Source organism: Paenibacillus sp. FW101-FHT12H11, assembly GCF_058790355.1.
The window spans coordinates 288,358-346,028 of record NZ_JBYTCO010000010.1 but is presented as its reverse complement, the minus strand read 5'-3'; the positions used below and the strand labels follow the sequence as shown (position 1 = coordinate 346,028).

The window sequence follows — 57,671 nt, the reverse complement described above, 5'->3', positions numbered from 1 at the left end:
GCGAGGGTCCACTAGCGGAAGACTTCGACATCGTGCATGGCGATCTGACGGTCGGCCAGAAGACGTGGGAGAAAGCGGAGAAAGCGCTGCTTGAGGAAGCCGCGCAGCATGCCCTTGATAATGCCGGGCTCACGGGCGGCCAAATTCAGTTCTATATTGGAGGCGATCTGATGAATCAGATCATCTCCAATACATTCGCGGCACGCACGCTGGGCATGCCGTATCTTGGCATCTTCGGCGCTTGCTCGACCTCGATGGAAGGGCTGGCGCTTGCCGCGCAGTTAATGGATTCAGGGGCCGCCAATTATATAATGGCAGGCACCTGCAGCCACAACTGCACGGTGGAGAAGCAGTTCCGTTATCCGACGGAATACGGATCGCAGAAGCCGCCGACCGCGCAATACACCGTGACCGGCGCTGGAGTGGCCGTGCTCGGGAAGACGGGGGATGGCCCCGTCATCACCTCGGCAACGATCGGCAGGGTTGTGGATATGGGGATCACAGACCCTTTCAATATGGGCGCCGCGATGGCTCCGGCTGCGGTGGATACGATCCAGGCTCACTTCCGCGATTTGGGCCGCGAGCCGGGTTACTATGATCTCATTGTAACTGGAGATCTAGCTGCGGTCGGCTCCGAGATTGCACGTGAACTGTTCGAAAAGCACAAGGTTCCGATTGAACAAACGACGTATGATGACTGCGGCTTAATGATCTATCAGCGGGACACGCAAAATGTGCAAGCCGGAGGCAGCGGCTGCGGCTGCTCCGCAACCGTCACCTATGGGCATCTCCTCAAACGCATGAAGAAAGGAGAGCTGAAGCGCATCCTTGTTGTTGCTACAGGCGCTTTGTTGTCGCCGCTCTCCTTCCAGCAAGGGGAAAGCATCCCGTGTATCGCGCATGCAGTTTCTATAGAGTCTGGAGGGTTGTACACATGAACTTTTTTTGGGCTTTTGTCATTGGCGGTGCTATCTGTGTCTTCGGGCAACTTCTAATGGATGTTGGGAAGCTGACGCCGGCGCATACCATGAGTACGCTTGTCGTCCTTGGAGCTATTGCGGATGGTTGCAATTTATATGACCCATTTATTGAATTTGCGGGTGCGGGAGCAACCGTCCCGATTACCAGCTTTGGTAATGCCCTCGTGCATGGGGCGCTGGAAGAGCTGCACAAGGACGGTTATATCGGGATCATAACCGGGATTTTCAAAGTGACCAGCGCGGGTATCTCGGCCGCGATTATTTTCTCGTTTATCGCCGCCGTATTTGTTAAGCCAAAGGGATAGAAACGATCTGCCGCAAGTGCAGCAAATTGATTGGTGTAATCGCCTTACACCTTCAAATTGCTGCACTTTTTTCTTTTGCAACGCCGCCAAATACACATGGGTAATTTTAACAAATAAATTTAGAGGAATTACAAGTATACGGACGAAAAACTTTGCTGTAAACTGGATTTACGCACTTTTTCTCTTCTATTTTAAGAATTACGGTCATTTTGGCGTTTTTTTGCGCCTGGCGGTCGTGACAAGATGAGGTTTTAATGCCGTGCAGCATACGCTTACGAAGTAAGTTTTCTTACGAAAACTCTAAGGAGGATTAAGTCATGGAAACTGCCACCCATCATCATGTAGAAGTTTTAACAAGACTGAAAACGAATTTAGAATCCTGCATACTCGGCAAGAGCGCTGAGATTGAATTACTGCTGACTGCAATGCTGGCCGGCGGACACGTGTTGCTCGAAGATGTGCCTGGTACTGGCAAGACCGTGCTGATCAAAGCCCTCGCCCGTTCCATCGACGGCCAATTCCGTCGCATTCAATGCAATCCCGATTTATTGCCTTCGGATATTACCGGTGTTTCTATATATCATCCCAAAGAAGAAAAATTCCTGTTTCGCTCAGGACCGATCATGGCGAATATTTTACTTGTCGACGAAATCAATCGCGCAACGACCAAAACACAATCGGCACTGCTGGAAGCCATGGAAGAGCAGCACATTACGGTAGACGGCGATATCCATGAGCTGCCTTCCCCTTTTCTCATGCTGGCCACTCAGAATCCCATTGATTTCGAAGGCACGTATATTCTGCCGGAGGCGCAGCTTGACCGCTTTATGATTAAGCTTAGTTTGGGTTATCCGAGCGAAGCTGCCGAGAAACAGATGATTGCTTCGCAAATCAAAGCGCATCCGATGGAAGCCTTGCATGCGGTGATGGATACGTCGGAAGTACTGGCAGCACAAGAGCAAGCGCGCAGGGTACATATGGATGACGCGGTATCGGATTACTTAGTTAATATTACCAGGAAAACGCGCGACCATCACGCTGTATTTCTGGGCGCAAGTCCACGTGCCACGCTTTCGCTTGTGTTAGCGTCCAAGGCATATGCATTCTTAAAAGGCAGAGACTATGTCATTCCAGATGACATCAAATACCTTGCGCCTTTTGTGCTCGGTCACCGAATGATCCTTCATTCCGAAGCACGCATGGATGGAGCTACCGTTAACTCCGTGCTCGGTTCGATTTTCGAGCAGGTTCGCGTGCCGGTTCGATTGGAGAAGTGAGCCTATGACGCGACCGGTATTCAAACGATTCGGGGAACGTCCCCGGTTTCCGGCTCCTTTATGGCTACTGATCTCCTGCTTTACGGCTAGCTTATTCTTCATGCTATTTCAAGGGGGAAAGCTGGCCTCCATGCTGTTTATTATCATCACTCTTTTGGCGATCTACTTGCTCGCAGGCAACTGGAGCGGCATTAGACGCGCTCAAGGGACGCGCAAGCTCTCCATTCAAGGGCAAGATGCACAGCTTGAAGCGGGTCAATCGCTGCAAATCGGCATTGGCGTGCAAATTCCTGGTTTTTGGCCGATTCCTTATATGATTATCAAAGATCAATTCATTCGCCAGAGTGGAGAAGAAACCATCTTTGAAGGTTCGCTGATTCCGGACTGGAAGCGCAGGGGAGAATTGCTGTACAGTACGCCTCCACTGCGAAGGGGGTATTACCGGTTTGGCGATACGGAATGTTTGACCGAGGATATCTTTGGCTTCTTCCAGCACAAGGGACGCCTGGAACTGCAGCAATCCGTTACGGTGTATCCGCAAACCGTGGCCATCCGGGAATGGGCGCAGTTCCATCAAATGCTCAAAGGCATGCAGCATCATTCCACGACGACAAGAGCACACCGGGAAACGACGCAAATTAACGGTGTTCGTGAATATATTTACGGGGATCGCTTGTCCCGCATTCACTGGAATGCCACAGCGAAGACTGGGACTTGGAAGTCCAAGGAGTTCGAACGGGAGTCGCTGCCCAAAACGATCATTTTATTGGATCGCTCGGCTCGCGCCTATGGTGACGCGGCTGAATTTGAACTAGCTGTCTCTGTGGCGGCATCCTTGTTCCGCTATGGGTCCGGCCGCGACTTAGCGCTTGGTTTGCTGTCCATCGGGAAAGAATCCACCTATTTTGAACCGAAACAAAGCCAGAATCACCACAAGCATATTTTAAAACATTTGGTCGGTGTCGAAGCGGACGGCTTTCGCTCTCTGCAGCAAATTTTGAAAGAACATTCGCGGGAACTCCCCGCCGGCTGCTTCTTTGTGCTTATTTCCCCGCAAAAAGGTTCGGTCATGATGCAGGTGCTGACACAACTCGAGCATCTGCAAATGAATCCTTGCCATATGTGGATTCATGCTGAACCTTCGCATGCGTTCAAACTGCAGGGTGCGGTTCAGGATAGCGCAAAAGACGATTGGGTTAAGGCGATTCGCTCACAAGGCTATATGGGGTACGAGGTCAGTCAATTAACGGACTTGCCTAACCTGTTGGGAGGGGCGAAACGTTATGCTTAGCTCACTCTGGAAGCGAATTGTTTTTACGGATTGGGAACAGCGCCTTAGTGCGATTCTTACTGGTATTTATCTGTATCAATTTGTGATTTGGATTATGAAGGAAGACGGCTTGTGGCTCCCTGAAACGGTCGTTTTTGTCACAGGAACATTAAGTCTAGCAGCGGTTACGTATCTGATTCCGCATCTTCGCCGCATATGGCGAATTCTCATTCAATTTGGATTGGTCATTGCGCTTCACATCATCGGGATGGGTTACCATTTCGTTGCCGTAAAAGTGACGACATGGAAGACTGGACTCCGTTGGGTCGCTTTAAACGCAGGTCAGTTAGAGCCGTATATTTGGTTTAGCTTAGCTGCTTGGCTTACCTATTTATTTGCTATGTGGTCAGTAAAATCAAGGCTGCGTATCTTCGTTCTCATTGCTGTCAGTATATTGTTTTTTGCCATACGAGATTCCTTCAGCACGATTTTTCTATGGCCGCAAGTAGCTATGGTTATCTTCTGCGGATTTTCGCTGCTGATGGTTCGCCACTTCGCCAAGCTGAAGAAACGGGCACCTGTTATTTGGGAGACGATTACGGATTATCCCTCATCGCTTCTGCTTCCAGTGGGGCTGATCGTAGCTGTTATTACGCTTGTTGGGTTTTTGGCCCCTACCGTAGAACCGGTCTTAACCGATCCATACACCGCTTATAAGGTGAGTCGGGGAGAATCTGTACCTCTATTAGGGAAAGGGGTAAGCGTGACGGCTTCTACTGCCGATACTTCTTCTGGTTACAGCAGGGATGACAGTCATCTGGGTGGCGGGTTCCAATTTGATTACACACCAGTCATGACGGTTGAAACGAGCAAACGCACCTACTTCCGTGGTGAGACGAGAGCTCAGTATAATGGAAAAGGATGGGAGCTTAGTCCGAATGAGAAAAAGCTTCCGATGAATCGGGTCAATTTGAATACACTGCCTCTTGATCCGAGATTTGATCTCTCACTGCTGAAAACACAGGAAGTCACACAAACCGTTGTTATGCAGAGAGAAGATGTTTTTCCGGTACTCTTCGGCGGATATGCCGTTCAGCGTCTGGTGGAAGTGAATCAAGGTGAGAATCCGTTCCAGCGTATTCTATGGTCGCCTCGACAATCTGAGCTGCGGTACACGGGCAGAACAAATTATCCCAAAGAGTATGCCATTATTACGCAGGAGCCTATTTTGGATGTGGCCCAGCTGCGAGAGGTGAAGAGTGACTATGCGAATAAGCCGGAATGGGCGGAGTATTTGCAAATACCGGAGGATCTTCCCGAACGTGTCAAACAACTCGCGATCGACATCACCAAATCAGCCACCAATCCTTATGATAAGGCCAAGCTGATTGAGGCTTATTTATCGGCGCATTACCCTTATACGAACACACCTGACGAAAGTAAAGGGAAAAGCAAAGATTTTGTAGATCGATTCTTGTTCGAAATCAAACAGGGATACTGCGATTATTATTCCACGTCAATGGCCGTGCTTGCCCGTTCAATCGGACTTCCGACCCGCTGGGTGAAAGGATACTCATCCGGAACTTCACCGCAATCTGATCAGATGCGAGAATTTGGTATTTTGAGTCAATTCGGTGAAGACATCGATGCTGACGCTGCCGGTACGTATACAGTCCGGAATTCAGATGCTCATTCCTGGGTTGAAGTGTATTTTGAAGGATTCGGCTGGATCCCTTTCGAGCCTACTTCCGGGTTTGCGCTTCCGAATGTGTTCCCGGCGGAGACACCTCCACCTGTTGATACCACGACAGAGAGCGATCCGGTTACACTGCCTGAAGAGACGAGCCAAGCACCTAGCTTCACTTGGCTATGGTTGACGTTAAGCGGTGTTGGTGCTGCTCTAGTAACTGCTGCTGGCGCTGTATTTCTGCTCAAAAGCAATTATTGGCGAACATGGCGGATGCACAGAAAGCAATTGAAAGCCGTTAATTTTAATCAGAAAATTATCGTGGAATTCGAGAAGCTTCTGCGGATGAGCCGGCGTAAGGGCTATACCCGATTAGAGCATGAAACGATGAGAGAAGCGACGGCCAGGTGGTCAAGCCAGAGCAAATGGATGAAAAAAGATCTGGAAACGGTGTTAGAGCTGTTTGAACGAGCAAAATACAGTCAAAATGTTTCGACCGAAACCGATTATCAAACCGTGAGTCAATCGATTATGAAATTAAAAGAACAAATGAAATAGGTGATGGAAGCCACTTTCCCTTGTTGGGGGGTGGTTTTCCCTATGAGAGGAGCATATTCCGCATGGCTTTTATCGATTGTCATTTTTATTCCGATTCCCTTGGTGTCTCAGCTTCCATGTATGTGATCTTACCGCAGACGGCTCAAAGTCAGATCGGGATTGCCTCAGCGAGCTACGGCACTACAAAGCATCCTACGCTGTACCTATTGCATGGTTTATCTGACGATCACACCATCTGGATGCGGAGAACATCTATCGAGCGGTATGCGGCCAAGTTGGGGATTGCCGTTGTTATGCCGGCTGTTAATCGCAGTTTTTATACGGATATGGCGGCAGGTCCGAAGTACTGGACGTTTATTAGCGAGGAACTGCCGGTGATTGCCAGATCTTTTTTCCCGCTCGCAGAGGAACGAGAGTTGAATTATGCTGCGGGCTTGTCGATGGGCGGATATGGCGCAATGAAGCTGGCCCTCACGCTTCCAGACCGGTTTGCGGCTGCCGCCAGCTTGTCAGGCGCTGTAGATATTTCGCATCGAGCATTAAACTTTCCGGATGAATTCAAGCTGATTTATGGCGATGTGACAAGGATTAAAGGCAGCACTAATGATTTATTCTATTTGGCAGAGCAAGTGAAGGCTAGCAAAGGACCGAAGCCGGATTTATATCAGTGCTGCGGTACGGAAGATTTCCTATATGAAGATAACATTCGTTTCCGAAATTATTGTAGGGAATTGGGTCTGGATTTGACCTATGAGGAAGGGCCTGGAGAACATGAGTGGGGTTATTGGGACCGTCAAATCCAAAATGTCCTGAATTGGCTGCCGCTTCCAGCCCGCGGCTAGTGGGAAAATATGTTCTTTTCTTTTTGCAACAAACGGGTCACTATGGTATAGTTTCTCGTATATGTCGAGGAAGCAGTGGAGGGAAATGGTTTGCTGAAAAAGCTCGTACCCAGACAGTCCGTGCATACAATCTATGATATTGATGCCAATCATCTATGGGGATTTGGTGTTCGCGGTATCATTACCGATCTCGATAACACACTTGTAGGCGCTCGCGATCCGCATGCGACTCCAGAGTTAATAGAGTGGTTGAACCGGTTGCAGAAGATGGGCTTCAAGGTCGTCATCGTGTCCAACAACAATCATGGACGCGTATCCGCCTTTGCGGAGCCGTTAGGCATTCCATTCATTCACAGAGCCAAGAAACCATGGAACGTTTCATTTCACAAAGCTATGAAGCTGCTTGGTACGAATGCGAGACAAACAGCGGTCATAGGCGATCAAATGCTGACGGATGTGCTTGGCGGCAATCGAATGGGGCTTTACACCATTCTGGTCAATCCGATTTCTATCCATGACGAAGGTTTTTTCACACGAATTAACCGGCGGATTGAGAAATGGGCGAATGCCAGGATGAAGAATTAGGAGGTTTCATGCGTACAGAAACGATTAATCATTGTGCGGGATGCGGCGTATTGCTGCAAACAGAAGACAAAAGCAAGCTCGGATTTATTCCGGCAGAAGCGCTGCAAAAGGAGCCGGTTATTTGTCAGCGCTGCTACCGGATCAAGCATTATAACGAATCTTCCAGCATCACGCTGCAGCAGGACGACTTCCTGAAATTGCTAGGGCATGTCGGCCAAACGAAGGCGTTAGTTGTGAAGATTGTGGACATTTTTGATTTTGAAGGCAGTATGCTCAGCAGTCTGGGACGGTTTGTCGGCACGAATCCGGTGCTGCTTGTCGTCAACAAGATTGACTTGCTGCCGAAAGTGACCAATGCCAACAAGATCATCAACTGGGTGCAGCGCAGAGCCAAAGAGGCCAACCTTAAGGTTGTTGATATTGTGCTGTGCAGTGCGAAGAAAAACATTGGCTTCGATCGCGTGATTACGGCTGTGCAGGAGCACCGCGGCGACAGAGACGTGTATGTTGTTGGTGCCACCAATGTCGGCAAATCGACGCTTATTAACCGTTTAATCAGCGATTACAGCGATTTGGAAGCGGAGCTTACGACATCCCAATACCCGGGCACGACGCTGGATTTGGTCAAAATCCCGCTCGACGATGGCCGGTTTATCGTAGATACACCGGGGATTGTGCACACGCACCGTCTAACCGAGGTTGTGAAGAAACGGGACTTGGCACGTATCATGCCGGATAAGCCGCTCAAACCGGTTGTTTTTCAGTTAAATGAACAACAAACGTTGTTTTTTGGCGCGTTAGCTCGCTTTGATTTTATAAAAGGCGAACACCAGTCGTTCACATGCTACACGTCCAACGCGATTCAAATCCATCGCACGAAGTTGGAGCGGGCAGATGATCTGTACGCCGATCACAAAGGCGTCATGCTGGCGCCTCCGAGTGAAGCGGATTTGGACGAGCTGCCTCCACTTGTGAAGCATGGGTTGAACATTCCAAAGGGGAAACAAATGGATGTGCTCATCTCCGGTTTAGGCTGGATTAAAGTGAACAGCCTGGCTGGTTCACAGCTTGCCGTGCATGCACCGAAGGGGATCAAGGTTATCACACGAGAGTCATTGATATAGGGGGACCAGAGGAAACCATGGAGAAGAGCCGGGCGATAGACAGTCATACGATTCTATATGGGGTATTCGGAGATCCGATTCGGCATTCCCGATCGCCAATCATGTTGAATCGCGCTTTTCAAGAAGCGGATATTAACGCGGTTTATGCTGCATTTCATGTGCGTCCTGACGCGCTTGGAGATGCGGTTCGGGGGATTCGGGCGCTGGGGTATCGAGGCATTAATGTCACTATTCCACACAAAGTTGAGGTTATGCAGTACCTGGACGAAATTGACGAGGGAGCTCGGATCGTTGGCGCGGTGAATACAATCGTGAATGAAAACGGCAAGCTTATCGGTTACAATACGGACGGTATTGGGTATGTTCGTTCTCTCAAAGAAGAAACGGGCATCGATTTGAAGGGGAAAAGCGTTCTTGTCCTTGGAGCCGGCGGAGCTGCGAGAGGGGTTGCGTATGCGCTCGCCAAAGAGGGGGCAGGCTGCATTTATATAGCAAACCGAACCAAAGAGCGTGCTTTGGAGCTGGCAGAGACGATCAGCGCTTTTACGAAGACCGTCGGTCTTGGGCTTGATGAGATTGCAAATGTCGTGGATGAGGTCCAGTTCGTACTGAATACGACCTCAGCGGGGATGCATCCTAACACGGAAGAGCTGCCGATGCCGGTTGACCTTCTGAAAGAACATCATCTCGTGAGCGATTTGATCTATAACCCGCGCATTACAAGGTTCCTTCGAGAGGCGGAAGCCAAGGGAGCCCGCATTCATGGCGGACTGGGCATGTTTATATATCAAGGTGCTTTTGCTTTTGAATACTGGACTGGTAAGCCTGCGCCCGTTGCGGCGATGAGACAGGTGGTAGAACAGTCGTTAGCTGAATAAGAATGAATAGAGGGACATCCATGTTAACAGGCAAACAGAAACGTTATTTGCGCTCGCTAGCGCACCATGTAGATCCGATTTTTCAAGTAGGTAAAGGCGGCGTGAACGAACACTTAATCCGTCATATCCAAGAAGCGCTGGAAGTTCGTGAGTTGATTAAAATTACAGTGCTGAATAACAGCGGAGAAGATCGGGATGAGGTAGGCGCTGAATTATCCGAGAAATCCGGTGCTGAGCTCGTACAAGTGATCGGTAAAATCGTCGTATTGTACAAAGAATCGCGTGACAAGAAAAAGATTGAACTGCCGAGCTAAAGAGGTGTAAGCATGCTTGTCGGAATTATGGGTGGAACCTTTGACCCGATCCATACCGGTCATTTGATCGCTGCGGAGCGGGCGAGGGTGGAAGCAGGATTAGACGAGGTATGGCTGATGCCGGCCAATGTGCCGCCGCATAAGCCGGGCGCGCCGAAGGCCACAACGCAGCAGCGCTGGGAGATGGTTTGCCTTGCTGCGGAAGGGAATCCTTTTTTTCGTCCGATTGATATCGAAATCAGCAAAGGCGGCGTATCTTATAGTATCGATACGATTGAACTGCTGCGCAAACAATATCCCACTACAGAATTTGCTTATATTATAGGTGCAGATATGGTTGAGTATTTGCCGCAGTGGCATCGCATCGATGACATCGTGCGGCATATTCGTTTTATCGGTTTAGCCAGACCTGGCTATGAACTGGATATGGCGCATATGTCGGCTAACATCCGTGAGCGAGTAACCATTGTCCCCATGCCGCTTGTTGAAATTTCATCCACGGCCATTCGCGAGGAACGAAGACAGGAACGATCGGTCCGATACCTTGTTCCGGAAGTCGTGAACGGTTACATGGAGGTGAACCGATTGTATGAAGCGTGAGAAGCTAATCGCAGCCGTAAAAGAACAAATGCCTGAGAAACGCTGGCTTCATACACTTGGTGTCATGGAAACGAGCGTCATGCTTGCGAAGCGTTTCGGCGGAGATCCTGTCAAAGCTGATCTTGCAGCTATTTTACATGACTATTGCAAGTATTGGCCTGTGCAGGAGCAAGCTAAGATTATTCGCGAGAATGGATTGCCGCAGGATTTATTGGATTTTGACAAGGAGCTTTGGCATTCGCATGCCGGGGCGTTCATTGCCCAGTCGCAATTTGGTATTCAGGACGAAGAGATATTGGATGCGATCCGGTACCATACCTCAGGGCGTGAAGGGATGACGCTGTTAGACAAAATCGTATGTTTAGCGGATTATATGGAGCCGGGCCGGGAATTCCCCGGTGTAGAGCACATCCGTGAGGAAGCCAAGACCAGCTTGGAGAAGGCGCTTGTTGTCGGGTTTGATTCTACGATTCGGTTTTTGATTGAAAAAGGAAAACGAATTTATCCGCTTACCATTTTGACACGGAATGATTTGATTCAACAAATAAACAACTAATTAATGGAGGTTGATTGAATGAGTAAAAGCCCAGAAGAGATTTTAGCATTTGTCGTAGAGGCTGCAGAGGATAAAAAAGCGGCGGACCTTGTCACGCTTAATTTGCAAGGTATTTCCTTGATTGCGGATTATTTCGTCATTTGCCACGGAAATTCAGAAACACAAGTGCAAGCGATCGCGAGCGAAGCCAGAAAGAAAGCACATGAGTATGGCGTCACGATCAGAGGTTACGAAGGCATTGATACAGCTAGATGGGTTCTGCTTGATTTAGGAGATGTTGTTCTGCACGTTTTCCACCGCGATGATCGCGAGTACTATAACATCGAAAGACTTTGGTCCGATGCCAAAGTTGTGGAGCGCGTATGAGACTGGAAGCAGGATCCCTCGTTACCCTTGAGGTAGCGAGGGAAGTTCCGCCAAACGGTTATTTCCTGAGTGACGGCTACCAGGATGTGCTTTTACCGTATGCGGAGATTGTAGGCAAAATCAAGGCCGGTGAGCACGTGGAAGCTTTTTTATTCCATGATACGCAGGACAGGCTCATGGCTACTATGAAACGTCCGCTAATCCGAATGGGCGAAGTCGGGCTGCTCGAGGTTGTCGATATTCATCCGAGATTTGGCTACTTTCTGGAGATGGGATTAGGGCGCAACTTGCTCCTTCCTTACCGTCATGTTCCGGAATTGGAGGAATTGCGACCTCAAGTAGGGGACAAGGTGTTCGCAACATTAGCGCATGACCGTCAAGGCCGCTTAATTGCGAAGTTGGCGCTGGAAGACGATCTGGCTCCACTTTGCGTGCGTGCTCCTTCAAGCTGGAGCAACCGCTGGGTGAAAGCGCGTGTGTACAGGCCGCTGCAGATGGGCACTTTCGTTATTTGCGAGGCTGGTGTTCTCGGTTATGGTGTAATCGGACTCATCGCTCCTACGGAGAGAACACGATTACTTCGCGTGGGTGAGTTGGTGGATGTACGTGTCGCCTTCGTTCGCGAAGAAGATGGACGCGTGAACTTGTCGATGAGACAGCCAAAGGAAAAAGGCCGCGATGAAGACGCGGACAAAATTCTTAGCGTGTTAGAGACGCGTCCTGGAAATGCGATGCCATTTTCAGATAAAACGTCTGCGGACATCATTAAGGATCGGTTTGGCCTGAGCAAAGCGGCTTTTAAGCGTGCGTTAGGCAAGCTGATGAAAGACGGGCTCATCTATCAGGAGGACGACTGGACCTATCTGAAAAAAGAGGAGAATCCTAGTTAACATGAGCTATGAGAAATTTGCCTACACGTATGACCGTCTGATGAACAGCATGCCTTACGAGGATTGGCATCGTTTCGTCAAAGAAAGCTTTGACCGGTTTGGCGTGAAGCCGGTTTCGATCGTTGATCTCGGCTGCGGTACCGGCAATTTGACAATTCCGCTGGCATTGGAAGGATATCTAATGACAGGCATTGACTTGTCGGAAGATATGCTGGCTGTAGCGGAGCAAAAAGCAGGAGAACACCCACAGCTTGCGCGCAGCGGTTCGGTTCGTTTGTTTCAGCAGGATTTGCGGGAGTGGGAGCTGGGGGAACCGGTTGATGTCGCTCTATCATTCTGCGATAGTTTAAACTATTTGCTAGAGGAAGAGGACATTGTAGATGCCTTTCGCCAAACGTATGAAGGGCTTAAGCCGGGCGGTTTATTCCTGTTCGATGTGCATACGCCCCAGCAGCTGTTTGCTTATGCGGAATCTCAGCCCTTCTTCTTGAACGAAGAGGATGTAGCTTACATTTGGACAAGCGAGTTGGATGAGGAAAGAGTTCAAATTCAGCACGAATTGACCATCTTTGTCAAAGAGGAAGGCGGCAAGGAATTGTTCCAGCGCATCGATGAAACGCATGAACAGCGCGCTTATGCACTGGATTGGCTTGAGCAGATGCTGAGGGAAGCAGGCTTTCATGAAGTGTACAAGGCTGCCGACTTTACATGGGAACAACCTACGAAGCTGACAGAGCGGGCTTTCTTTATTGCAAAGAAATAAAGCATAAGGAGCCCCGCCGCTTGACAGTGCGGCATTATTTTACATATAATCAAAGCTAATCAGATGATCACAAAGCTTGGAAGAGGATTAGTAACTTGCACAGCATCTCGCAGAGAGCCGGTTAAAGGGTGGAAGCCGGTAGATGTCCGTCTTGTGAACTCGCCTTGGAGCTAGAAGGTGAATCGCCACGCATGTTGGCGTTAGCCGGATCGTTTCACCCGCGTTAAGGGGCAGAGTGAACACAGGCAAAGCATGCCTGGTGTTAACTAGGGTGGTACCACGGGAATCTAACCTCTCGTCCCTAGCGATATCCGCTAGCGATGAGGGGTTTTTTGGCGCTTATAGCCGTACACAGGGAGGAAATTTCACATGACACAGGAAACGAAAGAAACCAAGGAATTACAGGGTTACAATCCCCAAGCGATTGAGCCCAAATGGCAAGCTTACTGGGATGCTAAGAAAACATTCAAAGTGCTGGAAAATTCGGATAAGCCGAAATTTTATGCGCTGGATATGTTTCCATATCCTTCAGGAGCAGGTCTGCATGTAGGACATCCGGAAGGTTATACGGCAACGGACATCGTCTCCCGTTTCAAACGGATGAGAGGCTTCAACGTTCTTCACCCAATGGGCTGGGACGCGTTCGGACTTCCGGCTGAGCAATACGCTTTGGATACAGGGAATGATCCACGTGATTTTACGCAAAAAAATATCGATACGTTCCGCCGTCAAATTAAATCGCTCGGATTTTCCTACGATTGGGATCGCGAGATTTCCACGACGGATCCGGAGTATTACAAATGGACGCAATGGATTTTCATCCAACTGTACAACAAAGGCCTTGCTTATGTAGACGAAGTGCCTGTTAACTGGTGTCCGGCACTGGGTACGGTTCTTGCAAATGAAGAAGTTATCGACGGCCTAAGTGAACGTGGAGGCCACCCGGTCATCCGTAAACCGATGCGTCAGTGGATTCTGAGAATTACGGAATACGCTGAACGTTTGCTTGAGGATCTGGAGGAGCTTGACTGGTCGGAGAGCATTAAAGATATGCAGCGCAACTGGATCGGTAAATCGACAGGGGCTGAAGTTCAATTTGCGATCGAAGGGCATGAAGAGAAGAGCCTGACTGTCTTTACAACGCGTCCAGATACTTTGTTCGGAGCGACTTATTGTGTGCTTGCACCTGAGCACGAGCTTGTGCAGCAAATTACGACAGACGGACAAACGGCCGCTGTGAAAGAATATCAAGAAAAAGCTTCCCGCAAAAGCGATCTGGAGCGTACTGACCTGGCTAAAGACAAAACAGGCGTATTCACAGGTGCTTATGCGATTAATCCTGTAAACGGCGGGAAAGTGCCGATCTGGATCGCGGATTATGTGCTTGGCGGTTACGGTACTGGCGCCATCATGGCAGTGCCTGGACACGACCAACGTGACTGGGAGTTTGCGAAACAGTTCGATCTGCCGATAATTGAAGTTGTGCAAGGCGGCAATGTGGAGAAAGAAGCTTACGCTGGAGACGGCGCTCATGTGAATTCCGGACCTATCGATGGCATGAACATTGAGCAAGGCATCAGTCACATGATCGCTTGGCTTGAAGAGAACGGCAAAGGTCAAGGCAAGGTCACTTACCGCTTGAGAGACTGGCTGTTCAGCCGTCAAAGATACTGGGGAGAGCCGATTCCGATTCTTCACTTGGAAGATGGCACGATGAAGCCTGTACCGGTTGATCAACTTCCGCTTCTGCTTCCTCAAGTTGATGAAATTAAACCTTCGGGAACTGGGGAATCACCGCTGGCGAACGTATCGGAATGGGTGAATACGATCGATCCGGAAACGGGGATGAAAGCTCGCCGCGAGACGAATACGATGCCGCAATGGGCTGGCAGCTGCTGGTACTACCTGCGTTTCATCGATCCGCGTAACGATAAAGAGTTCTGCTCGCATGAGCTTCAACAGCAATGGCTGCCGGTTGATTTATATATTGGCGGAGCTGAGCATGCGGTACTTCACTTGCTATATGCCCGTTTCTGGCATAAAGTGCTTTATGATCTTGGATTTGTTCATACGAAGGAGCCGTTCCATAAGTTGGTCAACCAAGGGATGATTCTTGGCGAAAACATGGAGAAAATGAGTAAATCACGCGGCAACGTTGTAAATCCGGATGATATCGTGAGCGATCAAGGCGCGGATACACTGCGTATTTACGAGATGTTCATGGGACCGCTTGAAGCGACAAAACCATGGAACACAACGGGTGTAGACGGCATTTACCGTTATTTGAACCGTGTGTGGAGACTGTTTGTGGATGAGAACGGTCAAGTTCAATCCAAAATCAGCGCGGATGAGATGCTTGGAAGCGATACGTTCAAACGAACATGGCATCGTTCCATCAAGAAAATCACAGAAGATTTCGAAGCGCTGCGGTTTAATACGGCGATCAGCCAAATGATGATTTTCGTCAATGAAGCGTATAAAACGGAGCGCTTGCCGCTGGAAGCGATGAAAAACTTCGTTCAGATGTTGTCTCCGCTTGCACCGCATTTGGCGGAAGAACTGTGGGAGAAGCTGGGTGGTACCGAGTCAATCACGTATGCACCATGGCCAACTTATGACGAAGCTTGGACCGTCGACAATGAAATTGAGATCGTAGTGCAAGTCAACGGCAAAATTGTGGACCGCGTGCTGATTTCAAAAGATACGGACGAAGCTGCGATGGAGAAAATCGCTTTTGATCTTGATAAAGTCAAAGAAGCGACCGCCGGAAAGGCCGTTCGCAAATTGATTGTCGTTAAAGGGAAATTAGTGAACATCGTTGTAGGCTAATCAAGAAAAAAGACTATTGAGAAGACTGCTGCTTTATGGTTAATTGCTGCTCAGTCTTCTCAAGGTCTTCTTGATATTTGTCGTGGGTAGCGTGAATCACGCGCGAGAATACGCCGGAAAGCTCTTCATCCAAAATACGCAATCCTTCGGCCGTAATACCGCCGGGCACGGAGACGCGTTTTTGCAAGGTCATAGGGTTAAAGCCGCCCGTCGTCAACAGTTTGCCTGTTCCAAGTGTCATTTCACTGGCCAGAAGCGTTGCTTCTTCAGGGGAGATGCCTGTGACTTCAACAGCTGCATCGATAAAGGATTGAATGAAGTTGGCAAGAAAAGCAGGGCCGCAGCTGGATAGGTCTGATGAGATGCGTGTGTAATTTTCAGATACCCGTATCGGTGATGAGATATGGGCAAATAAATTCTCAAGCCATTCTTTATCCTCAGGCTGCATCCGATTACCATGAATGCAGAGTGTAGCACCGCTTAATACATAGTTCGTAATACTTGGAATGATTTTACTTATTTTTGCCGGCAAAAGACTTTCCAAGTGCTTAATCAGCACAGGACTTGTGATGGATACGATGAACTGGGAGGGAAGCACGTCCTCTTTAATTTCATCAATAACCTTTTTAAATTCAGAAGGCTTCACACAGAGGAATATAATATCGCTCTCCAGCACGACTTCTCTATTCGATTGGGCTACCAGAAGCCCAGGATATGTCTCCGCAAGAAGCTCAACTTTACGAATCGTTCGATTTCCTGCAATAATTTGCTCCGGATTGAAAGCCCCAGAATGAATGAACGCTTCAATCAGAATACTTCCCATACTCCCAGTACCGATGAACCCTGCTTTCATCTAGTAATCCCTCCCGAAAAAAATCAGTCACTTTCGTTAATATTTATAGAACGGGGTCAGTTTTGGATGCCATTCGGATGCTTTTTCATGTATATGCATGCTTCTCTGCCGTTATGAAAGATTAGCTTGTTTTTTTATTTAACTGTTAGGAGGGAATTCGTGGCTCTATTTCGTTATCGAAAATTTCTGTATACTGCTGTAATTGTTTGTTTTGTCGTTTTTGTCGTATGGCCTTTTGTGACTGGAGGACGGTCATCGATGATACAAACGGAGTTTGGACCGGTGAATGAGCAAATTGAAGCTCTTATAGCGAATGGAGAGGAAATAGCTCAGGAATCCCTCGCAACACCTGGAGTTACTTCTGAAGTCTCTGGAACCTCCGAAACTTTTGAAACCTCTGATCCCTCAGAAACTTCTGAAACCCCTGGAACCCCAGAATCCTTAGAACCCCATGAAACATCTACACCGGATGCGTCTCCGGCTGCCCCTCTAACAAGCATCACTACCGAATCGCCTTTACCTAAGCTAAAAGGAAGCCCAAGCCCATCGCTTTCAAAAGGTTTATTGGATTTGAATACCGCAACGCTTAAGCAATTAAATGATTTGCCAGGGATCGGCGACAGCAAAGCAAGAGCCATAATGGAATACCGTTTGAAAAAAGGTAGATTCAGCACGGTTGAAGAGCTAACTGAGGTAAAGGGGATAGGAGAGAAAATGCTCGAAAAGCTGAAGCCATTTGTTTACGTAACTTCAATATAGTCCTTTCTTTCATTTTGAGATGAAGTATGAGAGAATACTAGAAATGAAAAAAGGAATATAAAGGACATGGGAGGGGAGCTATGATGAGTAACCGCAAAGACTGGGACACTTACTTTCTTGATATCGCCTATATGGCTTCCACACGTTCCAGATGTAATCGAAGGCATGTTGGAGCTGTGCTCGTTCAAGGGAAAAAGCTGCTCGGAACAGCTTATAATGGTGCTCCAATGGGAGTACCCGATTGCACGGAGGCTGGTTGTATGCTTGTTGAAGAAATTGAATTGAAAGTGGTGGAGGATGTTGAGGAAGTAGTGCGCAAGCAGCGCTGTATCCGCACCATTCACGCCGAGCAAAACCTGCTGCTCTTTACAGATCGCGAGGATCGGGAGGGCTCTACGGTCTATGTCACCGATCAACCTTGCTGGACTTGCGCAAATATGCTGGCAAATAGCGGTGTGACAGAGATTGTCTTCCATCGCGGTTATCCGAAGGATAACGAGAAAGTCAGCCAGTTAATGTCGGCCAGAGGCATCACCTTCCGCTCAATGGAAGGGTATGAGCCTCCGCCTGGCACCGTATCTGACGTCGTGAATTAGATCATTCATACATTGGGGAAGAACCTCATTTCAGCAGCAGCCTAAGATTAAGGCTCATCTGGAGTGAGGTTTTTTGTTTTGCCGGAAGGGAGGAATAAGCTTAAATGAAACGACCAGTTGTTATAGGATGCTGTCTGTGGATAACTGGCTATGTGCTTGCACTCTACAGTCATCTGCCATGGCTGTCATTGATGACGAGCGCGCTAATGCTTGCCGCGATCGTCGTCATCCGCCTGCTGCGGCTGCCCGCCGGACAGCCGCTGTGCGCGCTTTTGCTGGTCGGAGCAGCCTACGGCTACTTCCAATGGACCGACCAGCGCAACGTCACGGCCCTGCTGCCATTCACGCAGCAGGAAAACCCGGACGGCCGCGAAGTCACGCTGCGCGGCCGATTCAGCTCCCCTGTCACCGTTGACGGCGACAGGGCCAGCTTTACCGTGGAAGCGGAGTCCGTCCGCTTCCAGGACCACGCTTTCCCCCTCGGCGGGGAAAGCGTGCAGGTCTCGCTGCGCTTGCTGGCGCAGGCGCAGCAGGAGGTGGCGTCGGCGTGGCGCCGAGGCGACGCCCTGACGCTCACGGGGACGCTGCGCAGCCCGTCCCCGGCACGCAACTTCGGCGGCTTCGACTACCGCCGATATTTGCGCCTTCACCACACCCATTGGCAGGTTGTAGCCAAAGGGGTGGATCAGGCGCAGGTGCAGCCTGCGGCTGCGAGCATCAGCGCCACGCAGCTGCTGCGCTGGAACGACATGCTGCGGGATAGCCTCAGCCGCCGCATGGACCTGATATTCCCCGCGCCGCAGGCGGGGTTTATGAAGAGCATGCTGATCGGATTGACAGACGATCTGGATCCCGAACGCTTCCAACAATTTTCGGAGCTGGGGCTGACCCATATTTTAGCCATCTCAGGCTTGAATGTTGCTGTATTTCTAGGCGTCTGCTTCTGGGGAATGCGTCGCTTAAAACTGACCAAAGAAACATATTTGCGCATATGCTTTTGGCTGTTGCCCTTCTACATACTGCTGACGGGTGCATCTCCTTCCATTGTAAGGGCGGGGTTGATGGCCATGGTGGCGCTGTACGCGGCAAGAAAAGGAGTAATGAAGGATGTGCTGCACAGCATGGCGCTCGTGGCTTGGGTCATGCTGGTTTGGAATCCGTACTTCTTGCTGGATGTCAGCTTTCAGCTCTCTTTTCTGGTTACTCTAGGACTTATTCTTGGGGTACAGCGTGTAAATGTTTTGCTTGAAGGGTGGCTAACTTCCTCCGTTTTAAGAAACACAGCGTCAATAACTCTTGTTTCCCAATTCATTTCCTTTCCTGTTTCGATCTATTATTTCAATCAATTTTCCTTGGTTTCCTGGCTGGCTAATGCCGTTCTGGTTCCGGTAATCAGCTTAGTTGTCTTTCCTGCTGGAATTGTGGCCGTCGTTGCGGGTCTTATGTATTTGCCGGCTGGCCAAGGAATGGGGTGGCTCATTTCGTGGTTGAATGATGTCATTTTTTGGGTGACAGACAAGCTGCAGCAGCTGTACCTATTCAAACAGATTTGGCCCACCCCAAGCTTGCCGTGGATTGCTTTTTATTATCTGATGCTGATTGGGATTTATGGGTTATGGAGACGTTGGATGCTCGGTAATATGGATGAGCCTCCAATTAGGTTAGAGAGTTTGCAAGACAGAGGAGGAGCGAAGCACGCGATGATAGGATTATGGCTTGCCGTAGGAGGTTTCCTTGTCCTATTGTGGATGGGCTACTCCCCTGACAGACTGGAGAGGACCGGACTTGTCCAATTTATAGATGTAGGTCAAGGGGATGCTATCTTCATTCGAACACCGTATGGGCGCAGTCTTCTGATAGATGGCGGTGGCACAATTTCGTTCAGCAAGGCTGGCGATGGTTGGAAAGCGCGAAAAGATCCTTATGAAGTAGGGAAGAAACTGCTGGTTCCTTTGCTTAAAAAACGTGGTGTTCATCAATTGGATATGCTGGTACTGTCTCACGAAGATGCCGATCACAGCGGAGGGCTGCAGGCAGTTATGGAACAAATTCCTGTTAAGCAATTTATGTTCAATGGTACCTACAATCCGAATAAAGGCATAGAGAAACTTTTCCGCACTGCTCTAGATCGGAAAATCCCGATGCTTGCCGGGGAGCAAGGCGGATGGATCCAGATCGATCCTGTGACCCGAATGCAGGTTCTGTATCCTTTTTCAGAAATCGTAGAACAAGCAGAGATTGTAAAGGAACAAAACGAATATTCTGTTGTGCTCCTGCTTGAAATGATGGGAACGAGGTGGCTTTTTACAGGAGACATGGGAAAAGAGCCGGAGCTGGCCCTTCTAAGACGTCTGAAAGAGAACAAAGTAGAGGAGCCGGGCAGACTCGATGTTCTGAAAATAGCGCACCACGGCAGCAAATACTCTACTTCGGAGGAATGGCTGGATTATTGGCGGCCGCGAACGGCTGTGATTTCTGTAGGAGCTGGAAATCTATACGGTCATCCAGCGCCAGATGTCATGGAGCAGTTAAGAAATATCGGTTCACGCGTATTTCGAACGGATCGGATGGGGGAGGTTCAGTTGGAAGTGCGCAAAGATGGGCTATTTTCGCGGACGAAAATCGTCTTGCCCTGATGTTTTAAGTCTTGGCCTCCGGGGGCTTCGATTGCTGCTGAAGCGTTTCGTTTTGCTGCTTCCATGGCGGGTCTCCATTTTTATGAAGGAGTTGATTAATCAGATAAGTACCGAGTGGTACAACAAACGAAAGGATGGTGCAGATCAAGACCAAGCCGGAAGGCATTAAGCCTAAAAAGGTTGACCACATGGCTCATTGCTCCTTCGTTGATTCGAAAATATTGCCAATACGGCGGATAATCACTTTGGTCTGCACATTAACTTCTGCTTGGGCAAACAGATTTTCTCCGGTATCCCAATTTTCCGCAATCGGCTTCCACATTTTATAATGATCCTGGAATAGATAGGGGCCGAGGCCCAGAGCGTCCTTTTTGTAGGAATGCTGCAATTTTTTGATCGTCTTATTGGTTATGGAGGCTAGTTTATCTTGCAAGCTTTTCTCAAGCGCTTCTACGGTTTTCCCTTCAGAAGGGTCGATGTTGGCGATGGATTTGTCCAAAGTGCCCTCGGCTATAATCTTAATCGTAAACTTCATATGGCCCGGACTGGTTTGTTCGACGTAAAACTTCCTGTTTGAGCGCTCAACTTTAAAAGCTACGACTTGTTCATCGATGTTGGATTCAATAATTCCGCCTTTCACTCGCTTCGTAATAAAGTTTAATCCTTGCGTTTCTTCTCCCGTAAGGAAGCCGAGCAATTGCTTGGTTGTTCCGTCAAATAGGGCGCTTCCATTTAGAGTTACACCTCCGTCTTCTCGTTTAATTGTTTGTAGAACAAAGCTTTCTTTTTTAATTAAAAATTCATGCACATCGCCAATCCTCGATTCAGGAAGCATAAAGTTTGTTTTTTGATTGTTTTTGGCGATAGAGGAGATATAATCAATTGGCGTCGATTCATTGTTTGGGTAAGTACCGAGGATATCCGATGCTTTCCCATCCGCGATTAAAATTTGAACGCCACGCCGCATTTCGCTATTTCTCAGAAAAAAATCAAGCACATTGGGAAGATTCTCTTTATTTTTAGCCACATCGCTAGAAATAATGATAATTCTCAAGTGTTCAAAATAAGGAGATCGGCTTGTTCTTCCCGCTATTCTGGCAGCTACAGCCGGCATCGAGTTTTCTGTTGTCGAGATATTGAAATAAGCCTGTCCGGCATGGGGATTCATGCTGTTGCCTTGTCCAGTAGTACTGCCGCTACTTTGTTTTAGACCTCCTGGCACGATCATTTGATAGGTGCCTTTGTATATGTTTTTACCGTTACCCCCTTCCGGTTTGTCGATGGCGACGCCAACAACGAAGCCGCGTTGATTAATTTCCACACGGTCCCAGCATCCTGTCAGAAGTGACAATGTACAACCGAGACATAGCGTGCAAAGAATTTTTCTAGGAAGCATCGCTCTTCACCCCTCGAAGCTTGGCAACCGTATGAATGAGAATTGGAAACAGAATGCTCACCACGATTCCTTCGTAACTGATGAAGGTGCTTATTTTACTAAAATCAGATAAATTTTTCGGATACATGCACATTAAGTAAATGATCGGGCTGAGGACAAATACCCATGTTTTGTACTTAGGTTTGGGGAACAAAGACCGAAGTCCATAAATCGTACAATCATAGGCCATTACCGTTGTCGTAAATACAGCCATGATCCAAATCGTAAAAAAAATGGATTCAAACCGTTCAAAGAATTCACCAGGTATCTGCATTTCCTTAGCAAGCTCTACGGCAGGATAAGTGATCTCCGGCAGTGCGAGTTGAGAAAAAACCCCAACACAGACAAGATAGATGGCCGTATATAACACGAGAGGGATAAAAACACCGATAGCCACAGCTTTTGGAGCATCTTTCGGCCGGTTCATCATTGTAATATAGAACAGGATGACTTCAAAACCCAAAAGCGAAAAAGCGGTTGTTTTCGTGGCAGAGGCTAACGATTTCCAGTTCGTAGTGAAAAAAGGTTTTAGCTCTTTTAGATCGACCATACCAAGGCTAAATAGAAGAACGAGCACCGCGACTAAGAGTACGATCGGGATAAATAAAATATTTAACCGAATTAGACCTACGCGGCTACCGCTAACGGCATACACGTTTACCATTAAGAAAGCAAAGGCGATGACCTCTACAGGCGTTGTTTCAAATAAATATTGTTTAGCTATATTGGCGATAGCCCTAACTTCATAAGCGCAAAAGGAAAGAAAATAAAGCGATAGCAATAATACGGCAGCGAAGGCAAGAGGTTTTGTAATCGCCGCGGAAGCATAGACGTAGTAGCCTTGGGTGCTGAAATGCGTCGCAATTTTGGCGAGTGACCAAGCGATTCCAATGGCAATTATGCCTGCAGTGACCATAGATATCCAACCGTCCGAGCCATTGACGGTTTTTGCTAACTCCCGTGGAAGTATAAGGATGCCAACCCCTATAATCATCGAAGTCACAGTAATTGAAATATCTAAAAAGCTGATCTCTTTATCCCCGTATTCAAAAGATTTCATTCTTTATTTCTCCTCGGTTTCATTCTGTTGTCATTCTTGGTTTGAAGCATTTGCGGCCGTTTCCTCAAGAAATGAAGAGGCGCACGCAAGACGAGATCTTTCCAGTCGCGAATGAATAAAGGCGCAAACGGTGTGGAGTATGGGATTCCAAAGCTTTTTAGATTAACGATATGGATGTTGATCATGATATAAGCCAGAATGATACCATACAATCCAAGGAATGCCGCGAACAGCATGATGCCGAACCGCATGACGCGCAAGGAAATGGCAAATGAGTAGGAGGGCAGGGAGAAAGAGGCAATGGCAGTGACGGCTACGACGATAACCATAACTGGACTTACCATACCGGCGGCTACCGCGGATTCTCCAATAACTAAACCTCCTACAATCCCAATTGTTTGCCCAATGGGCTTAGGCAGACGGAGACCTGCTTCTCGAAGCAGCTCCAACGTGAATTCCATAACGAATGCTTCAATAACAGCTGGAAACGGTACACCTTCCCGCGCCCCGGCGATAGAAAAAGCAAGCTTGGAAGGAATCATCCCATGATGAAATTCAAGCAATGCAATATAGAGCGCAGGCAGGAAAGTGGCAATGAAGGCTGATATGAGCCGCAGAATCCGAGTGAGCGTAGAAATCAGCCAGTTTTGATAATAATCCTCAGGCGATTGCAGACTGGAGGAAAACGTAATCGGCAAAATGAGCGAAAATGGGTCACCGTCAACTAGAATGGCGACGCGTCCTTGGAGGAGAGCCCCGGAAACTTTGTCAGGACGTTCAGTATTCAAAATGACAGGGAATGGGCTCAGAAAGCTATCTGTGATCCATTGCTCCAAATAGCCGGAACCTTCAATATCGTCCATATCAATACTATTGATGCGCCGCACAACTTCCTTGACTAGATCTGGATGGACGATATCGGTAATATACGTGACAATGACTTTTCTTCTAGCTCTTCGGCCGATTTGATAAGTGTCAAAAACAAGATTCGTTTCCTTTATCCGTCTTCTAAGCATCGCGGTATTTGTTCGCAAATCTTCGGTGAAACCGATCCGCGGTCCGCGAATGATGGATTCCGTCTGCGGTTCCTCGATGGCCCGGGATTTCCAGCCGCTGCTCGTAACAATAATGTATTGAGATAAATTATCCAGTAAAATCAATGTGTTTCCGGAAAGGATTTCTAAGAGTGCCTCATCTAGAAGATCACCGGTCTCGATTTCGAAGCTAGTTAAAATTTGCTGCGTTAAGATGTTTAAAAGTTCAAGGGCTGAGCTTACAGGTTGAATGGCGGAATGAAGCATCGGATTAATGAGCTGTTCGTTTACAAGCGTTGTATCTACAAGGCCATCAATGCAGACGATTGCACAAGGATACTCTTCCTGACCAACCGTAAACTGTCTGATAATGAGGTCGCTAGGTTGATGCAGCAGCATTCTAATGGTATTCAAGTTATCTGGCAGCGTTGGTAGCATGACTTTTGTTTGATCTGTTGATAATGGTTTTGCTTGAGCGTTCGTTATGCTGCTGTGAGACATGCGTCTTCTACCGAATAATTGTTTGAACACGGCAAGCCCTCCGCTTGTAAGTAACTTCTCTGTAATATTTACCACTTTAGTCAGAAATAAACGGTTTTTTGCAAGGTACTACGCAAACATAGTACTTTCCGAACGATGGAAAAGGTTTAGAATGAAGAGTAATTTGACCGAAATCAGAAAGGAGAATTGAACAAATTCATCCAAATGGATTAAACTAACACGCTTCTTTCACGTCTAAGATGTGTATTTATTCACGAAAGTTTGTTATTCTGGAAGTTGCAAACAGCCTTTATATTTTTTATTCTAAAAATATTGCAACATTATGAGACGTTGCTGCGTCTGTAAGATTGCAAGAGGGAGGGATCCCAGTGGTAGCACCCGAACTGGTTAAAAGAGCTCAGGCCGGTGATCGTGATGCACTCATTACCCTATTGCGAGAAATTGAGTCTCACGTCTATCGAACCGCTTATTATATTTTGAATAATGAACAAGATGCCCTTGATGCTTCACAGGAGGCGCTCCTTCGGATTTATACCAAAATTAACTCATACGAAGAAAAAGCGTTGTTTAAGACGTGGGTGCAGCGGATTGTAACGAACATCTGCATCGATAAATTTCGCAAGGCGAAACCTACGGTTTCTATTGATGAGCATGATATGACGTTTACTGCAGAGCAAAATGTTGAATATGAAATTATGTCTGGCTATTTAGCCAAAGACATTCGAGAAGCAATAGATAAGCTTCCCGAGCACCATCGGTCTGTTGTTGTTCTACGATATTTGCAGGACTTTTCGTATCATGAAATTGCCGAATCTTTAAATTTGCCGCTGAATACGGTGAAGTCTTACTTATTTCGAGCTAGACAGCAGTTACAATTGTTGCTCCAAGATTATCAGAAAGGAGGTGTTCGGGGATGAATTGTCAAGAGGTGATGGAACTTATGCAAAGGCAGCTGGATGGAGATTTGAACTCGCAAGAGGAAGATGAGCTCCATGCTCATTTAGCCTATTGTCTAGACTGTGTACAAGTGTTTGAACGTTTACAAAGATTGTCGGGTGAACTCGCCCAATTACCGAAGGTTGTCCCTCCATACAGCTTGGTCGATGCCATTCTGCCGCAGCTAGAAGAGATAGATAAAGAAGCCGCGGCGTCCATTACCGACAAGGCAGCTGTCTTCAACGCAGAAGTTAGCCATATCGAGCAAGGACAGCGCAAGAAACTCCCTTGGACACGCCGATTAGGATCGCAGTTCTCTTGGAAATTTGCAAGTGGCGTCGTTGCCGCGGGTCTCATTATTGGATTCTTTGCTTTTAACATGAACCATCCTGTGATGGATAATGCCGATGATTTACTGCCAATGGCAGCATCTAAGCAAGAGGTTGGCCAGAAGGAAGCTGCCCCAGAGCTGAAGATGAATCGAGAAGCCCAGGATCAGATGAAAGGTTCAGGTAATTCTGGCGCTGCTGAGTCACCGGCACCAAGCGATGCTGTTTCTGGTTCTACAACGGCAGTGGGGCAGGAGTCACCATCTACGGGGTCCAATGTCGTGGAGCCGCAGGCTACAACGAATGCACCACTGGAAAAGCCGGGTACGATTAGTCCGTCAACATCCGTGGACTCCAAGGATACAACGCCTACGGTCCCTTCAACTTCGGAGCCTGCACGTATGAAAGATTCAGGTACAACTGGCGGAAATGAGCAGAAATCTGTAGATCAGAATCAAGTGAGTCCGAATCCGGCGCCAGTTGCGCCCGCTAAAGCTGATAATGATCAGAAGGCAGCAACCATACAGCCATCACCAACTTCTTCGCCTACCCCATCTGCAAAAAAAGGGATAGAGAGAGATGCGGGGCCTGGCATGTATGCGATGACTGTACCGGTCACGGATAATTTTATGAAGTCAGCGACAGGGGCATTAACGGCGGCCGTTGAAGATCATCACGTCGTGATCCGTAATAGTGAAACTTTGGAGATTATTTTCGAGTCCAAGCAAGTGTGGAAGCCGGAGGATCAGATCACATTGGTCGAGTGGTCCAAGGATGACAAATTATTTTATCAAGTGCAAAGCGGGGGCACCCTGCATACCATTCGCGTCGATGTGAAGCTCAAAACGGAAGTATCACCGTAAAAAGCTCAAAATCAGCGCACCATTAGAGGGGCTCTTGCGTATGTTATACAAAAGGGAAGCGAAGGTATGCTAAGGGTTCGCCCACACGGTCTAAGGTTTCTAGAGCCTTTAACCGGTGTTTAAATAGACAGACAAAGGGATTACTTCAAGGTCGAAGGACTTTGACGTAATCCCTTTGTTGTTGGTAAAATGAAGGCGAGGAGTGGACGCCAGCTATGGACGCAAAGAGAGCTTTGAAAGATATACAAGCAGGGCGGCAAGCACCCGTGTATTTGTGCTACGGTCCCGAGAAATATAAAATGAGAGAGTTTATTCAGGTGTTAACAGATTCACTTATTGAGCCGGAGCATAAGGAATTTGCTGTGAGTAAATTCGATTTAAGCGAAATCTCGCTTTCATCCGTACTTGAAGATGCGGAGACGCTTCCATTCATGGTGCCTAAGAAGCTTGTCATCGCCAAAAACGCGCTGTTTTTTACAGGAGCCAAGGAAAGCACGAAAATTGAGCATCACTTAGACCGTTTAACCGACTATTTAAAATCGCCCGCCGAGCACACTGTCGTTGTGTTTACTGTAGACGCGGATAAATTGGACGAGCGCAAAAAAATCGTCAAAGCGCTCAAAGACATGGAAGCGGCCGTGCCCTTCTTATCCCTAAGCCCAGAGGAGCTACAGCAATGGGTCGCTGCTAGAGCGCGTCAGCGGGGGTTCTCGTTTACCGGGGAAGCTACGGACCAACTGATTCTCTATACAGGCGGTAATTTGCAATCGCTGTCCGCAGAAATCGAGAAAATCTCTTTATATGTGGGGGCTGGGAGCGAGGCAACCACAGATGTAATTGATCAGCTTGTCGCTCGAAGCACGGAGCAGAACGTTTTTATACTAATTGAAGACATTGTGAACGTGAGGCTGGAACGTGCCTTTGTTATTTTAGAAGAGTTGCTGAAACAACGGGAAGAGCCGATCAAAATAGCTGCGCTTATTGCCAGGCAGTTCCGCATTATGCTGCAGGTCAAAGAGCTTAGCAAGCAAGGCTACTCTCAGCAGCAAATGGCTTCTCAGATCGGGCTGCACCCGTTCGCGGTGAAGGTGGCTGAAGGTCAAGCGCGGAAATACAATATTGAGAAACTGAGCGATATCATGTCCCAACTGGCAGATCTTGATTTCCAGATGAAGACCGGGAAAATTGATAAAGTGCTAGGGTTAGAAATGTTCCTTCTTAGGCTGGCTGCCTAAGGAGGTTTTTTGTTAAACGGAAAAAAGCCCAATTCTCGGAAGAGAACTGGACTTTTGCTTTATGTCCTGTATTACGCTTGGGCCGTAAGAGCGTTCAGCTTTTTAGCCAGACGGGACTTCTTGCGGTTAGCGGCATTTTTATGGATTAAACCTTTAGAAGCTGCTTTATCTAACTTCTTGGAAGCGTTAATTAGAGCTTCTGGGCTTACAGCTGTTTCGAAAGCTTTCACAGCAGTACGCAGAGCGGACTTTTGGGAAGCGTTACGAAGACGGCGCTTTTCGCTAACTTTTACTCGTTTAATAGCGGATTTAATGTTTGGCATGAAATTCACCTCCTACTTACAAAACACGGTTCAACGTTACATTTGTATGTTTGCTGACAACTTTAAGTATTCTACCATGCAACTATTGAAAATGCAAGACCTGTCAATAGGTTTTCAGTGGCTATTCCATTTGCATAACAGCCTCATATTCGTCACACACTAAGAGATGCAAAGCACCTCAGAAAGGGGAACTTCCATGGACTTAAGCTCTTTTACCACCCATACGGATCTTGCGCTGGATGCAAGGGATATGGCTCATGCAGCGAATCAAGGGCAGCCGATACCTGGTATTGAACAGGAGTCGACTCGTGAAAATGGCATACGCGTTACCAAAATTAACGTAAAAAATGAAGAAGGCTCCAAAGCCCTTGGCAAACTCCTTGGTCATTATATAACGATAGAAGTTCCTGCACTACGCGAAAAAGACAGCCAATTGCAGGACCGTGTAGCTACGAAGCTGGCCCAAGAATTCGAGCAATTTTTGCGGGACATAGGGATTCCCCAGAATGCCAAAGCGCTGATTATCGGGCTCGGCAACTCCAACGTGACGCCGGATGCGCTCGGACCACTCGTAGTAGACAATATCATGGTGACACGCCACTACTTTGAACTGATGCCGGAAGATGTGAGTCCAGGTTATCGCCCCGTCAGTGCGGTAGCTCCCGGGGTGCTTGGGACAACGGGGATTGAAAGCAGTGATATCGTGCTCGGGATTGTTGAAAAATCAAAACCTGATTTCATCATTGCCATCGATGCATTGGCTTCCAGATCGCTCGATCGGGTAAATACGACCATCCAAATTGCCGATACGGGTATTCATCCGGGCTCTGGTATCGGCAATAAGCGCAAAGGGTTAACAAAGGAGAATCTCGGCATACCTGTAGTGGCTATAGGCGTGCCGACGGTTGTTTATGCTTCGACCATTGTCAATAACGCCTTCGACCTCATGCAAAAGCATTTTAGCGAACAGACGGCCAATACGGGACAAATACTTGGGCTGCTGGACAATATACATGAAGAGGAGCGTCTTCAGCTCGTCAAAGAAGTGCTAAACCCAGTCGGCCACGATTTATTAGTCACTCCGAAGGAAATTGATCAGTTTATCGAGGACATCGCCAATATTATTGCCAGCGGTTTGAATGCTGCACTGCACGACGCCGTTGGCGTTGAGAATGTAGCGGCTTATACGCACTGAACATATCGGAACTGTGTCTGCGATTTCGTGGAACAGTTCTTTCTTTTGCCCATTGTTAGGACGATCTGGAAGGAAAAAGATGGCAGGTGTCGAAGTAACAGACAATCACTATAAAATAAGGAAGTGGTACTGTGAGCAGCACACAGCTGGCAAAACTATTCATTGGGTCGTCTGCTGAAAGTATTGACGTAGCAGAGGCATTGCAGTCAAATCTCCATTTTTCCTGTGATGTCACGGTTTGGAGCCAGTTACTATTCCCGCCTTCACATACAACGTTAGCCCCGCTAATTAAGCAGGCTCAAGCAAGTGATTTCGCTATCTTTGTCTTTCAACCAAATGATTTAACGCTTTTGAGAGATTCAGTTGTCAGTACCGTCCGCGATAATGTGATCCTGGAGCTTGGATTATTCATTGGGCAAATCGGCTTAGAAAGAACTTATTTCCTCATCCCGGAAAAAGAAGACTTTCATATTGCCACGGACCTCTTGGGATTGACACCGCTTACTTATAAAGCCAATCATCCATCCGGCTTGATGGCGGGACTGGGACCGGCCACTTACACCGTGAAACGAATGTTGAAAGAGTTAGGATTGAGAATCAAATGAAACCTAAAATGTTTATTGGTTGTTCGCCTGCAAGTCTGCTTTGGGCGGAATTCTATCAATCGCAGCTAGCTTCGACGGCTGATGTCACCGTCATTAACCAAGGTGTCCTGACGGCATCGCAGCATAAATTAAAGATGCTCAAAAAGCATATTGAAGATACGGATTTTGCATTGCTGATTCTGGGTCGCGAGGACATGCAGCACAGGGTGACTTATGCCAATCTCTTGGTACTCATCGGTCTATGCATTGGTGAGCTAGGGCACAGCAGAACTTTTATTGTGATGTCGAGCGGCGGTGAACTGCCTGAATACCTCGAAGGCTATAACCCTCTGCGGGTTGATGACACGCAAACGAATCAAGAGATTGGAGAATTAGCAGGTCCTCATCTTTATCCAATAAAAAGCAGCATTGCTTCACATAAGAAACGTATGAAACCATCCGATATGAAAAAAAATGATGCCATTCGCAGTTTCCTCTTTGATGCGCTGGACTCGCTGAGTGTCTCAAACGTGGATTATGACCGTGTTCTAGACAAATTCCATAAGACATTTGATACCAATTGTGGTATAATCGAGCTTCAAGAAGTGACGGCTGCAACGTTGTTTGAGCTTCTTGATGACGGAGTTACTTTACAACAGTTTGGCCGCGCGGGACAGGTCAGCAACAATCACAGCTTTCATGTGAATGATCCTACCAGTTACCTGGCGGAATGTTACCGCGGCAAAGATACAAACATCTACCTCGGGCGAGCCAAGGATAAAGAAGACGGCGAGTTTGAATATATATATTGCGTAAAGCTGCATCCAACCATCGTTTCTTCCATACATTTCAAAACAAGAGCGGATATTCCGCAGCGCAATCACCATCAAGTTATGATGGAGTTATCGGAAAGAAACGCGAAGCTCGTGTCTTCACTCAAATCCATTGTGAAAGGAAGGATTCTCTATGCTGAAGCACATGAAGAAAGTTCGTAACCGACTAACCGCCAAACATGCCCACAAAGCTACCGATAAGACTAAACTATATAATGGCCCCACGGTTCTTAACAAACCAAGCGGGGTAACAATCGTAGCCAAAGGATCATTTGATTTCGAGTCCCTGGCTTAACTCAATATGGAACATTTAAGAACCCCAGATGGGGTTCTTTTTTATTATTTAAGTACTCCACCCCATGAGAATTGCTGCTATGGCTTGAGCGGTTTCACCCTGGCCAGGGAGGGGAACTACAGAGCGCTATTTCATCGAAATAGGCTCTTTTTTGCGCGGAGGGGAACTGTGGGCTGCTATTTGTCCGTTTTCTTGAAGAAAACGGGTTTGGCGGTTAAATAAGAGCCTGTAGTTCCGCATGAACGCGGCGACGGGCTGAATTTGCTAGAATAGCAGCCTGTAGTTCCTCAAAGGCGTATCGTTTCGTTGATCATCTTAACGCTTGTATGAGCTTACCCCTTTCCTTTCGCCAAGTGTGCAAGTAATGCTGTTATCTCCTTCTATCAAAAAATTCTATCGTTTCGGGTTCTATCGACGGGGCTCGTTTCATAGATTGAATTAAGATAGTTTAGGAGGAATCAGACTATGAAATGGACTTCAGCCACTCTCAATCTCAGCCACGTTCGAAAAACCTTTCAGAGCGCCAGTTCCGTCGGAAAAACGTTCTTTATTCTAAGCGCAGCAACATTAGCCATTTTTGTTTTAGTTGGCGTAGGGGGCTATCTGCAGAATAAAGTCATAACGACCTCGCCGGTTTCGTCGATGAAAAGTTTAGCCGCATCTGTCACGAATCAGTTTTTTATCGATATGCTTGGCATGGAAGTGCCTCATCTAAATAAAGACCAGAAGAAATTTACGTTCTCCCAGCATAATGTCTTTCATTTTGCTTTCCAGTTCCTGACGGACATTAATCCAAGCGACCCGAAAAGTTTGGTAGCTAGCGAAGTTCCAGGTATGGATGCCAACAAGTCTACCGTCCTGGTCAAAGGAAGCGAAGCGAACCCGAGCGATCCTGTTGATTACAATCCCGTCTCTACGGATCTGGAAGCCGAGGCCAAGAATCCTCCGAGCCCGACGCCCGAACCCACGCCAACGGGTACTACAACGCCAGTTGTTAGCCAAACAGGCCAGCCGCCCAAATCAGCAGGTGACAACGTAGCTTTCATTTACCAAACGCATAGCAATGAATCTTTCCTGCCTGAGCTCAAGGGAGTTACGGATCCGGATAAAGCTTACAGCGATAAAGTCAACATCATTTCCGTTGGCCAACGGCTGGCGCAGAACTTGGAAAAAGATGGAATTGGCGCAGTCCATTCACAAACGATTTATCCTAGTACGGTTAAAAATTTCGAATATCCATATTCTTATAAATATTCCTTAAAAACATTGCAAGAAGCATCCGCCCAGCATCCGGATTTACAGTATTATTTCGATCTGCACCGCGATTCCGCGGCTCGCAATAAAACAACCGTTACGATTGACGGCAAGGATTACGCACAGGTGTATTTCATTATCGGCGGAAAAAATCCAAATTGGAAAAAAAATGAGGAGTTCGCCAATAAGATTCATCAAGTGTTGGAAGCCAAACATCCTGGGATCTCCAAAGGGATCCATGCGAAGGAAGCTAGTGAAGGCAATGGCTTATATAATCAGAACTTTTCGCCAAACAACATATTGATTGAGGTAGGCGGTCCCTACAATTCATTGGAGGAGTGCTACCGAACAACGGATTGGCTGGCTGATGCCATTTCAGAAGTGATTTTGAATGCGAAGAAAGTTGACGCTCCGGCGGCAAGTCCTAAGCAATCCTAAGCAATTTGAGGGATGAAGAAGCTTAGAGCAACATTATGAAATTTAAAGGAGGCTTTCTCATGAAGCTGAGGCACTTTTATATCAAGGTGAGCTTGTTCGGATTGCTGCTGCTGTTCTGCATTTTATTCGGTGTCAGCTTAGCGTCCAGCGGGATGGAACGAATTCAAGGTCCTCAGCCTTCTGCGAAAGCCGCCGCACAAGAGCCGGTGAAGCCAACTGGGAAGGGGACAGTTGCAGCTGCGAGTGCCGGCAAGGCAACCACATCCCCAACCCCAAAAGGTGACGCTGGCGCTAAAACAAATGCAGGTTCAACCGCGAAACCTGAAACCGAAAAGCAAGCAGATCCCGTAGCCGACCACGACAACTCTCTGAATCATGTGGGAAATAAACTCGGAGACCTGCTGCAAATCGCATCGCATCATGGAATTAAGCTGTTTGTGTCGATCTTTGACGCTATATTGGGCAAAGGATGAGGGTGTACATTGCTGCAACTTCCCACAACTGCTATAATGAAAATTATTTGCATGTTGTGGGGGTTATTACGTTAGCATGACTGACATTCGCGAAAGACAATCAAGAATTCGAAACTTTTCAATCATCGCTCATATCGATCACGGCAAATCAACACTTGCTGACCGCATCTTGGAATATACAGGTGCGCTGTCGACCCGTGAGATGCAGGAGCAAGTACTTGACCAAATGGATCTGGAGCGGGAACGCGGGATTACAATCAAGCTGCAAGCGGTAAGACTGAATTACCGGGCGGATGACGGCATTGATTATATCCTTAATCTGATTGATACACCAGGACACGTCGACTTTACTTATGAAGTATCCCGAAGCCTTGCGGCTTGCGAAGGCGCATTGCTGGTCGTGGACGCTGCACAGGGAATTGAAGCTCAAACGCTGGCTAACGTGTATCTGGCGCTTGAAAATAACTTGGAAATTTTACCTGTTATTAATAAAATCGATTTGCCAAGCGCTGATCCGGATAAAGTGAAGCAGGAAGTCGAAGACGTGATCGGGCTTGATGCCAGCGATGCGGTGCTCGCTTCTGCGAAAGCAGGCATAGGCATTAAGGAAATCATCGAGCAAGTTTGCCAGAAGGTGCCGGCACCACAAGGCAATCCTGACAATCCGCTTAAAGCGTTGATTTTCGACTCTCATTATGACGCGTACAAAGGTGTTATTGTTTATGTGCGTGTTGTAGACGGATCTATCAAAGCAGGCTCCAAAATCAAGATGATGGCGACCAACAAAACGTTCGAAGTCATCGAGGTTGGCGCATTCAAGCCAAGAATGTCCTCGGTTCCATCGCTGGAAGTCGGAGATGTTGGTTTTATCGTTGCCGGTATCAAAAATGTCGGAGATACGCGCGTCGGGGACACGGTAACCGAAGCGGATCGTCAAGCGCCAGAGCCGCTGCCAGGTTATCGACGGATTAATCCGATGGTTTTCTGTGGCTTGTATCCAATCGAAACAACGGATTACAATGATTTGCGTGAAGCTCTGCAGAAATTGGAGCTCAATGACGCATCACTCCGTTTCGAACCTGAAACGTCGACGGCGCTAGGATTTGGCTTCCGCTGCGGTTTCTTGGGACTGCTGCACATGGAAATCATTCAGGAACGTATTGAACGTGAGTTCAACATTCCGTTAATTACGACGGCGCCAAGCGTTATCTACCGCATCACGTTAACGAATGGCGATGTGATGGACATTGATAACCCGTCGAACTATCCGGATCCGCAGCGTATCGATTTCGTTGAAGAGCCATACGTGAAAGCTTCCGTCATTGTGCCGAATGATTATGTAGGTACGATCATGGAGCTATGTCAAGGCAAACGCGGCGAATACTTGAATATGGAGTACTTGGATTCGAACCGCGTCACGTTAACTTACGACATCCCATTGTCCGAGATCGTTTATGACTTCTTCGATATGTTGAAGTCCAGAACCAAAGGTTATGCGTCCTTTGATTACGAATTGTCCGGATACAAGAAGTCGAATCTCGTAAAAATGGACATTTTGCTCAATTCCGAGCAGGTCGATGCGCTCTCTTTCATTGTTCACCGTGACACCGCATATAACCGCGGCAAAATCATCTGTGACAAACTGAAAGATTTGATTCCTCGCCAAATGTTCGAGGTGCCGATTCAAGCGGCAATCGGACAAAAGATCGTAGCCCGTGAAACCGTTAAAGCCATGCGGAAGAACGTCCTTGCCAAGTGTTACGGCGGTGACATTTCGCGTAAACGGAAGTTGCTCGACAAGCAAAAAGAAGGTAAAAAGCGCATGAAGCAGGTCGGCAGCGTGGAAGTGCCGCAAGAGGCGTTCATGGCTGTACTTAAAATAGACGAATAGTTTGCAGTGAATAAGAAGCTGGGGTGGCAGAGTACTCTGTCCCTTGGCTTCTTATCAGTTGATAACCTAGACAAACGCGCTCGTCCACAAGGACGACGAATTTGGCTGTCCAGGATAGAAAGGAAATACCCTTATGTTAGTTACTTATGCAGCTCCAACTGCTGTGTACATTCATATCCCGTTTTGCACAAATAAATGCCATTATTGCGATTTTAACTCCTATGTGCTCAAAGGCCAGCCTGTTATGGAGTATTTAGATGCGCTGGAACGTGAAATGGAGCTTACCGTAAAAAATAACCCGCCGGCTAAAGTAGAAACAATTTTCGTAGGCGGAGGAACACCGACTGTCTTGCTTCCTGATCAAATGGAACGGTTTTTGCGGATGGTCCGCACGTATTTTCCGGCTGACGCGGCGGAAGTCGAATTTTCCATGGAAGCCAATCCGGGAACGACGGATGAAGATAAGCTTGCGGTTATGAAAGAAGGCGGCGTCAATCGTATAAGTTTTGGCGTACAGTCATTTAACAATGATCTGCTTTCCGCAATTGGCCGTATTCATAATACAGATGATGTGCATAGAAGCATTGAGAATGCCAAAAAGCTTGGCTTTGACAATTTGTCCATCGACTTAATGTTTGGTCTGCCGAAACAAACCGTCGAGATTATGCAGGCGACTTTGGATGAAGCTTTATCGCTCGATTTGCAGCATTACTCCATCTACAGTTTAAAAGTGGAAGAAAATACGTTGTTCCATACGTTGTTCAACAAAAATCAGCTGCCGCTGCCAAGTGAAGATGAAGAGGTCGATATGTATGAGCTCATTATGAAGCGTTTGGAAGCTGCGGGTTACAAGCAATATGAAATTAGCAACTTTGCGAAGCCAGGGCGGGAAAGCAGGCACAATACGATGTATTGGCGTAACCGATCTTATTATGGGCTTGGCGCAGGGGCGCATGGCTATATGAACAGGCAGCGTCATGTGAATGTAAAAGGGATTCAGCCTTACATTGATGCGACAAAAACAGGATTGCCGATCATGGAGCAATTTGAAGTTACGCGGCAGGAAGCCATGGAAGATTTCATGATGGTCGGCTTGCGTCTGTTGGAAGGCGTGCGGAATGCCGATTTCCAAGATCAGTTTGGAGACACGATTGAAGCGCATTTCGGAGATACCATTAAAGGCTGGGAACAGAAAAAATTGCTGGAGCGAACGCCGGACGGGTATCGATTGTCCAAACACGGCATTCTGCTGGGCAATGAAGTGTTTGCTTCCTTCTTAACTTAGGCTTTTCTTGAATTTGACCCGGAGTCGGGCAAAAAATCCCTTGTGCAAATATACGGTATGTTGTATATTTATACATGAATCCACAAGCGTTGCAGCGGTTAGGCTGTGAGGACGCTAGCGTGGGTTTTGTGCATTTTTGTTGCGATTGGTGGGATGACAGTGAATTCATCAACTACAGTGTCCGTTAGGAAAGCATCGATCATCGATATCGATAAGCTTTATGAAATTATACAAGGCTATGCGAAACAGGGCATTATGCTGCCGCGTACCAAGGAAATGCTGGAGGAGCAAATCGACTCTTTCGTCGTTGCTGAGCATGATGGTACATTAATAGGCTGCGGCTCCCTTACAAGGCTTGGACCCGATCTTGTCGAGATTCGCTCGCTAGGGATGACGCCAGGCTTCAAAGGGCAAGGAATTGGCGGCAAGCTTGTTGATTTCCTGGTTGAAGAAGCAAGAAGCCAAGGCATTGTGAAAGTAATGGCGCTTACGTATGAAGTTGCTTTTTTTCAAAAAAATGGTTTTACCCTTGTACCAAAAGAGATTTTTCCGGAGAAGGTTTGGAAAGATTGTGTGCATTGCAAAAAACAGTATTGCTGCGATGAAATCGCCGTACTCAAACGATTGGATTGACTTGACAACAGACCTTAGGGTCTGTTATTTTTGTATTAGGATTTAGCACTCACTAAATACGAGTGCTAACGAAAGTGATCATAGAGCGATTGTGAAGAGGAGGGGTACTTGATGTTGACGGATCGGCAACGCATGATTTTGAGTGCTATCATAGATGATTATGTTCGTTCAGCAGAACCAATTGGTTCAAGAAGTATTTCGAAACGAGGCAATGTCGGTTTTAGTCCGGCTACGATTCGTAACGAAATGTCCGATCTCGAAGAGATGGGTTACTTGGAGCAGCCGCATACGTCCGCAGGCCGTATACCCTCGCACAAAGGTTATCGTTACTATGTCGATCATCTGCTCCAGCATGGTACTTTGCATGAGAATGATTTGAATTCAATGAAGGGCACTTTTGCTCAGCGCATTCAAGAGATGGAAGGTGTTATCCAGCATGTTGCCGGTGTACTGTCCTCCTTGACGAATTATACATCGATTGTGCTCGGGCCTGAGGTATTCAGTACGACGTTGAAGCATTTGCAGATCATCCCTCTTACTGAGACGACTGCTGTCGCCATTATTGTCATGAATACAGGGCATGTGGAGAACAAAACGATTACGATTCCTGATGGTATTCGAATGTCCGACATCGAGAAGGTTGTCAATATTCTGAATGCCAAATTGCAGAACGTGCCGCTGATCCAGTTTAAATCCCGACTTTATAATGAAGTCGCGAGCGAGCTGGGCAAATATGTGAATGGTTACCAGGAGCTGCTTTCGGTTGTGGAAAGTGTGCTGCAAAGTGATGAGAAGGATCGCGTGTTTCTTAGCGGTATGACCAACATGCTGACACAACCTGAATTTAAGGATGTTGACAAGGTCAAAAGCATTTTTGATCTATTGGAAGAAGCACCTACACTTATCAAATTGTTTACTCCGACAAATGAAGGCATGGAGATCAAAATCGGTGCTGAAAATAGTATTGAAGCTATAAATAATTGCAGTTTGATTACGGCCTCCTATTCGATTGGCGGCCAGCCTCTGGGTACCATAGGCATCTTGGGGCCAACGCGAATGGAATACGGCAGGGTCATTAGTTTAATGAATCATTTATCGAAGCAAATGGAAGACGTGCTGGGACGTTGGTACGGCAAATGAGCGGTATCAAGACAGGACACAGCGAGGGCGAAGAACGCTACTCTACATTAGTTAATAATGCAGCAGCCGTTAGGGCTATTTGTTCCGCGGTTGAGGGCACACTGGGTCCTAAAGGGCTTGACACCATGCTGGTTGGCGGACAGGGAGATGTCATCATCACCAATGATGGAGTCACCATTTTAGAAAAAATGGACGTCTCCCATCCCGCGGCCAGATTGATGATTCAAGTCGCGCGGAGCCAGCAGCGGCAAATTGGCGACGGCACGACGACAGCGACGGTTCTTGCCGGCGCGCTGGTGCAGGAAGGTGTCGCGCAAGTAACGCGCGGCGTACCGGTTGCCAAGGTCGTCAGCGGGATGCTGCAAGGCATCGAGCTGGCGGTAGAAAGCTTGGAGCGCCGAAGCCGCGCGATCACGGGGTTAAGCGATAATGCGCTGAAACGCATCGCGATCACGGCAGGCCGAGAGCAGACGGATATCGCGAGGCTCATCGTTCAAGCCGCCGAAGCGGTCGGCGAGGCGAAACTTCGCGAAGACGGGTACCGCTTCGCAGACAGCGTGATCGCCCATGAAGAGGCGAGCAGCGAGGTCTGGACCGGCATTCTGCTGAACCAGAAGCCGATGAATCTGCATCTCGACCAAGAGCGGCGAGATGCCCGCATTCTTGTGCTGCATGATGCCTTGGAGCCTGAGGCGGTCAGCGAGGAATCGCTGGTCACCGAGGTAGGCTTCCAGCGCTATATGCAGCTGAGAGAGCTTTTCCGCAGCAACCTTGCGTCGCTGCTGGAGCTTGGGGTCGGACTCATCGCGTCCGACCGCGGGGTTGATCCCGAGGCGGAGCAGTTCTGCTCCGACCATGGCATCATCGTGCTGCAGCGCTTGTCCCGCAGGGACTTGCAGCACCTGAGCGAGCACACCGGCGCTCGGCCGGTGCGTCGCACGGCGCTGCGCAAGAGCGCGCCGGAGCTTGACGCGGCGCTAGGCCGCGCGGGCTATGCCGCGTACGACGAGCGCCTGGGGCGCGTACGCGTAGCGGGTGGTCACGGTGAGCAGCACGTGACCGTGATCGTCGGTGCGGCGACGCGCGAAGCGGCCCATGAGCGCTCGCGCATCGCCAAGGATGCCGCCTCGGCCGTGCAAGCCGCCGTGCGCGGCGGATACTTGCCCGGAGGCGGTGCCGCAGAGATGGCGGTCGCGCATGATCTCGAGCGCGTCCGCGAGACGATGAAGGGCATGGAGGGATTCGGTGTAGCCGCTGTGGCTGGAGCACTGCGTAAGCCGCTGGCTCAGATCGTTGTCAACGCGGGTTATAATCCGCTTGAGAAGGTTGAAGAGCTGAAAGCGGCGCAGATCGCACTGGAAACCGATAGCCTCGGAATTGATTGCGACACCGGCCAGGTGACGGATTTCGTCGAAGCCGGCATTGTAGACCCCGCAGATGTGAAAATTCATGCATTGCAGGCCGCAGGAGAGGTTGCTGCCGCTGTACTGCGTATTCATACCGTGATTAAGATGAAGCAGCCTTTTGAAGAAGAGTAAAGCTGGGCAAACTGACGATAACGAAATTTTGTTGTATTATGTTGAGGAGGTGAAGGACAATTGAGTACTGATAACAAAACAGATGAGCAAGACGTGAACACTACATACGCAGCCGACAACGAGCAAACCGCAGAAAACCAGGAAGATGCGGCAGCTCAAGACACTCAAGCTGATGCTTCTGCGGAGGCAAGTGAATTAGAGAAGGCGCGTGTGCAAGCCGAAGAAAACTACCAGCGTTTATTGCGCGTTCAAGCGGACTTCGACAACTTCCGCCGCCGCGCTAGAGCGGAGAAGGAAGACTTTGCTAAATATGCTTCACTTAAATTGATTGAGCAGCTTTTGCCGATTGTAGATAACTTCGATCGCGCGTTAGCGTCAAGCAAAGAGACGAAGGATTTCGACGCATTGGCGAAAGGTTTGGATATGACATATCGCGGCATGGATCAACTGCTGACGGCTGAAGGCCTGAAGCCGATCGAAGCCGTTGGTCAACCGTTCAACCCGGAATTCCACCAGGCTGTTATGCAGGTTGAATCTGACGAGCATGAGGAAGGCATTGTCGTTGAGGAGCTTCAAAAAGGCTACATCCTTAAAGATAAAGTCATCCGTCCAGCTATGGTGAAAGTTAGCGTCTAGATCTTATCATTTTAAAAAATAAAAATATCGAATCTATTCAAATGTTCCCTAGGAGCAAAAGGAGGAAGCTTTAACATGAGTAAAGTAATTGGTATTGACTTAGGTACTACAAACTCTTGCGTAGCTGTTATGGAAGGCGGAGAAGCCGTCGTCATTCCTAACCCGGAAGGTAACCGCACGACGCCGTCCGTTGTTGGTTTCAAGAAAGATGGCGAGCGTGTAGTTGGTGAAACAGCGAAACGTCAAGCGATCACAAATCCTGACAAAACAATCAGCTCTATCAAGCGTCACATCGGTACGAACCACAAAGAGCACATCGATGGCAAAGACTATACGCCACAAGAAATTTCAGCGATTATTCTTCAAAAGCTGAAAGCTGACGCAGAAGCTTACCTGGGCCAATCAGTAACACAAGCGGTTATCACAGTTCCAGCTTATTTCAACGACAGCCAACGCCAAGCAACGAAAGATGCTGGTAAAATTGCTGGTCTTGAAGTACTTCGTATCGTCAACGAGCCGACAGCTGCAGCGCTTGCATACGGCTTAGAGAAAACAGAAGACCAAACGATTCTGGTTTATGACCTTGGGGGCGGTACGTTTGACGTGTCCATCCTTGAATTGGGCGATGGCTTCTTCGAAGTTAAAGCAACAAGCGGTGACAACAAACTGGGGGGCGATGATTTTGACCAAGTCATCATTGACTACCTCGTAGCTGAATTCAAAAAAGAGCAAGGCATTGACCTTAGCAAAGATAAAGCAGCGGTTCAACGTTTGAAAGATGCTGCTGAAAAAGCGAAAAAAGAGCTTTCCGGCGTACTGACAACAACGGTTTCCCTGCCGTTCATCACAGTAGCTGACGGCGTACCGCAGCACTTGGAGTTAAACCTAACTCGTGCGAAGTTCGAAGAACTTTCCGCTCACTTGGTAGAAAGAACGCTTGGACCAACTCGTCAAGCTTTGCAAGATTCCGGGCTTTCCACTAGCCAAATCGACAAAGTTGTTCTTGTCGGCGGATCCACTCGTATTCCTGCAGTTGTAGAAGCGATCAAAAAATTGACAGGTAAAGAGCCTCACAAAGGCGTTAACCCGGATGAAGTTGTTGCTCTAGGCGCAGCAGTTCAAGCTGGTGTATTGACTGGTGAAGTAAAAGACGTTGTTCTTCTGGACGTAACACCACTTTCCCTTGGTATCGAAACAGCAGGCGGCGTGTTCACGAAAATGATCGATCGTAACACGACGATCCCAACAACGAAATCACAAGTGTACTCCACTTATGCAGATAACCAAACTAGCGTAGAGATTCACGTGCTTCAAGGTGAGCGCTCCATGGCTAGCGGCAACAAAACACTGGGCCGTTTCATGCTTGGTGATATTCCTCCGGCTCCTCGCGGCGTTCCACAAATCGAAGTTAGCTTCGATATCGATGCGAATGGTATCGTGAACGTGTCCGCTCTGGATAAAGGTACAGGCAAAAGCCAAAAAATCACGATCACTTCTTCCAGCGGCTTAAGCGATGCGGAAGTGGAACAAATGGTGAAAGACGCGGAAGCTCACGCTGAAGAAGACCGCGCTCGTAAAGAGCTTGTAGAAGCTCGCAACGAAGCCGATCAACTTGTATACTCCGTTGACAAAACGATCAAAGATCTTGGCGACAAAGTAGACCAAGGCGAGATCGATAAAGCAAATGCTGCCAAAGAGAAAGTAACAACTGCTCTAGCTGGCAACGATCTCGAAACGATCAAAGCGGCAACAGCAGAGCTTACTGAAGTGATTCAACAGCTTTCTGTTAAGCTGTATGAGCAAGCTTCTGCGGCGCAAGGAACTGATGGTGCAGCTGATGCAGGTGCAGGCGAAGCTCCTAAAGGCAGAGAAAATGTTGTTGACGCGGACTACGAAGTGGTTGACGAACAAAAAAAATAAACATATCCTATAGTAATGCTGGATGTGTAGAAACGAATGAGTCAAAGCCAAGGGGGTTCCCCGTGGCTTTGACTTTCCGTTTGTAGTCTTGAACATGGGAGTGGAACAATGAGTAAACGTGATTATTACGAGGTGCTTGGGGTCGGCAAGGATGCTTCGCAAGAAGACATCAAAAAGGCTTACCGTAAAATGGCGCGTCAGTATCACCCTGACGTGAATAAAGCTGCCGATGCGGAAGATAAATTCAAAGAAGCAAAAGACGCTTATGATGTGCTTAGCGATAATCAGAAGAAAGCCCAATATGACCAGTTTGGTCACGTTGATCCGAACCAGGGGATGGGCGGCCAAGACTTCAGTGGCGGCTTTGGCGATATTTTTGATATGTTCTTTGGCGGTGGCGGCGGTAACCGTCGTAACCCGAATGCGCCGCAGCGCGGAAATGATTTGCAATACACAATGACCATTGAGTTTAAGGAAGCGATTTTCGGTAAAGAAACCGATATTCATATTCCGCGAACTGAAAATTGCGATACGTGTAACGGTTCTGGCGCAAAGCCGGGAACGAAGCCGGAAACTTGCGGCGGCTGTCACGGTAGCGGTCAACAAGAAGTTGTACAAAATACGGCATTCGGCCGCATTGTGAATCGCCGCGTATGTACGCAATGTAATGGCTCCGGTAAAATCATCAAAGAAAAATGCGGAACCTGCCATGGCGCGGGTAAAGTGAAAAAACAACGCACTATTCACATCAAGATTCCAGCCGGTGTGGACGACGGCGCACAACTTCGCGTATCAGGCGAAGGAGAAGGCGGTACTCGTGGGGGCCCATCCGGTGATCTTTACGTTGTCATTCGCGTGAAATCCCATGAATTCTTTGAGCGTGAAGGCAATGATGTCTATTGCGAAGTACCACTTACTTTTATGCAAGCGGCACTTGGCGATGAGATCGAGATCCCGACGCTGACAGAGAAAGTCAAGCTCAAAATTCCGGCTGGCACACAAACCGACACGTATTTCCGCTTAAAAGGAAAAGGGGTTCCGCACTTGCGCGGCTTTGGTCAAGGTGACCAACACGTGAAAGTGATTGTGGTAACGCCTACGAACTTGAGCGAAGATCAGAAGGATTTGCTGCGCCAATTCGGCAAACAAACCGGTGAGCATACGCATGAGCAGAACCAATCGATTTTCGAACGTATGAAAAGAGCTTTCTTGGGCGACTAAATTCATATTTTTCAATAAGAACCATGAACACTCCCTTGACGTTTTCACAGATTTTGATCTGTTGAAAAGGCCAAGTGGAGTGTTCTTTTGTTTGGCTGCAGGGTGCACGTTCACAACTTGTTTACATTCAGCTAACAGTATATGGAATCTTTTACATAGCGAATACGTAACGATAACTTCCTCTTAATCTATGAAAGTTATGCTAGATCACGTGAGATACTTTATATTTGGAGGGAATACACCTTGAAAAAAAGCTTGAAACAAATCATGGGTTCCGGTCTAGCAATTTCCTTACTGGCTCTAAACGTAGCAGGCGTAGCATCAGCTGCTGAAACAACTCCGACTTCCGTTCCAGCGGAGCAACCGCAATCCAAAAACCTGATCGTGCTGATCGGTGACGGCATGGGTCCGGCTGAAGTGACGGCAGCAAGATACTACTCCAAAAAGTTTTTAAATAAAGACCGCTTAGAGCTTGATGGCGGATACTATGTTGGTAAAGCAACTACATACTCGCAAGCAGGTCCCTACACGTCGGAATCCGGTGCTGTAACTGACTCCGCCGCAGCTGCAACTGCCTTCTCGACAGGCAACAAAACTTACAACAATGCGATCAGCGTTTCCAACGGCGATGTTGCTAAGCCTTATGGTTCCATTATCGAAGCAGCTATGAAACAAGGCAAGTCTACAGGACTTGTATCCACAGACAATATTACTGGAGCAACGCCTGCGGTATGGGCATCCCACGTTCGTCAACGCGGCAACCAGAACGCAATTGCTTCTCAATACTTAGCTAGCGGAGTAAATGTTATTTTCGGTGGCGGTAAAACGAACTTTGTAACTAAAGACGATAAAGGAAAACGTACTGACAAAAATATCATTCCTGACTATGAAGCAAAAGGCTTCAAAACAGCGTTTGATAAAGCAGGATTAGATGCAATTCCAGCTACAGCTGATCATGCGCTTGGACTTTTCGCAATGAACGAAATTCCATACGTACTGGATCGCGATGCGAGCACACCAAGCTTGCCGCAAATGACGCAAAAAGCACTTGATATTTTATCCCAAAATAAAGATGGTTTCGTACTATTGGTTGAACAAGGGCGTATCGATCACGCGGGCCACGCGAACGATCTGCCAGCTAACGTTCAAGAAATGCTGGAGCTGGATGCCACATTCAAAACATTGGTTGATTTCGCGAAAAAAGACGGGAATACTTCCGTTGTTGTCTCGGCTGACCATGAAACAGGCGGTTTGTCCTTGGGGATCAACAATGTGTATGAATTGAACGTAGATTTGTTTAATAAAGAGAAACACTCCTACGAGTATTTGGATGCGATTTTGAAAGCTGCTCAAACAGCTGATGACGTTCGTAAAATCGTTGCTGACAACATTGGTTTCACAGATTTGTCTGACGAGGAAATTGCCTTGATCTTGAAAGGTGACGGCTCTTCTTATGGACGCGCTGGAGGTTACAACGCTGTTGTATCCAAACGCTTAGCTATTGGCTGGACGGGACATGGACATACTGCTGTAGACGTTGGTGTATGGGCATACGGGCCGATCGCTTCTTTGGTTAAAGGCGACATCGATAATACGGATATTGCCAAAAGCGGTGCAAAAGTAATTGGCGCTGACCTGGCAGCAGCAACAAAAGAACTGCAAGATAAATACTTGTACCCATTGTTCAAAGTAACTCGCGATAACAAAACATTGTTTACAGCGAAATCGCTTGCTGAAGCATTAGACATTCAAGTGGTTTGGGACGAAGCAACGAAATCCGTTACACTTTCCAAAGACAACCAAAAGTTATCCGTACAAGTTGAAACGGGAGCTATCACGGAAAATGGCAGTGAAAGCACACTTGTTGGCAATGTTGACAATGGCAAGCTGTACCTGCCGCTGGAAGCATTCAATAAGCTGACTGGCAAAACGATGACATGGGATTCCTTCAACGAGCGCATCGTGAAAAACTAAAAGTAATGGCAAAGAAAGGACAGGGGATCACGCTTCCCTTGTCCTCTTTTCCTATCTTGGACCTATGAATTTGGAGGACAACTATGATTGAGTTGAACAATATTTCAAAGTCATTCACGATGCATGGGCAAAAGCTGCAGATCCTAAGTGTTCCTTCGTGGAGCATTGCGCAAGGGGAACGCATTGCTTTGCTCGGCCCGAGCGGAAGCGGTAAAAGCACGCTGCTGCATTTGCTCAGTGGTGTTATGGTTCCGGACGAAGGGGAAATCCGTGTGAACGGCCTGCCGCTGCATACGTTTTCGCAAAGTAAAAGAGACCGTTTCCGTGCGGAGCATGTCGGTTATATTTTTCAAGATTTTCATTTGATTTCATCATTGACCGCCAGACAAAACGTCGAGCTCATTGTCCCGGATAGCTGGTCAAAGAAGCAGACGAAAGACCAGCTTGACGACTGGTTTGAGAGAGTCGGCTTGAAGGATCGCCAACATCATATGCCGAATGAGCTATCGAGAGGACAGCAGCAGAGAGCGGCCATTATCCGAGCCATCCTGACTAAGCCGCAGCTTGTGCTGGCCGATGAGCCTACAGGCAGTTTAGACTGGGAAACAGCTGGCGAGGTCATGTCGCTATTGCTGAGCATTTGTGAGACGGAGAAGCTCACGCTCATTACCGTTACTCATGATTTGCATTTGGCGGAAATGTACCCGGCACGTGTTCATATCGGGGAAATTAATGAGCTATCGAGGAGAAATGCCGTATGAGATTAGTGGCTTTAGTCTGGAGAAATATGCTTCACCGTAAAACACTCTCACTGCTAACCATTTTATCTGTAACGATTACGGCAGCTTTGGTTGTGTTTTTACTGCTTTGCAGCGAAGGGCTTGAGCAGGGAGCTGAGAAGGGCTACGGTCCCTTCGAGGTAACGATCGGTGCCAAAGGCAGCGCGACGCAGCTTGCTTTGAACACTTATTATCATGTAGGCGCTCCTACAGGGAATGTACCGTTTTCACTGCTCAGCCAGCTTCAAAAGGATGAGTCCGTTGATCGTGCCTATGCGATGACGACGGGTGATAACTATAACGGATTTCCTATCGTTGGGATTGAACCCGGCTATTTTGCTTCCCGCTATGGAACAGAGAAGCAGATGGCGGGAGGGAAAATGTACGGAAAGCTTGGCGAGACCATTGTCGGATCGCACGTTGCGAGCTCGCTAGGGCTTCATATCGGAGATAAATTCCAAGGCGCGCATGGTTTGATTAAAGGGCTGGAAGAAGCGGAAGGCGAAGATCACGAAGGTGATTCCGCTGAAGAGGAGCATCATCATAATTTTACATATACCGTAGTTGGTATCTTACCGCCATTATTTACTTCCGATGATCGAGCTGTTTTTACGACATTGGATTACGCTTGGGCTGTGCATGAGGGGCAGGATGCCGAACATCGGGAAGTCACCTCCATTCTGATCAAGCCGAAAACGCTGCTCGGTGCACAATCGATCAAAACGAAATACGGTCAAATAAACAATGTTCAAGCGATTTATACAAGCAAAGCGGTTGCTGATGTTGTGAACGTCATCGATAAAGGAACCGGGGCGCTAACGGTTGTAACGATCATCTGCATTTTGCTTGCCGCAGGCACCATCCTTCTTTCGCTTGTCGCAGCCGTGAATGAACGGAAGAAAGACGTCGCTTTACTGCGTTTAATTGGAAAACCCAAAGGATTCATTTGGTCCTCGCTGATCGGAGAAGGATTATTGCTGACGGTGATAGGCCTTGTTCTGGGTATGCTGGCAGGCCATTTCGGCGGTTATTTAAGCCGCGAAGCTGTATTTGAATATACAGGTTTGCAGTTGCAATCTTTTCAATTCATGCAGGGAGAATGGTTGTTAATCGCAGGAACATTAGGAATTGGCATTCTTGCTTCAGCAGGCCCGGCATTGCAGGCCTATCGTGTAGATCCATTGCAATTATTCAAGTCATGAAGTCTGAGGTGATGAAATTGAGAAAAATGCTATTTACGTCCGTTTTGGCTGTCGTCATACTCGTTTCAGGATGCGGTCAAAAGAAAATGGACACCGCAGGTCAAACGTTCGGCAGTATGGATCAGACCACGATCGAAAGCTCTGTGCCTTCTCCACTTCCAACTGTAAGTGCACAGCCACTCCCATCTGTTACGCCGGACAAAGCCGTTCCGTCCGAATCGCCAAAGCCTACTGCAGAACCTGTGGCGACAACAACCGTTACAGAAACACAGCCTACACCGCTTCCAACTCCGAAAGCATCGGAGCCTCCTAAAGCTGTGCAAAGCACACCTCCACAAGTTGATACAACGAATGTCAAAACAGATGCTGCGCCGTCCTCCAGCCCGCAACCGAAGCCTGCGGCCACGGAACCAAGCAAAACCGTAAAGCCGTCACCAGCTTCCAATGAAATAAACTGGGATCAGTTTTTTGACAATGACAAACAGGATACCCCCTCGGATCGCTTCTGGGATATGAGTGGTAAAACCGTGCAAATCAAAGGCTTCATGGGTGAAGTGCTCTCCTTTGAAAAACATTGGTTCCTGTTGATTCCAAAACCGGGAGCAGAATGCCCTTTTGATAATGGGGATGAAACCTATTGGAATAAAATTATGATCGTATTTGTGCCGGATGATGTCAAACTTCGATACACTTCGGGGCCGCTGCTCATCACTGGCAAGCTGGATGTAGGTGTGAAACTGGATGAATCGGGCTACAAGACGATGTTTCGGCTCTATGATGCCTCTTTCGAGAAAATAAAGGAATAGGCTGTTTTGTATAAGAAAGACTCGTTTTGGCAAACTAAAAACTGGATTTTACTATGATAGCTTTTAGGAGGTTCAACGATGAGTGCGAAGCAAAACCAAGAAAAGCAAAGTCATTTACCAGTTGCCAAAAACGAGGATGTAGAATTTTCGGCTGAGGTTGCCGATCGGGACGATTTCGAGGCGGCAGAACGGGCGAAAGCTGCGGATCATAGACAGGAAGAGAATTAACATGGCGGAAAAAGCAATCCTTGCTTATTTCCATTCTCCAGAGCAAGCCGAAGGTGCGGCAGCCAAGCTTAAAGCGCTAAGAGCTGCCGAAGTTCAGGTGGATCGGTTCAATAATGAGATTGGACGCGGCTTTGAATCTGCAATGGCGGATGGTATGTTAAGCGTAGACGGAGATATGAAGTCAGTTGGCTTGGATATTATCCTGGCTGCAGTCATTGACGACTCTGTGTACGATCAAGCATGCCGTGTGATTGAGAGCGCCGGCGGTTCCATATAAACGAACAAAAGCATCGTTACCCGTGTAATACGCGAGTATTCGATGCTTTTATATTTTTGCAAAAAGTTAAGTTAATTATGGACGTTCATTAAACGAATGAGCTGATCGGGAGCATCTGTAATAATGCTTGTGACACCGAGTGCAAGCATACGCTTCATCACCGGTTTGTCGTTGACCGTCCAAGCGTAAACTTCTTTGTTGTGCGATGCGGCTTCTCGCATGAATTCATCGTTGATTAGCGGGTATGCCGCAGAGACGACGTCGTAATCTTGACTTTCCCAAAGGGAGGAAGCTTCTGATTTCTGACTTATAATAAGCCCCGTTTTAATGCGAGGGTTCATTTTCTTTACGGTGTGAAGTAAACCGGAATCAAAGGACGTGACCGTGCATTGCTTTTCAAACTCATGAGCGCCAATGATTTGAACCGTCTTCTGAGCAAGTTGTACACCGTGCCCATTATTTTTCAGCTCTATGTTTAGCTTGATCCGGTCCTTGGCCAGCTCGATCACTTCATCGAGGGTAGGGACGCGGTCACTTTTAAATTTTGGACTGAACCAATTGCCGGCACTGGCAGATTTGAGCTCAGATGAGGTGACTTCCCACATGTTTTTGTTGATTCCCGTCGTGCGTTGAGCACTGTCATCATGCATGAGCATGACGACTCCGTCGGACGTTTCTTGCACGTCTAGTTCGGCGAATCCAGCTTTATCCGCAATGGCTTGGCGGAAGGCGCTCAAGGTATTCTCAGGCGCTTTCTTGGAGCTGCCGCGGTGAGCGGTCACTTGGCTGTAGTTATCAGCCAGCAGGGTGGCACTGGCAAAAGGTGCTGTGAGTTCCAACCCGACAATAATAAGAAAAATGAGGAAAGTTCTTACCATGCGAAGACTCCATTCTAGGATAGTATAAGTGAGGTAATAGCCATTGATAACTGTTGTTCACCTGTTATTAAATGTACCACGAATGTATTAGGAGATTATTAAGAAAATAAAAAAATATAGCGCTTACATTCAGGTTATTTTACCCAAGAAGCGAAGTGTAGTACAATGATCCTTGTAAAAATAGCCCTGATGGGCTTATTTTCGCGAAGGTGATAACCGATAGGAGGAGCACGACTAATGCTTTGGCAAGAATTAACCGTACATACGACAGAAGAAGCAATAGAAATGATTACGAACTTTGTTCATGAATTAGGCGCTGGGGGCGTCTCTATTGAAGAATCAGGGACACTAAACAAAGAGCGGGATACGTCATTTGGCCAGCTGTATGAAACGCCTTTTAACGACATTCCCGAAGGAAGAGCTGTGATCAAAGGCTATTTCTACCATGGGACGGACATGGAGCCGGTTATGGCGAATTTAAAGGCTTCGGTCGAACAACTGAGCGAATACGACATTGATACGGGCAATCCAACTTATGAACTTAGAGAAGTGGATGACGAGGATTGGGCGCACGCATGGAAGCAATATTTCAAACCGATTCGCATCACGGACCGTCTAACGATTAAACCGACATGGGAAGAGTATACAGCTTCACCTGGTGAACTGATTCTGGAGCTTGATCCTGGCATGGCGTTCGGAACAGGCACACATGCGACAACGTCACTATGCTTGAAAACGCTGGAGAAGGTGCTTCAGCCAGGGGATGATGTCATTGATGTTGGAACGGGTTCCGGCATTTTGTCCGTTGCAGCTGCCAAGCTCGGGGCTAAGCATGTTTTAGCGGTGGATTTAGATCCTGTTGCTGTGACCAGTGCTGAGGATAATACGAAACAGAATGGGCTCGAATCTAACATTACGGTAAAATTGAGTGATTTGCTTGGTGTTCTGAAAGAAAGCGAAACAGAAGGCGCTAGCAAGCTTGGCGTTACGATTCCTGTGCAGCTGGTTGTCGCTAACATTTTGGCAGAGGTTATTGTTACTTTCGTTGATGATGTTTATGAAGTTCTGCAGCAAGGTGGCTATTACATAACGTCCGGTATTATTACCGCTAAGGAAGAGCTCGTCGAAAAAGCGCTGGTTGCTGCCAAATTTACAATTGTAGAGAAAAACTATGATTCGAATTGGGTTGTAATCGTAGCTAGAAAGCTGTAGGTGTTCATCCATGGGAGGATTATTGTTTTATGACTGGAGTACGCTGCCTTTCGTTATTCTGGTCCTCGTGCTTTCGTTTACCATTCATGAATTCGCACACGCATATAGCGCTTATAAATTAGGTGATTCAACGGCTTATCAATTCGGCAGGGTTTCCTTGAATCCGATGGTGCATTTGGATCTTTTCGGGACCATTATGCTGCTCATTGCCGGGTTCGGTTGGGCGAAACCGGTCCCTGTCAATCGCGGGAATTTTAAAAGCCCACGTTTAATGGGGATTATCGTTACCGCAGCAGGGCCGATAAGCAACTTGATTCTTGCATTTATCAGTTTGTTTATATTTGCAATCTTCCAGAAATATGGCTGGCTCGAAGGGATGTCAACAGGAAGCGCCAGTGCTATTCTAATCTTTCTAAAATTAATGGTTAGCACGAATCTGACTTTGTTCCTGTTCAACCTCATCCCAATTCCGCCGCTTGATGGGTACCGTATCATTCAAGATCTCGTTGATTTGAGATACACGGAGTCTTTGCAAAAGTTTGAGCAGTGGGCATCGGTCATTTTCCTGCTAGTTGTATTCGTTCGACCACTGCGTCAGGTGACATTAGATCCTTATTTAGGATTAGGGAATAATATCATAGAGCTATTTTCCAGGCCAATCGCGTTCATTCTTGGTCTATAGCTGCCAGTTTCATCCCTTTGTAGCTTTTCTGGTTCAAAAAAGGTATGATGGTGAGTGGAAGATTGACCTAGGAATCCAATTGATATGGAAATGAACGAAGATAGAGAGGCTTGGACTATGCAGCGTTATTTTCTCCCGCCCGAGCAGTTTCACCTTGACAATCAGACGGTCACGATTGAGGGGGACGACGCACATCATCTGATGCGCGTGATGCGGGCAGACATCGGCGACAAGGTGATTTGCAGCAATGGCTTGGATCGCGAAGTGCTCGTACGGATTTCTCAGTTAGATAAGGGGCAAGTCACCGCGGAAATCGTGGAGGAACTGCCGATGAACGCTGAGTCGGCGGTTCAGGTCTGGATTGCGCAGAGCCTGCCCAAAGGCGATAAGATGGAAACGATCATTCAAAAAGGGACCGAGATCGGGGCAGCCCGGTTTCTTCCTTTTTTATCGGAGCGTACGATTGTGCAATACGATGCCAAGAAGGAAGCGAAGCGGACGGAACGTTGGCAGAAAATTGCCAAAGAAGCCGCTGAGCAAGCGCATCGCAATCGTGTGCCGCAGGTAGAAGCCGTTTATTCGTGGAAGCAGCTGCTTCAGCAAGCCAAAGAAGCGGATGCTGCGTGGATCTGCTATGAAAAAGAAGATGGCCAGCAATTGAAGCCGGCCATCCAGGAAGCGCTCGCCGCAGGTAAATTGGGACAAGGAAGCAAAGTCGTTATTGCAGTGGGGCCGGAAGGCGGATTTACGGAACAAGAAATTAAGCAGGCCGAAGAGGCAGGCTTTCGATCCGTATCCCTAGGAGCTCGTATTTTACGCACGGAGACTGCTGCGATGGTAGGTCTTACGTGTCTTTTCTATGAAACCGGAGAGATGGGAGGATAAGCGTTATGGCAACGGTAGCGTTTCATACATTAGGTTGTAAAGTTAATTTCTATGATACAGAGGCCATATGGCAGCTTTTCAAAAATGAGGGATACGAACAGGTTGATTTCGAGCAAACGGCAGACGTTTACGTGATCAATACTTGTACCGTAACGAATACGGGGGATAAAAAGAGCCGCCAAATGATTCGCCGTGCGATTCGTCGCAATCCGGAGGCCATAGTTGCCGTAACAGGCTGTTATGCGCAAACATCTCCGGCTGAGATCATGGCGATCCCGGGTGTTGATATGGTTATCGGGACACAGGACCGGGACAAAATCATTCCGATTGTGAAGCAATTTGAAACGGATCGCCAACCGATTAATGCGGTTCGCAACATCATGAAAACACGCCAGTTTGAAGAACTGGATGTGCCTGATTTTGCTGATCGGACAAGAGCTTTTCTGAAAATTCAAGAGGGCTGCAACAACTTCTGTACATTTTGTATCATTCCATGGTCGCGCGGGTTAATGCGCAGTCGGGAGCCGCAAAGCGTTATAGCCCAAGCGGAGCAATTAGTGGCTGCCGGCTATCAGGAAATTGTCCTGACGGGTATTCACACCGGCGGATATGGCGAAGATATTGAGGACTACAGCTTGGCTAAGCTGCTTTGGGATTTGGACAAAGTCGAAGGCTTGAAACGTATTCGGATTTCTTCGATCGAAGCAAGCCAAATTACAGACGAAGTCATTGAGGTTTTGAAATCCTCGGACAAAATGTGCCGTCATCTGCACATTCCTTTGCAAGCTGGAGATGATCGAGTTCTGGCTCGCATGCGAAGAAAATATACGACAGCTGAATTCGCCAGCAAAATTGAGCGCCTTCATGAGATTATGCCGGACGTTGCCATTACGACGGACGTGATCGTGGGATTCCCGGGTGAAACCGAAGAAATGTTCCGTAACGGCGTCGAATTCATGGAACGCATGAAATTCTCAGAGATGCACGTCTTCCCTTATTCCAAACGGACAGGCACACCGGCAGCACGGATGGAAGATCAAGTGGATGAGGAAGTCAAAAATACGCGAGTTCACGAGCTGATCGATCTTTCTGAGAAAATGCAGCTTGCTTATGCGCAGCAATTTGTAGGTCAAGTACTGGAAGTAATTCCGGAACGAGCTTACAAAGGCGCACCTGACAGCGGTTTGTACATGGGCTACTCGGATAACTATGTACAGCTTGTTTTCCAAGGTTCGGAAGACATGATCGGCCAAGTTTGCCGTGTGAAAGTGACGGAAGCAGGCGTGAATGAAAGCAAGGGCCAATTGGTACGAGTGTTGGAAACAGCAGCTGTAGTAAATTTGTAAGTCAAATGTCTAGGCGTTAACATTTACCTCTAAGCGCGGTCGCTTCCTGAGTTGGCCGCGATAGAGGTTTTCTCTATTAGCTGGAGAGCTGGGCAAAAAATGATGATGAGGTGCATCTAATGACTTTAAATGCGAAAGAAATTGCCAAATATATCGATCATACCCTTTTGAAGCCCGATGCGAGTACGGCATCTATTCACAAACTGTGTGAAGAGGCCGCTGAGCATCAATTTTTCAGCGTGTGCGTGAACTCTCAGTTTGTTAGCGTAGCTAGCAAGGCGCTGGAAGGTAGCGGCGTGAAAGTTGCCGCGGTTGTAGGTTTCCCGCTTGGAGCAAGCTTGAGCGAAGTGAAAGCATTTGAAGCTGCGAAGGCAGTTGAAAACGGTGCCGCTGAAATCGATACCGTACTTCCGATTGGTCTGCTGCTCGAAGGTCAATATGATGCCGTTCGTTCGGATATTCAGCAAGTCGTGGACGCAGTCAAAGGCAAAGCGATTGTTAAAGTGATAATGGAAACCGGCTTTTTGAACGATGAGCAAAAAGTAATGGCTTGCAAACTTTCAGAAGAAGCCGGCGCTCATTTTGTCAAAACCTCCACAGGATTTGGTCCTGGCGGTGCGACAGTAGAAGATGTACGTCTTATGCGCGCAAACGTATCGGATACGATTGGCGTTAAAGCATCAGGTGGCGTAAGAGATCTACAAGCAGCGGTTGCGATGATCGAAGCCGGAGCAACTCGTTTAGGCACTAGCTCAGGTGTAGCTATTGTGAACGGAACTCAAGGCGCTTCCACATATTAAGATAGCAAAAAGGTAAGGCGATCAGCGAACAGACGACATTGAAAATCGTCTGCGAACGAGCGATTTGCGACGATGCGTCATCCGCGAGAAGCGCCGAAAGGCTGACAAGCTGGTGGATGAAGGGGTAAAAGAGGATCGCTCCACCGACGTTGAGCAGGATGTGCGACCAGGCGACGTATCGCCCGGCGCGTGAGGAACTCATCCCGGCGATCAGTGCCGTCACACAGGTGCCGACATTGGCGCCGATTGTTATGGCAATGCCCAGCTCGACGGGGATGCCTTGGATCGCGGCGAGGCCCATGGCCATCGCGATTACCGCTGCGCTGCTGTGCACCAGAGCCGTAACGGCCGCGCCGGCGATAATGCCCCACAGCAAGCTTTGCTTGGCTTCGGTGACAAACCAGGCGAAGAGCCCGCGGGACTGCAGCGCAGGACCGATGGTTTGCATGATCTCGATGCCGAGCAGCACGAGAGAGAAGCCCGCCACCGCCAGCGCTCCGTAGCGGACGCTTCGCAGCCATTCGCGCCCGCCGGCAGCGGCGGCTGGTTCTTGCCCTTGTGCCGCTGATGGCGGCAAGGGGCCGGCCAGCCAGCTCGCCATCCAGATGGCGGCGCTCACAAGCAGGATCGGCACACCGATCCCCCCGAGGCTGAGTCCAATCAGCTCGGTGGTGAGGCAAGTGCCGATGTTGGTGCCGAGAATGACGCCGAGCGTTCTCGGGAAGGTCAGGACGCCGGCGCCGACAAGGCCGATGGCGATGACCGTAATGGCGGTGCTGCTTTGCAGCGCCGCCGTGAGCACGGTGCCGGTGACGAGGCCGCGCACCGGCGTTCGGGTAAACCGCTCCAGCCACAGCTGGAGGCGGGGCCCAGCCCACCGTTGAAGCGCTGTTTCCATGAGCTTCATGCCGAAGAGAAATAAAACTAACCCTGCAATCACAGGTAGGATAATGGTATTTATCATCATAGCATTCTCCCTCGCAAATGAACTTTTCATTATCACTCAATATATGTGACCGTACAGACAAGCATGACAAGCACCCAAGAAACGGAACGGCATCACACAAAGGACGGCTAAAGGATATATGGCAGCAGTATTTTTACATAAGAAACGTAAACCTCGTTTAGAGCAAGGTCACCCATGGGTGTACAAAAGTGAAATTGAGCGTGTAGACGGAGAAGTTGTGCCGGGACAGCTTGTTCCGGTGCAAACACATCTGGGCCAGTATTTAGCGACGGGTTATTACAATGAAGCTTCTCAAATTACGGTCCGAATTGTATCTTACAAGCCGCTTGAAGCCATGACGACAGACTTTTTTGTAGAACGATTCACACGTTGCTTGCAGCATCGCAGCCGCTTCGTAAAAGAGGCGAAATCTTACCGGTTGGTCTATGGCGAAGCGGACTTTTTACCGGGGCTTATTGTAGATAAGTTCGAAGATACGCTTGTTGTGCAGATTCTTACGCTCGGGATGGATCGCTGCCGTGAGCAAATTGTTGCTGCACTCGTTCAGGTTGTTAAGCCTGCAGGCATCTATGAGCGCAGCGACGTTTCGATACGTGAGTTGGAAGGATTGGAACAAACCAAAGGCCTGTTATATGGTGAGTGTCCTAAACATGTGGATATTCTTGAAAATGGTCTGCGCATTCGGGTAGACATCGAAGAAGGCCAAAAAACCGGTTATTTCTTCGACCAAAGAGAAAATCGCGCAGCTATTGCTCCGTTGATGACAGGTTGGGGCCATCGAAGCGGTATCGAGCTACGTGAAGTCGAACATGAGGGTGCCATGCAAACATTGCCTGTCAATGCGAACGGCAAAGTCGTGACATTCCCTTACTGGGACGGCGCCTCCGTACTGGAGTGCTTCTCCCATACCGGCAGCTTTACTCTCAATGCATGTAAATTCGGCGCGAAAAAAGTGACCTGCCTGGACATTTCCGAGCATGCCATTGAGAGCGCGAGAACGAATGTCGGGTTGAACGGTTTCCAAGACCGCGTCGAGTTCGTAGTTGCAGATGCTTTTGAATACTTGCGGACCCAAGTCAGAGGTTTGGATGAACGGAAAGTGCGTGCCAACGCCGGCAGCGGCGCACAAGGGAAAAAGATTGATACATCCAAACCGGTTGCTGAAGGCGGCAGGACTTGGGATGTAGTCATCCTCGATCCGCCTGCTTTTGCCAAAACGAAAAGCGCAGTTGAAGGCGCATGCCGCGGCTACAAGGATATTAACCTGCACGGCATGAAGCTTGTGAATGAAGGCGGGTACCTTGTGACGGCGAGCTGCTCGTACCACATGCATCCGGAGCTTTTCCTGGAGACGATTCATGCGGCGGCAACGGATGCAGGCAAAATCCTGCGATTAGTTGAATTCCGCGGAGCGGGCATGGACCATCCGCGCATTCTCGGCGTGGATGAGGGGCATTACTTGAAATTCGCGATTTTTGAGGTGCGAAGCAAATAAGTTGAGTGGAGCGGGGCCAATGCGGCCTCGCTTTTTTTGCTGGAGGGGCTTTCAGGGAACAAGGCTCCCTTATTTCATTGCAAATGCTCATTTTCCGCTAATTAGGGGAACTACCGTTTGTTATTTGGCCAATTCACTGGGGGGCGGCAAATTGCCCAGAAATAATGGACTCTTATGATCTGCCCTAGCGGAATTATCCGCTAGTCTTTCTGTTTCTGGTGAGGTGGAAGTTGCAGAGAATGTTGAGTAGAACGGTTGGGTCGTGGAAGGTAGGTAAAGTAGCTTGATTTATTGTGCAAGAGCCTCTGCAAAGGTTAGGGAACTACAATTCCGGGCGAAAGGGAACTAAGGGAGCTGGCGTCCTCTATTTCGGGGATAACGTACAGACTTCCTCGAGTAGTGGAACTACAGGGTCCTATC

55 protein-coding genes and 1 other annotated feature (1 of these 56 running past the window's edge) are annotated in these 57,671 nt (G+C 48.1%); of the genes, 47 read left to right on the top strand and 8 right to left on the bottom strand.

Going from position 1 to position 57,671, the window contains the following annotated elements; all coding sequences use genetic code 11:
* From spoVAD to leuS, 16 genes are all read left to right on the top strand, one after another.
* Positions 1-938 carry the 3' portion of a stage V sporulation protein AD gene (gene spoVAD, locus AC3WTJ_RS29735; protein ID WP_492524781.1) on the top strand. It extends 82 nt beyond the left edge of the window, so 938 of the gene's 1,020 nt are visible here — the last part of the coding sequence; the start codon falls outside the window, past its left edge; it ends in the stop codon at positions 936-938.
* Positions 935-1,285: a stage V sporulation protein AE gene (gene spoVAE / locus AC3WTJ_RS29730; RefSeq protein ID WP_127449933.1), complete on the top strand. Its 351-nt coding sequence runs from the start codon at positions 935-937 to the stop codon at positions 1,283-1,285. The genes spoVAD and spoVAE overlap by 4 nt, the downstream gene beginning before the upstream one ends.
* Positions 1,286-1,602: 317 nt before the next feature.
* Complete coding sequence (locus tag AC3WTJ_RS29725; RefSeq protein ID WP_127449931.1) at positions 1,603-2,562, top strand: AAA family ATPase; 960 nt, start codon at positions 1,603-1,605, stop codon at positions 2,560-2,562.
* A 4-nt stretch (positions 2,563-2,566) separates the two neighbouring features.
* The gene (locus AC3WTJ_RS29720) at positions 2,567-3,853 is read left to right on the top strand and encodes a DUF58 domain-containing protein (protein ID WP_407867985.1); all 1,287 of its coding nucleotides are present in this window, start codon (positions 2,567-2,569) and stop codon (positions 3,851-3,853) included.
* The gene (locus tag AC3WTJ_RS29715; RefSeq protein ID WP_492524780.1) at positions 3,846-6,077 is read left to right on the top strand and encodes a transglutaminase TgpA family protein; all 2,232 of its coding nucleotides are present in this window, start codon (positions 3,846-3,848) and stop codon (positions 6,075-6,077) included. Before AC3WTJ_RS29720 ends, AC3WTJ_RS29715 begins: the two co-directional genes overlap by 8 nt.
* Positions 6,078-6,139: 62 nt before the next feature.
* On the top strand, positions 6,140-6,919 hold the full coding sequence (locus AC3WTJ_RS29710; RefSeq protein WP_492524779.1) for an alpha/beta hydrolase: 780 nt from the start codon (positions 6,140-6,142) through the stop codon (positions 6,917-6,919).
* A gap of 90 nt (positions 6,920-7,009) precedes the next feature.
* Complete coding sequence (locus AC3WTJ_RS29705) at positions 7,010-7,504, top strand: YqeG family HAD IIIA-type phosphatase (protein WP_492524778.1); 495 nt, start codon at positions 7,010-7,012, stop codon at positions 7,502-7,504.
* 8 nt (positions 7,505-7,512) lie between these two features.
* Positions 7,513-8,628: a ribosome biogenesis GTPase YqeH gene (gene yqeH, locus AC3WTJ_RS29700; protein WP_492524777.1), complete on the top strand. Its 1,116-nt coding sequence runs from the start codon at positions 7,513-7,515 to the stop codon at positions 8,626-8,628.
* 17 nt (positions 8,629-8,645) lie between these two features.
* Positions 8,646-9,506, top strand: a complete 861-nt coding sequence (gene aroE, locus AC3WTJ_RS29695) for a shikimate dehydrogenase (RefSeq protein WP_492524776.1) — start codon at positions 8,646-8,648, stop codon at positions 9,504-9,506.
* A 20-nt stretch (positions 9,507-9,526) separates the two neighbouring features.
* A complete protein-coding gene (gene yhbY, locus AC3WTJ_RS29690; RefSeq protein ID WP_127449922.1) occupies positions 9,527-9,820 on the top strand; it encodes a ribosome assembly RNA-binding protein YhbY in 294 nt (97 codons plus the stop codon).
* A gap of 12 nt (positions 9,821-9,832) precedes the next feature.
* Complete coding sequence (locus tag AC3WTJ_RS29685; protein WP_492524775.1) at positions 9,833-10,420, top strand: nicotinate-nucleotide adenylyltransferase; 588 nt, start codon at positions 9,833-9,835, stop codon at positions 10,418-10,420.
* Entirely contained in the window at positions 10,410-10,976 is a 567-nt protein-coding gene (yqeK, locus tag AC3WTJ_RS29680) for a bis(5'-nucleosyl)-tetraphosphatase (symmetrical) YqeK (RefSeq protein ID WP_492524774.1), read from the top strand. Before AC3WTJ_RS29685 ends, yqeK begins: the two co-directional genes overlap by 11 nt.
* An 18-nt stretch (positions 10,977-10,994) precedes the next feature.
* Positions 10,995-11,342, top strand: coding sequence for a ribosome silencing factor (rsfS, locus tag AC3WTJ_RS29675; RefSeq protein ID WP_492524773.1), 348 nt, complete (start codon positions 10,995-10,997; stop codon positions 11,340-11,342).
* The gene (locus AC3WTJ_RS29670; protein WP_492524772.1) at positions 11,339-12,232 is read left to right on the top strand and encodes a CvfB family protein; all 894 of its coding nucleotides are present in this window, start codon (positions 11,339-11,341) and stop codon (positions 12,230-12,232) included. Before rsfS ends, AC3WTJ_RS29670 begins: the two co-directional genes overlap by 4 nt.
* A 1-nt stretch (position 12,233) precedes the next feature.
* Positions 12,234-12,995 (top strand): class I SAM-dependent DNA methyltransferase, encoded by a 762-nt coding sequence (locus tag AC3WTJ_RS29665; protein ID WP_492524771.1) that lies wholly within the window; start codon positions 12,234-12,236, stop codon positions 12,993-12,995.
* 68 nt (positions 12,996-13,063) lie between these two features.
* Positions 13,064-13,301, top strand: a binding site (T-box leader).
* A 63-nt stretch (positions 13,302-13,364) separates the two neighbouring features.
* Complete coding sequence (gene leuS / locus AC3WTJ_RS29660) at positions 13,365-15,824, top strand: leucine--tRNA ligase (protein ID WP_492524770.1); 2,460 nt, start codon at positions 13,365-13,367, stop codon at positions 15,822-15,824.
* 13 nt (positions 15,825-15,837) lie between these two features.
* Here the strand turns inward: leuS and comER are convergent, their stop codons facing one another.
* Positions 15,838-16,677 carry a late competence protein ComER gene (gene comER / locus AC3WTJ_RS29655; protein ID WP_157321789.1) on the bottom strand — a complete coding sequence of 280 codons (840 nt, stop codon included), beginning with the start codon at positions 16,675-16,677 and terminating at the stop codon, positions 15,838-15,840.
* Between the two features lie 159 nt (positions 16,678-16,836).
* Here comER and AC3WTJ_RS29650 point away from each other — a divergent pair, with 159 nt between their 5' ends.
* The 3 genes from AC3WTJ_RS29650 (at position 16,837) to AC3WTJ_RS29640 (ending at position 20,668) form a co-directional block, all read left to right on the top strand.
* On the top strand, positions 16,837-17,436 hold the full coding sequence (locus AC3WTJ_RS29650) for a ComEA family DNA-binding protein (protein ID WP_492524769.1): 600 nt from the start codon (positions 16,837-16,839) through the stop codon (positions 17,434-17,436).
* A gap of 83 nt (positions 17,437-17,519) precedes the next feature.
* On the top strand, positions 17,520-18,032 hold the full coding sequence (locus tag AC3WTJ_RS29645) for a deoxycytidylate deaminase (RefSeq protein WP_157321785.1): 513 nt from the start codon (positions 17,520-17,522) through the stop codon (positions 18,030-18,032).
* A 104-nt stretch (positions 18,033-18,136) separates the two neighbouring features.
* Positions 18,137-20,668, top strand: a complete 2,532-nt coding sequence (locus tag AC3WTJ_RS29640; RefSeq protein ID WP_492524768.1) for a ComEC/Rec2 family competence protein — start codon at positions 18,137-18,139, stop codon at positions 20,666-20,668.
* 4 nt (positions 20,669-20,672) lie between these two features.
* On the opposite strand, the gene AC3WTJ_RS29635 is transcribed toward AC3WTJ_RS29640, so the two are convergent.
* From AC3WTJ_RS29635 to AC3WTJ_RS29620, 4 genes are read right to left on the bottom strand one after another with little or no spacing between them, the layout of a single operon-like run.
* Positions 20,673-20,858 (bottom strand): hypothetical protein, encoded by a 186-nt coding sequence (locus tag AC3WTJ_RS29635; protein ID WP_492524767.1) that lies wholly within the window; start codon positions 20,856-20,858, stop codon positions 20,673-20,675.
* A 3-nt stretch (positions 20,859-20,861) separates the two neighbouring features.
* Positions 20,862-22,064, bottom strand: coding sequence for a Ger(x)C family spore germination protein (locus tag AC3WTJ_RS29630; protein WP_492524766.1), 1,203 nt, complete (start codon positions 22,062-22,064; stop codon positions 20,862-20,864).
* Positions 22,054-23,163, bottom strand: coding sequence for a GerAB/ArcD/ProY family transporter (locus AC3WTJ_RS29625; RefSeq protein WP_492524765.1), 1,110 nt, complete (start codon positions 23,161-23,163; stop codon positions 22,054-22,056). The genes AC3WTJ_RS29630 and AC3WTJ_RS29625 overlap by 11 nt, the downstream gene beginning before the upstream one ends.
* Positions 23,160-24,698 (bottom strand): spore germination protein, encoded by a 1,539-nt coding sequence (locus tag AC3WTJ_RS29620; RefSeq protein WP_492524806.1) that lies wholly within the window; start codon positions 24,696-24,698, stop codon positions 23,160-23,162. The genes AC3WTJ_RS29625 and AC3WTJ_RS29620 overlap by 4 nt, the downstream gene beginning before the upstream one ends.
* 368 nt (positions 24,699-25,066) lie before the next feature.
* Between AC3WTJ_RS29620 and AC3WTJ_RS29615 the strand changes: the two genes are divergently transcribed.
* The 3 genes from AC3WTJ_RS29615 to holA all read left to right on the top strand — a co-directional run bounded on the left by AC3WTJ_RS29615 (position 25,067) and on the right by holA (position 28,061).
* A complete protein-coding gene (locus AC3WTJ_RS29615; protein WP_127449845.1) occupies positions 25,067-25,615 on the top strand; it encodes an RNA polymerase sigma factor in 549 nt (182 codons plus the stop codon).
* Positions 25,612-26,826: an anti-sigma factor family protein gene (locus tag AC3WTJ_RS29610; RefSeq protein ID WP_492524764.1), complete on the top strand. Its 1,215-nt coding sequence runs from the start codon at positions 25,612-25,614 to the stop codon at positions 26,824-26,826. The genes AC3WTJ_RS29615 and AC3WTJ_RS29610 overlap by 4 nt, the downstream gene beginning before the upstream one ends.
* 215 nt (positions 26,827-27,041) lie before the next feature.
* Entirely contained in the window at positions 27,042-28,061 is a 1,020-nt protein-coding gene (gene holA, locus AC3WTJ_RS29605) for a DNA polymerase III subunit delta (protein WP_492524763.1), read from the top strand.
* 71 nt (positions 28,062-28,132) lie between these two features.
* Here the strand turns inward: holA and rpsT are convergent, their stop codons facing one another.
* The gene (gene rpsT, locus AC3WTJ_RS29600; RefSeq protein WP_028557986.1) at positions 28,133-28,384 is read right to left on the bottom strand and encodes a 30S ribosomal protein S20; all 252 of its coding nucleotides are present in this window, start codon (positions 28,382-28,384) and stop codon (positions 28,133-28,135) included.
* Between the two features lie 196 nt (positions 28,385-28,580).
* Between rpsT and gpr the strand changes: the two genes are divergently transcribed.
* The 19 genes from gpr (at position 28,581) to AC3WTJ_RS29505 (ending at position 48,986) form a co-directional block, all read left to right on the top strand.
* Positions 28,581-29,579, top strand: coding sequence for a GPR endopeptidase (gpr, locus tag AC3WTJ_RS29595; protein ID WP_492524762.1), 999 nt, complete (start codon positions 28,581-28,583; stop codon positions 29,577-29,579).
* Positions 29,580-29,710: 131 nt separating this feature from the next.
* Positions 29,711-30,184 (top strand): TIR domain-containing protein, encoded by a 474-nt coding sequence (locus AC3WTJ_RS29590; protein WP_407867966.1) that lies wholly within the window; start codon positions 29,711-29,713, stop codon positions 30,182-30,184.
* The gene (locus AC3WTJ_RS29585) at positions 30,181-31,158 is read left to right on the top strand and encodes a TIR domain-containing protein (protein ID WP_492524761.1); all 978 of its coding nucleotides are present in this window, start codon (positions 30,181-30,183) and stop codon (positions 31,156-31,158) included. The genes AC3WTJ_RS29590 and AC3WTJ_RS29585 overlap by 4 nt, the downstream gene beginning before the upstream one ends.
* Positions 31,159-31,756: 598 nt before the next feature.
* Complete coding sequence (gene spoIIP / locus AC3WTJ_RS29580; protein ID WP_407867963.1) at positions 31,757-32,983, top strand: stage II sporulation protein P; 1,227 nt, start codon at positions 31,757-31,759, stop codon at positions 32,981-32,983.
* 59 nt (positions 32,984-33,042) lie between these two features.
* Complete coding sequence (locus AC3WTJ_RS29575) at positions 33,043-33,456, top strand: DUF3679 domain-containing protein (protein ID WP_492524760.1); 414 nt, start codon at positions 33,043-33,045, stop codon at positions 33,454-33,456.
* Between the two features lie 76 nt (positions 33,457-33,532).
* Positions 33,533-35,347 (top strand): translation elongation factor 4, encoded by a 1,815-nt coding sequence (lepA, locus tag AC3WTJ_RS29570; RefSeq protein WP_492524759.1) that lies wholly within the window; start codon positions 33,533-33,535, stop codon positions 35,345-35,347.
* A gap of 133 nt (positions 35,348-35,480) precedes the next feature.
* Complete coding sequence (gene hemW, locus AC3WTJ_RS29565) at positions 35,481-36,632, top strand: radical SAM family heme chaperone HemW (RefSeq protein WP_492524758.1); 1,152 nt, start codon at positions 35,481-35,483, stop codon at positions 36,630-36,632.
* A gap of 159 nt (positions 36,633-36,791) precedes the next feature.
* The gene (locus tag AC3WTJ_RS29560) at positions 36,792-37,265 is read left to right on the top strand and encodes an N-acetyltransferase (RefSeq protein WP_492524757.1); all 474 of its coding nucleotides are present in this window, start codon (positions 36,792-36,794) and stop codon (positions 37,263-37,265) included.
* Between the two features lie 111 nt (positions 37,266-37,376).
* Complete coding sequence (gene hrcA, locus AC3WTJ_RS29555) at positions 37,377-38,405, top strand: heat-inducible transcriptional repressor HrcA (RefSeq protein WP_127449825.1); 1,029 nt, start codon at positions 37,377-37,379, stop codon at positions 38,403-38,405.
* Entirely contained in the window at positions 38,402-39,943 is a 1,542-nt protein-coding gene (locus AC3WTJ_RS29550) for a TCP-1/cpn60 chaperonin family protein (protein ID WP_492524756.1), read from the top strand. The genes hrcA and AC3WTJ_RS29550 overlap by 4 nt, the downstream gene beginning before the upstream one ends.
* A gap of 60 nt (positions 39,944-40,003) precedes the next feature.
* Positions 40,004-40,579, top strand: coding sequence for a nucleotide exchange factor GrpE (grpE, locus tag AC3WTJ_RS29545; protein WP_492524755.1), 576 nt, complete (start codon positions 40,004-40,006; stop codon positions 40,577-40,579).
* Positions 40,580-40,654: 75 nt separating this feature from the next.
* Entirely contained in the window at positions 40,655-42,499 is a 1,845-nt protein-coding gene (dnaK, locus tag AC3WTJ_RS29540; RefSeq protein WP_492524754.1) for a molecular chaperone DnaK, read from the top strand.
* A 108-nt stretch (positions 42,500-42,607) separates the two neighbouring features.
* Complete coding sequence (gene dnaJ / locus AC3WTJ_RS29535; RefSeq protein ID WP_127449817.1) at positions 42,608-43,720, top strand: molecular chaperone DnaJ; 1,113 nt, start codon at positions 42,608-42,610, stop codon at positions 43,718-43,720.
* 243 nt (positions 43,721-43,963) lie between these two features.
* On the top strand, positions 43,964-45,694 hold the full coding sequence (locus AC3WTJ_RS29530) for an alkaline phosphatase (RefSeq protein WP_309491763.1): 1,731 nt from the start codon (positions 43,964-43,966) through the stop codon (positions 45,692-45,694).
* Positions 45,695-45,777: 83 nt separating this feature from the next.
* Positions 45,778-46,455 carry an ABC transporter ATP-binding protein gene (locus AC3WTJ_RS29525; RefSeq protein WP_492524753.1) on the top strand — a complete coding sequence of 226 codons (678 nt, stop codon included), beginning with the start codon at positions 45,778-45,780 and terminating at the stop codon, positions 46,453-46,455.
* Entirely contained in the window at positions 46,452-47,675 is a 1,224-nt protein-coding gene (locus AC3WTJ_RS29520; protein WP_492524752.1) for an ABC transporter permease, read from the top strand. The genes AC3WTJ_RS29525 and AC3WTJ_RS29520 overlap by 4 nt, the downstream gene beginning before the upstream one ends.
* An 11-nt stretch (positions 47,676-47,686) precedes the next feature.
* Positions 47,687-48,481 carry a hypothetical protein gene (locus AC3WTJ_RS29515; protein WP_492524751.1) on the top strand — a complete coding sequence of 265 codons (795 nt, stop codon included), beginning with the start codon at positions 47,687-47,689 and terminating at the stop codon, positions 48,479-48,481.
* A gap of 78 nt (positions 48,482-48,559) precedes the next feature.
* Positions 48,560-48,709, top strand: coding sequence for a YfhD family protein (locus AC3WTJ_RS29510; protein WP_315952253.1), 150 nt, complete (start codon positions 48,560-48,562; stop codon positions 48,707-48,709).
* A 1-nt stretch (position 48,710) separates the two neighbouring features.
* Complete coding sequence (locus AC3WTJ_RS29505; RefSeq protein ID WP_407867954.1) at positions 48,711-48,986, top strand: hypothetical protein; 276 nt, start codon at positions 48,711-48,713, stop codon at positions 48,984-48,986.
* Positions 48,987-49,057: 71 nt separating this feature from the next.
* Here AC3WTJ_RS29505 and AC3WTJ_RS29500 read toward each other — a convergent pair whose 3' ends face one another.
* Positions 49,058-49,864, bottom strand: a complete 807-nt coding sequence (locus AC3WTJ_RS29500; RefSeq protein ID WP_492524750.1) for a glycerophosphodiester phosphodiesterase — start codon at positions 49,862-49,864, stop codon at positions 49,058-49,060.
* A 237-nt stretch (positions 49,865-50,101) separates the two neighbouring features.
* Here AC3WTJ_RS29500 and prmA point away from each other — a divergent pair, with 237 nt between their 5' ends.
* The 5 genes from prmA (at position 50,102) to deoC (ending at position 54,789) form a co-directional block, all read left to right on the top strand.
* Positions 50,102-51,076 carry a 50S ribosomal protein L11 methyltransferase gene (gene prmA, locus AC3WTJ_RS29495; protein ID WP_492524749.1) on the top strand — a complete coding sequence of 325 codons (975 nt, stop codon included), beginning with the start codon at positions 50,102-50,104 and terminating at the stop codon, positions 51,074-51,076.
* 10 nt (positions 51,077-51,086) lie between these two features.
* Positions 51,087-51,758, top strand: a complete 672-nt coding sequence (locus AC3WTJ_RS29490; RefSeq protein ID WP_492524748.1) for a site-2 protease family protein — start codon at positions 51,087-51,089, stop codon at positions 51,756-51,758.
* A gap of 117 nt (positions 51,759-51,875) precedes the next feature.
* Positions 51,876-52,643, top strand: a complete 768-nt coding sequence (locus AC3WTJ_RS29485; protein ID WP_157322307.1) for a 16S rRNA (uracil(1498)-N(3))-methyltransferase — start codon at positions 51,876-51,878, stop codon at positions 52,641-52,643.
* A gap of 5 nt (positions 52,644-52,648) precedes the next feature.
* Positions 52,649-53,989, top strand: coding sequence for a tRNA (N(6)-L-threonylcarbamoyladenosine(37)-C(2))-methylthiotransferase MtaB (gene mtaB / locus AC3WTJ_RS29480; RefSeq protein ID WP_315952248.1), 1,341 nt, complete (start codon positions 52,649-52,651; stop codon positions 53,987-53,989).
* A 119-nt stretch (positions 53,990-54,108) separates the two neighbouring features.
* The gene (gene deoC, locus AC3WTJ_RS29475; protein ID WP_492524747.1) at positions 54,109-54,789 is read left to right on the top strand and encodes a deoxyribose-phosphate aldolase; all 681 of its coding nucleotides are present in this window, start codon (positions 54,109-54,111) and stop codon (positions 54,787-54,789) included.
* Here deoC and AC3WTJ_RS29470 read toward each other — a convergent pair.
* Positions 54,752-55,756, bottom strand: a complete 1,005-nt coding sequence (locus AC3WTJ_RS29470; RefSeq protein WP_492524746.1) for a Na/Pi cotransporter family protein — start codon at positions 55,754-55,756, stop codon at positions 54,752-54,754. The two genes, deoC and AC3WTJ_RS29470, sit on opposite strands and share 38 nt — an antisense overlap.
* 118 nt (positions 55,757-55,874) lie before the next feature.
* Between AC3WTJ_RS29470 and AC3WTJ_RS29465 the strand changes: the two genes are divergently transcribed.
* The gene (locus AC3WTJ_RS29465) at positions 55,875-57,251 is read left to right on the top strand and encodes a class I SAM-dependent rRNA methyltransferase (protein WP_492524745.1); all 1,377 of its coding nucleotides are present in this window, start codon (positions 55,875-55,877) and stop codon (positions 57,249-57,251) included.
* Positions 57,252-57,671: the final 420 nt, after the last annotated feature.

What these genes read in the sequence shown, in the direction of transcription:
- prmA (WP_492524749.1), top strand. Translation starts at nt 50,102, where the DNA reads ATGCTTTGGCAAGAATTAACCGTACATACGACAGAAGAAGCAATAGAA.
- AC3WTJ_RS29465 (WP_492524745.1), top strand. Translation starts at nt 55,875, where the DNA reads ATGGCAGCAGTATTTTTACATAAGAAACGTAAACCTCGTTTAGAGCAA.
- AC3WTJ_RS29665 (WP_492524771.1), top strand. Translation starts at nt 12,234, where the DNA reads ATGAGCTATGAGAAATTTGCCTACACGTATGACCGTCTGATGAACAGC.
- AC3WTJ_RS29645 (WP_157321785.1), top strand. Translation starts at nt 17,520, where the DNA reads ATGAGTAACCGCAAAGACTGGGACACTTACTTTCTTGATATCGCCTAT.
- AC3WTJ_RS29585 (WP_492524761.1), top strand. Translation starts at nt 30,181, where the DNA reads ATGAAACCTAAAATGTTTATTGGTTGTTCGCCTGCAAGTCTGCTTTGG.
- hemW (WP_492524758.1), top strand. Translation starts at nt 35,481, where the DNA reads ATGTTAGTTACTTATGCAGCTCCAACTGCTGTGTACATTCATATCCCG.
- AC3WTJ_RS29630 (WP_492524766.1), bottom strand. Translation starts at nt 22,064, where the DNA reads ATGCTTCCTAGAAAAATTCTTTGCACGCTATGTCTCGGTTGTACATTG.
- leuS (WP_492524770.1), top strand. Translation starts at nt 13,365, where the DNA reads ATGACACAGGAAACGAAAGAAACCAAGGAATTACAGGGTTACAATCCC.
- AC3WTJ_RS29715 (WP_492524780.1), top strand. Translation starts at nt 3,846, where the DNA reads ATGCTTAGCTCACTCTGGAAGCGAATTGTTTTTACGGATTGGGAACAG.
- AC3WTJ_RS29620 (WP_492524806.1), bottom strand. Translation starts at nt 24,698, where the DNA reads ATGTCTCACAGCAGCATAACGAACGCTCAAGCAAAACCATTATCAACA.
- AC3WTJ_RS29640 (WP_492524768.1), top strand. Translation starts at nt 18,137, where the DNA reads ATGAAACGACCAGTTGTTATAGGATGCTGTCTGTGGATAACTGGCTAT.
- AC3WTJ_RS29515 (WP_492524751.1), top strand. Translation starts at nt 47,687, where the DNA reads ATGAAATTGAGAAAAATGCTATTTACGTCCGTTTTGGCTGTCGTCATA.
- AC3WTJ_RS29720 (WP_407867985.1), top strand. Translation starts at nt 2,567, where the DNA reads ATGACGCGACCGGTATTCAAACGATTCGGGGAACGTCCCCGGTTTCCG.
- gpr (WP_492524762.1), top strand. Translation starts at nt 28,581, where the DNA reads ATGGACTTAAGCTCTTTTACCACCCATACGGATCTTGCGCTGGATGCA.
- AC3WTJ_RS29550 (WP_492524756.1), top strand. Translation starts at nt 38,402, where the DNA reads ATGAGCGGTATCAAGACAGGACACAGCGAGGGCGAAGAACGCTACTCT.
- comER (WP_157321789.1), bottom strand. Translation starts at nt 16,677, where the DNA reads ATGAAAGCAGGGTTCATCGGTACTGGGAGTATGGGAAGTATTCTGATT.
- spoIIP (WP_407867963.1), top strand. Translation starts at nt 31,757, where the DNA reads ATGAAATGGACTTCAGCCACTCTCAATCTCAGCCACGTTCGAAAAACC.
- AC3WTJ_RS29525 (WP_492524753.1), top strand. Translation starts at nt 45,778, where the DNA reads ATGATTGAGTTGAACAATATTTCAAAGTCATTCACGATGCATGGGCAA.
- AC3WTJ_RS29685 (WP_492524775.1), top strand. Translation starts at nt 9,833, where the DNA reads ATGCTTGTCGGAATTATGGGTGGAACCTTTGACCCGATCCATACCGGT.
- yqeK (WP_492524774.1), top strand. Translation starts at nt 10,410, where the DNA reads ATGAAGCGTGAGAAGCTAATCGCAGCCGTAAAAGAACAAATGCCTGAG.
- AC3WTJ_RS29520 (WP_492524752.1), top strand. Translation starts at nt 46,452, where the DNA reads ATGAGATTAGTGGCTTTAGTCTGGAGAAATATGCTTCACCGTAAAACA.
- AC3WTJ_RS29725 (WP_127449931.1), top strand. Translation starts at nt 1,603, where the DNA reads ATGGAAACTGCCACCCATCATCATGTAGAAGTTTTAACAAGACTGAAA.
- spoVAE (WP_127449933.1), top strand. Translation starts at nt 935, where the DNA reads ATGAACTTTTTTTGGGCTTTTGTCATTGGCGGTGCTATCTGTGTCTTC.
- holA (WP_492524763.1), top strand. Translation starts at nt 27,042, where the DNA reads ATGGACGCAAAGAGAGCTTTGAAAGATATACAAGCAGGGCGGCAAGCA.
- AC3WTJ_RS29710 (WP_492524779.1), top strand. Translation starts at nt 6,140, where the DNA reads ATGGCTTTTATCGATTGTCATTTTTATTCCGATTCCCTTGGTGTCTCA.
- AC3WTJ_RS29635 (WP_492524767.1), bottom strand. Translation starts at nt 20,858, where the DNA reads ATGTGGTCAACCTTTTTAGGCTTAATGCCTTCCGGCTTGGTCTTGATC.
- AC3WTJ_RS29575 (WP_492524760.1), top strand. Translation starts at nt 33,043, where the DNA reads ATGAAGCTGAGGCACTTTTATATCAAGGTGAGCTTGTTCGGATTGCTG.
- dnaK (WP_492524754.1), top strand. Translation starts at nt 40,655, where the DNA reads ATGAGTAAAGTAATTGGTATTGACTTAGGTACTACAAACTCTTGCGTA.
- hrcA (WP_127449825.1), top strand. Translation starts at nt 37,377, where the DNA reads ATGTTGACGGATCGGCAACGCATGATTTTGAGTGCTATCATAGATGAT.
- aroE (WP_492524776.1), top strand. Translation starts at nt 8,646, where the DNA reads ATGGAGAAGAGCCGGGCGATAGACAGTCATACGATTCTATATGGGGTA.
- AC3WTJ_RS29485 (WP_157322307.1), top strand. Translation starts at nt 51,876, where the DNA reads ATGCAGCGTTATTTTCTCCCGCCCGAGCAGTTTCACCTTGACAATCAG.
- rsfS (WP_492524773.1), top strand. Translation starts at nt 10,995, where the DNA reads ATGAGTAAAAGCCCAGAAGAGATTTTAGCATTTGTCGTAGAGGCTGCA.
- AC3WTJ_RS29670 (WP_492524772.1), top strand. Translation starts at nt 11,339, where the DNA reads ATGAGACTGGAAGCAGGATCCCTCGTTACCCTTGAGGTAGCGAGGGAA.
- AC3WTJ_RS29510 (WP_315952253.1), top strand. Translation starts at nt 48,560, where the DNA reads ATGAGTGCGAAGCAAAACCAAGAAAAGCAAAGTCATTTACCAGTTGCC.
- AC3WTJ_RS29490 (WP_492524748.1), top strand. Translation starts at nt 51,087, where the DNA reads ATGGGAGGATTATTGTTTTATGACTGGAGTACGCTGCCTTTCGTTATT.
- AC3WTJ_RS29500 (WP_492524750.1), bottom strand. Translation starts at nt 49,864, where the DNA reads ATGGTAAGAACTTTCCTCATTTTTCTTATTATTGTCGGGTTGGAACTC.
- dnaJ (WP_127449817.1), top strand. Translation starts at nt 42,608, where the DNA reads ATGAGTAAACGTGATTATTACGAGGTGCTTGGGGTCGGCAAGGATGCT.
- mtaB (WP_315952248.1), top strand. Translation starts at nt 52,649, where the DNA reads ATGGCAACGGTAGCGTTTCATACATTAGGTTGTAAAGTTAATTTCTAT.
- AC3WTJ_RS29610 (WP_492524764.1), top strand. Translation starts at nt 25,612, where the DNA reads ATGAATTGTCAAGAGGTGATGGAACTTATGCAAAGGCAGCTGGATGGA.
- lepA (WP_492524759.1), top strand. Translation starts at nt 33,533, where the DNA reads ATGACTGACATTCGCGAAAGACAATCAAGAATTCGAAACTTTTCAATC.
- yhbY (WP_127449922.1), top strand. Translation starts at nt 9,527, where the DNA reads ATGTTAACAGGCAAACAGAAACGTTATTTGCGCTCGCTAGCGCACCAT.
- AC3WTJ_RS29625 (WP_492524765.1), bottom strand. Translation starts at nt 23,163, where the DNA reads ATGAAATCTTTTGAATACGGGGATAAAGAGATCAGCTTTTTAGATATT.
- AC3WTJ_RS29505 (WP_407867954.1), top strand. Translation starts at nt 48,711, where the DNA reads ATGGCGGAAAAAGCAATCCTTGCTTATTTCCATTCTCCAGAGCAAGCC.
- deoC (WP_492524747.1), top strand. Translation starts at nt 54,109, where the DNA reads ATGACTTTAAATGCGAAAGAAATTGCCAAATATATCGATCATACCCTT.
- yqeH (WP_492524777.1), top strand. Translation starts at nt 7,513, where the DNA reads ATGCGTACAGAAACGATTAATCATTGTGCGGGATGCGGCGTATTGCTG.
- rpsT (WP_028557986.1), bottom strand. Translation starts at nt 28,384, where the DNA reads ATGCCAAACATTAAATCCGCTATTAAACGAGTAAAAGTTAGCGAAAAG.
- AC3WTJ_RS29470 (WP_492524746.1), bottom strand. Translation starts at nt 55,756, where the DNA reads ATGATGATAAATACCATTATCCTACCTGTGATTGCAGGGTTAGTTTTA.